56 protein-coding genes and 1 tRNA gene (2 of these 57 cut by a window edge) are annotated in these 55,179 nt (G+C 69.8%); 41 read left to right on the top strand and 16 right to left on the bottom strand.

What is annotated here, in order from left to right; all coding sequences use genetic code 11:
- Both metK and trmB read left to right on the top strand, forming a co-directional pair.
- A protein-coding gene (metK, locus tag EJ913_RS08545; RefSeq protein ID WP_126996761.1) for a methionine adenosyltransferase crosses the window boundary here: on the top strand, positions 1-688 show its 3' portion. It extends 482 nt beyond the left edge of the window; the window shows 688 of its 1,170 coding nt (coding positions 483-1,170); its start codon lies off the left edge, out of view; it ends in the stop codon at positions 686-688.
- Between the two features lie 100 nt (positions 689-788).
- Positions 789-1,499: a tRNA (guanine(46)-N(7))-methyltransferase TrmB gene (gene trmB, locus EJ913_RS08540; protein WP_126996759.1), complete on the top strand. Its 711-nt coding sequence runs from the start codon at positions 789-791 to the stop codon at positions 1,497-1,499.
- On the opposite strand, the gene EJ913_RS08535 is transcribed toward trmB, so the two are convergent.
- The gene (locus tag EJ913_RS08535; RefSeq protein WP_126996757.1) at positions 1,496-1,834 is read right to left on the bottom strand and encodes an antibiotic biosynthesis monooxygenase family protein; all 339 of its coding nucleotides are present in this window, start codon (positions 1,832-1,834) and stop codon (positions 1,496-1,498) included. The two genes, trmB and EJ913_RS08535, sit on opposite strands and share 4 nt — an antisense overlap.
- Positions 1,835-2,085: 251 nt before the next feature.
- Between EJ913_RS08535 and rimP the strand changes: the two genes are divergently transcribed.
- The 19 genes from rimP to ccmI all read left to right on the top strand — a co-directional run bounded on the left by rimP (position 2,086) and on the right by ccmI (position 20,479).
- Positions 2,086-2,577, top strand: coding sequence for a ribosome maturation factor RimP (gene rimP, locus EJ913_RS08530; protein WP_126996755.1), 492 nt, complete (start codon positions 2,086-2,088; stop codon positions 2,575-2,577).
- 53 nt (positions 2,578-2,630) lie between these two features.
- The gene (gene nusA, locus EJ913_RS08525; RefSeq protein WP_126996753.1) at positions 2,631-4,199 is read left to right on the top strand and encodes a transcription termination factor NusA; all 1,569 of its coding nucleotides are present in this window, start codon (positions 2,631-2,633) and stop codon (positions 4,197-4,199) included.
- A gap of 65 nt (positions 4,200-4,264) precedes the next feature.
- Positions 4,265-5,026, top strand: a complete 762-nt coding sequence (locus EJ913_RS08520; protein WP_126996751.1) for an RNA-binding protein — start codon at positions 4,265-4,267, stop codon at positions 5,024-5,026.
- A gap of 21 nt (positions 5,027-5,047) precedes the next feature.
- Positions 5,048-7,888 carry a translation initiation factor IF-2 gene (gene infB / locus EJ913_RS08515; RefSeq protein WP_126996749.1) on the top strand — a complete coding sequence of 947 codons (2,841 nt, stop codon included), beginning with the start codon at positions 5,048-5,050 and terminating at the stop codon, positions 7,886-7,888.
- A gap of 81 nt (positions 7,889-7,969) precedes the next feature.
- The gene (locus tag EJ913_RS08510) at positions 7,970-8,185 is read left to right on the top strand and encodes a type II toxin-antitoxin system Phd/YefM family antitoxin (RefSeq protein WP_126996747.1); all 216 of its coding nucleotides are present in this window, start codon (positions 7,970-7,972) and stop codon (positions 8,183-8,185) included.
- A 301-nt stretch (positions 8,186-8,486) separates the two neighbouring features.
- A complete protein-coding gene (gene rbfA, locus EJ913_RS08505) occupies positions 8,487-9,044 on the top strand; it encodes a 30S ribosome-binding factor RbfA (RefSeq protein ID WP_126996745.1) in 558 nt (185 codons plus the stop codon).
- A complete protein-coding gene (gene truB / locus EJ913_RS08500; RefSeq protein WP_126996743.1) occupies positions 9,034-9,972 on the top strand; it encodes a tRNA pseudouridine(55) synthase TruB in 939 nt (312 codons plus the stop codon). Before rbfA ends, truB begins: the two co-directional genes overlap by 11 nt.
- Before the next feature lie 17 nt (positions 9,973-9,989).
- On the top strand, positions 9,990-10,259 hold the full coding sequence (gene rpsO, locus EJ913_RS08495) for a 30S ribosomal protein S15 (RefSeq protein WP_126996741.1): 270 nt from the start codon (positions 9,990-9,992) through the stop codon (positions 10,257-10,259).
- A 314-nt stretch (positions 10,260-10,573) separates the two neighbouring features.
- Complete coding sequence (pnp, locus tag EJ913_RS08490) at positions 10,574-12,685, top strand: polyribonucleotide nucleotidyltransferase (protein WP_126996739.1); 2,112 nt, start codon at positions 10,574-10,576, stop codon at positions 12,683-12,685.
- Positions 12,686-12,781: 96 nt separating this feature from the next.
- Positions 12,782-13,471: a helix-turn-helix transcriptional regulator gene (locus EJ913_RS08485; protein ID WP_126996737.1), complete on the top strand. Its 690-nt coding sequence runs from the start codon at positions 12,782-12,784 to the stop codon at positions 13,469-13,471.
- A 75-nt stretch (positions 13,472-13,546) separates the two neighbouring features.
- Positions 13,547-13,930, top strand: a complete 384-nt coding sequence (locus tag EJ913_RS08480; RefSeq protein ID WP_126996735.1) for a VOC family protein — start codon at positions 13,547-13,549, stop codon at positions 13,928-13,930.
- Positions 13,927-14,361: an EVE domain-containing protein gene (locus tag EJ913_RS08475; protein WP_126996733.1), complete on the top strand. Its 435-nt coding sequence runs from the start codon at positions 13,927-13,929 to the stop codon at positions 14,359-14,361. The genes EJ913_RS08480 and EJ913_RS08475 overlap by 4 nt, the downstream gene beginning before the upstream one ends.
- A gap of 222 nt (positions 14,362-14,583) precedes the next feature.
- Positions 14,584-15,336: a heme ABC transporter permease gene (locus EJ913_RS08470; RefSeq protein ID WP_126996731.1), complete on the top strand. Its 753-nt coding sequence runs from the start codon at positions 14,584-14,586 to the stop codon at positions 15,334-15,336.
- Complete coding sequence (gene ccmD, locus EJ913_RS08465; protein ID WP_126996729.1) at positions 15,333-15,581, top strand: heme exporter protein CcmD; 249 nt, start codon at positions 15,333-15,335, stop codon at positions 15,579-15,581. Before EJ913_RS08470 ends, ccmD begins: the two co-directional genes overlap by 4 nt.
- Positions 15,578-16,057: a cytochrome c maturation protein CcmE gene (ccmE, locus tag EJ913_RS08460; protein WP_126996727.1), complete on the top strand. Its 480-nt coding sequence runs from the start codon at positions 15,578-15,580 to the stop codon at positions 16,055-16,057. Before ccmD ends, ccmE begins: the two co-directional genes overlap by 4 nt.
- A 7-nt stretch (positions 16,058-16,064) precedes the next feature.
- The gene (locus EJ913_RS08455) at positions 16,065-18,056 is read left to right on the top strand and encodes a heme lyase CcmF/NrfE family subunit (protein ID WP_126996725.1); all 1,992 of its coding nucleotides are present in this window, start codon (positions 16,065-16,067) and stop codon (positions 18,054-18,056) included.
- 25 nt (positions 18,057-18,081) lie between these two features.
- The gene (locus EJ913_RS08450) at positions 18,082-18,618 is read left to right on the top strand and encodes a DsbE family thiol:disulfide interchange protein (RefSeq protein ID WP_126996723.1); all 537 of its coding nucleotides are present in this window, start codon (positions 18,082-18,084) and stop codon (positions 18,616-18,618) included.
- A complete protein-coding gene (locus tag EJ913_RS08445; RefSeq protein ID WP_126996721.1) occupies positions 18,615-19,085 on the top strand; it encodes a cytochrome c-type biogenesis protein in 471 nt (156 codons plus the stop codon). The genes EJ913_RS08450 and EJ913_RS08445 overlap by 4 nt, the downstream gene beginning before the upstream one ends.
- Positions 19,085-20,479, top strand: a complete 1,395-nt coding sequence (gene ccmI, locus EJ913_RS08440) for a c-type cytochrome biogenesis protein CcmI (protein WP_126996719.1) — start codon at positions 19,085-19,087, stop codon at positions 20,477-20,479. Before EJ913_RS08445 ends, ccmI begins: the two co-directional genes overlap by 1 nt.
- Positions 20,480-20,557: 78 nt before the next feature.
- Here the strand turns inward: ccmI and EJ913_RS08435 are convergent, their stop codons facing one another.
- Complete coding sequence (locus tag EJ913_RS08435) at positions 20,558-22,147, bottom strand: cisplatin damage response ATP-dependent DNA ligase (RefSeq protein ID WP_126996717.1); 1,590 nt, start codon at positions 22,145-22,147, stop codon at positions 20,558-20,560.
- Positions 22,144-23,175, bottom strand: coding sequence for a ligase-associated DNA damage response exonuclease (locus tag EJ913_RS08430; RefSeq protein ID WP_126996715.1), 1,032 nt, complete (start codon positions 23,173-23,175; stop codon positions 22,144-22,146). Before EJ913_RS08430 ends, EJ913_RS08435 begins: the two co-directional genes overlap by 4 nt.
- A 50-nt stretch (positions 23,176-23,225) precedes the next feature.
- On the opposite strand from EJ913_RS08430, the gene EJ913_RS08425 reads away from it, so the two are divergent.
- The 3 genes from EJ913_RS08425 to EJ913_RS08415 all read left to right on the top strand — a co-directional run bounded on the left by EJ913_RS08425 (position 23,226) and on the right by EJ913_RS08415 (position 24,864).
- Positions 23,226-24,170, top strand: coding sequence for a pseudouridine-5'-phosphate glycosidase (locus tag EJ913_RS08425; RefSeq protein ID WP_126996713.1), 945 nt, complete (start codon positions 23,226-23,228; stop codon positions 24,168-24,170).
- A 99-nt stretch (positions 24,171-24,269) separates the two neighbouring features.
- Positions 24,270-24,683, top strand: a complete 414-nt coding sequence (locus tag EJ913_RS08420; protein ID WP_126996711.1) for a hypothetical protein — start codon at positions 24,270-24,272, stop codon at positions 24,681-24,683.
- Positions 24,684-24,788: 105 nt separating this feature from the next.
- Positions 24,789-24,864: transfer RNA gene (locus tag EJ913_RS08415), tRNA-Phe, on the top strand.
- Positions 24,865-25,000: 136 nt separating this feature from the next.
- Here the strand turns inward: EJ913_RS08415 and EJ913_RS08410 are convergent.
- The 3 genes from EJ913_RS08410 to EJ913_RS08400 form a co-directional block, all read right to left on the bottom strand.
- Positions 25,001-25,516 (bottom strand): invasion associated locus B family protein, encoded by a 516-nt coding sequence (locus tag EJ913_RS08410; RefSeq protein WP_126996709.1) that lies wholly within the window; start codon positions 25,514-25,516, stop codon positions 25,001-25,003.
- Between the two features lie 107 nt (positions 25,517-25,623).
- Positions 25,624-26,481, bottom strand: coding sequence for a pirin family protein (locus EJ913_RS08405; protein ID WP_126996707.1), 858 nt, complete (start codon positions 26,479-26,481; stop codon positions 25,624-25,626).
- A 156-nt stretch (positions 26,482-26,637) separates the two neighbouring features.
- Positions 26,638-27,246 (bottom strand): class I SAM-dependent methyltransferase, encoded by a 609-nt coding sequence (locus tag EJ913_RS08400; protein WP_126996705.1) that lies wholly within the window; start codon positions 27,244-27,246, stop codon positions 26,638-26,640.
- 141 nt (positions 27,247-27,387) lie between these two features.
- On the opposite strand from EJ913_RS08400, the gene EJ913_RS08395 reads away from it, so the two are divergent.
- The 6 genes from EJ913_RS08395 to EJ913_RS08370 all read left to right on the top strand — a co-directional run bounded on the left by EJ913_RS08395 (position 27,388) and on the right by EJ913_RS08370 (position 34,209).
- Complete coding sequence (locus tag EJ913_RS08395) at positions 27,388-27,981, top strand: DUF1178 family protein (RefSeq protein ID WP_126996703.1); 594 nt, start codon at positions 27,388-27,390, stop codon at positions 27,979-27,981.
- 257 nt (positions 27,982-28,238) lie between these two features.
- Positions 28,239-28,541, top strand: a complete 303-nt coding sequence (locus EJ913_RS08390) for a DUF485 domain-containing protein (protein ID WP_126996701.1) — start codon at positions 28,239-28,241, stop codon at positions 28,539-28,541.
- Positions 28,541-30,253, top strand: coding sequence for a cation acetate symporter (locus EJ913_RS08385; protein ID WP_211098913.1), 1,713 nt, complete (start codon positions 28,541-28,543; stop codon positions 30,251-30,253). The genes EJ913_RS08390 and EJ913_RS08385 overlap by 1 nt, the downstream gene beginning before the upstream one ends.
- Positions 30,254-30,464: 211 nt before the next feature.
- Entirely contained in the window at positions 30,465-32,339 is a 1,875-nt protein-coding gene (locus tag EJ913_RS08380) for a DUF294 nucleotidyltransferase-like domain-containing protein (protein ID WP_126996697.1), read from the top strand.
- Positions 32,340-32,349: 10 nt separating this feature from the next.
- Positions 32,350-32,832 carry a 3'-5' exonuclease family protein gene (locus tag EJ913_RS08375; RefSeq protein ID WP_126996695.1) on the top strand — a complete coding sequence of 161 codons (483 nt, stop codon included), beginning with the start codon at positions 32,350-32,352 and terminating at the stop codon, positions 32,830-32,832.
- Between the two features lie 159 nt (positions 32,833-32,991).
- The gene (locus EJ913_RS08370; RefSeq protein WP_126996693.1) at positions 32,992-34,209 is read left to right on the top strand and encodes an ABC transporter substrate-binding protein; all 1,218 of its coding nucleotides are present in this window, start codon (positions 32,992-32,994) and stop codon (positions 34,207-34,209) included.
- A 51-nt stretch (positions 34,210-34,260) separates the two neighbouring features.
- Here EJ913_RS08370 and EJ913_RS08365 read toward each other — a convergent pair whose 3' ends face one another.
- Complete coding sequence (locus tag EJ913_RS08365) at positions 34,261-34,839, bottom strand: RNA methyltransferase (RefSeq protein ID WP_126996691.1); 579 nt, start codon at positions 34,837-34,839, stop codon at positions 34,261-34,263.
- A gap of 78 nt (positions 34,840-34,917) precedes the next feature.
- On the opposite strand from EJ913_RS08365, the gene EJ913_RS08360 reads away from it, so the two are divergent.
- Positions 34,918-36,075: an asparaginase gene (locus EJ913_RS08360; RefSeq protein WP_126996689.1), complete on the top strand. Its 1,158-nt coding sequence runs from the start codon at positions 34,918-34,920 to the stop codon at positions 36,073-36,075.
- 45 nt (positions 36,076-36,120) lie between these two features.
- Here EJ913_RS08360 and EJ913_RS08355 read toward each other — a convergent pair whose 3' ends face one another.
- Positions 36,121-37,869, bottom strand: a complete 1,749-nt coding sequence (locus EJ913_RS08355) for a hypothetical protein (RefSeq protein ID WP_126996687.1) — start codon at positions 37,867-37,869, stop codon at positions 36,121-36,123.
- A gap of 150 nt (positions 37,870-38,019) precedes the next feature.
- Here EJ913_RS08355 and EJ913_RS08350 point away from each other — a divergent pair, with 150 nt between their 5' ends.
- Positions 38,020-38,241 carry a DUF1289 domain-containing protein gene (locus EJ913_RS08350; RefSeq protein WP_126996685.1) on the top strand — a complete coding sequence of 74 codons (222 nt, stop codon included), beginning with the start codon at positions 38,020-38,022 and terminating at the stop codon, positions 38,239-38,241.
- Here the strand turns inward: EJ913_RS08350 and EJ913_RS08345 are convergent.
- From EJ913_RS08345 to EJ913_RS08335, 3 genes are all read right to left on the bottom strand, one after another.
- Positions 38,225-38,434, bottom strand: a complete 210-nt coding sequence (locus EJ913_RS08345; RefSeq protein WP_126996683.1) for a hypothetical protein — start codon at positions 38,432-38,434, stop codon at positions 38,225-38,227. The two genes, EJ913_RS08350 and EJ913_RS08345, sit on opposite strands and share 17 nt — an antisense overlap.
- Before the next feature lie 84 nt (positions 38,435-38,518).
- Positions 38,519-38,962 (bottom strand): PA2169 family four-helix-bundle protein, encoded by a 444-nt coding sequence (locus EJ913_RS08340; RefSeq protein WP_126996681.1) that lies wholly within the window; start codon positions 38,960-38,962, stop codon positions 38,519-38,521.
- Between the two features lie 101 nt (positions 38,963-39,063).
- Positions 39,064-40,278: a YbfB/YjiJ family MFS transporter gene (locus EJ913_RS08335; RefSeq protein WP_126997100.1), complete on the bottom strand. Its 1,215-nt coding sequence runs from the start codon at positions 40,276-40,278 to the stop codon at positions 39,064-39,066.
- A gap of 147 nt (positions 40,279-40,425) precedes the next feature.
- Here EJ913_RS08335 and EJ913_RS08330 point away from each other — a divergent pair, with 147 nt between their 5' ends.
- From EJ913_RS08330 to EJ913_RS08310, 5 genes are all read left to right on the top strand, one after another.
- Entirely contained in the window at positions 40,426-41,358 is a 933-nt protein-coding gene (locus EJ913_RS08330; RefSeq protein ID WP_244939290.1) for a LysR family transcriptional regulator, read from the top strand.
- A 98-nt stretch (positions 41,359-41,456) separates the two neighbouring features.
- Complete coding sequence (fdxA, locus tag EJ913_RS08325) at positions 41,457-41,789, top strand: ferredoxin FdxA (protein WP_126996679.1); 333 nt, start codon at positions 41,457-41,459, stop codon at positions 41,787-41,789.
- 341 nt (positions 41,790-42,130) lie between these two features.
- Positions 42,131-42,631, top strand: a complete 501-nt coding sequence (locus EJ913_RS08320) for a CarD family transcriptional regulator (protein WP_126996677.1) — start codon at positions 42,131-42,133, stop codon at positions 42,629-42,631.
- Positions 42,632-42,788: 157 nt separating this feature from the next.
- Entirely contained in the window at positions 42,789-43,625 is an 837-nt protein-coding gene (locus tag EJ913_RS08315) for a hypothetical protein (protein WP_185909716.1), read from the top strand.
- Between the two features lie 233 nt (positions 43,626-43,858).
- Positions 43,859-44,755, top strand: coding sequence for an RNA polymerase factor sigma-32 (locus EJ913_RS08310; protein ID WP_126996675.1), 897 nt, complete (start codon positions 43,859-43,861; stop codon positions 44,753-44,755).
- A gap of 26 nt (positions 44,756-44,781) precedes the next feature.
- On the opposite strand, the gene EJ913_RS08305 is transcribed toward EJ913_RS08310, so the two are convergent.
- Positions 44,782-46,716 (bottom strand): adenylate/guanylate cyclase domain-containing protein, encoded by a 1,935-nt coding sequence (locus EJ913_RS08305; protein WP_244939289.1) that lies wholly within the window; start codon positions 46,714-46,716, stop codon positions 44,782-44,784.
- 151 nt (positions 46,717-46,867) lie between these two features.
- On the bottom strand, positions 46,868-48,343 hold the full coding sequence (locus EJ913_RS08300; RefSeq protein ID WP_126996671.1) for a M48 family metalloprotease: 1,476 nt from the start codon (positions 48,341-48,343) through the stop codon (positions 46,868-46,870).
- A 53-nt stretch (positions 48,344-48,396) separates the two neighbouring features.
- Between EJ913_RS08300 and EJ913_RS08295 the strand changes: the two genes are divergently transcribed.
- From EJ913_RS08295 to pip, 3 genes are all read left to right on the top strand, one after another.
- Entirely contained in the window at positions 48,397-49,269 is an 873-nt protein-coding gene (locus EJ913_RS08295) for a thermonuclease family protein (RefSeq protein ID WP_126996669.1), read from the top strand.
- Positions 49,266-50,090, top strand: a complete 825-nt coding sequence (locus EJ913_RS08290) for a c-type cytochrome (RefSeq protein WP_126996667.1) — start codon at positions 49,266-49,268, stop codon at positions 50,088-50,090. The genes EJ913_RS08295 and EJ913_RS08290 overlap by 4 nt, the downstream gene beginning before the upstream one ends.
- Positions 50,091-50,175: 85 nt before the next feature.
- Positions 50,176-51,126 carry a prolyl aminopeptidase gene (gene pip / locus EJ913_RS08285; RefSeq protein ID WP_126996665.1) on the top strand — a complete coding sequence of 317 codons (951 nt, stop codon included), beginning with the start codon at positions 50,176-50,178 and terminating at the stop codon, positions 51,124-51,126.
- Here the strand turns inward: pip and EJ913_RS08280 are convergent.
- The gene (locus tag EJ913_RS08280) at positions 51,110-51,997 is read right to left on the bottom strand and encodes a LysR family transcriptional regulator (protein ID WP_126996663.1); all 888 of its coding nucleotides are present in this window, start codon (positions 51,995-51,997) and stop codon (positions 51,110-51,112) included. The genes pip and EJ913_RS08280 overlap by 17 nt on opposite strands.
- A gap of 118 nt (positions 51,998-52,115) precedes the next feature.
- Between EJ913_RS08280 and blaOXA the strand changes: the two genes are divergently transcribed.
- Positions 52,116-52,985, top strand: a complete 870-nt coding sequence (blaOXA, locus tag EJ913_RS08275) for a class D beta-lactamase (RefSeq protein ID WP_126996661.1) — start codon at positions 52,116-52,118, stop codon at positions 52,983-52,985.
- A 58-nt stretch (positions 52,986-53,043) separates the two neighbouring features.
- Here the strand turns inward: blaOXA and EJ913_RS08270 are convergent, their stop codons facing one another.
- Positions 53,044-54,372, bottom strand: coding sequence for a bifunctional folylpolyglutamate synthase/dihydrofolate synthase (locus EJ913_RS08270; RefSeq protein WP_425321107.1), 1,329 nt, complete (start codon positions 54,370-54,372; stop codon positions 53,044-53,046).
- A gap of 34 nt (positions 54,373-54,406) precedes the next feature.
- On the bottom strand, positions 54,407-55,179 hold the 3' portion of the coding sequence (gene accD / locus EJ913_RS08265; protein WP_126996657.1) for an acetyl-CoA carboxylase, carboxyltransferase subunit beta. It continues 163 nt past the right edge of the window; 773 of the gene's 936 nt are visible here — the last part of the coding sequence; its start codon lies beyond the right edge, outside the window; the stop codon is at positions 54,407-54,409.

Genomic DNA, 55,179 nt, shown 5'->3' with positions numbered 1-55,179 from the left:
CCCCCAGCTCGGCCCCGACGCCAAGAGCCAGGTCACCCTGCGCTACGTCGACGGCAAGCCGGTCGGCGCCACCGCCATCGTGCTGTCGACCCAGCACGCCGAGGGCATCGACCAGGACGCCATGCGCGAGATCGTGCGCCCGCACATCGTCAACTGCCTGCCGCAGGGCTGGATGTGCGACGAGGCGAATCTGTACGTCAACCCGACCGGCCGCTTCGTCATCGGCGGCCCGGACGGCGACGCCGGCCTGACCGGCCGCAAGATCATCGTCGACACCTACGGCGGCGCCGCGCCGCACGGCGGCGGCGCGTTCTCGGGCAAGGATCCGACGAAGGTCGACCGCTCGGCCGCCTACGCCGCCCGCTACCTCGCCAAGAACGTCGTCGCGGCGGAACTGGCGGAGAAGTGCACGATCCAGGTGTCCTACGCCATCGGCGTGTCGAAGCCGCTGTCGGTCTACGTCGACACCCACGGCACCGGCAATGTCGACGAGGATCGTCTGTCGGACATCCTCCAGCAGCTGGTCGACCTCAGCCCGCGCGGCATCCGCACGCATCTGGGCCTGAACAAGCCGATCTACGCCCGCACCTCGTCCTACGGCCATTTCGGCCGTGAGCCGGAGGCGGATGGCGGCTTCTCGTGGGAGAAGACCGATCTGGTCGGCGAGCTGCGGAGCGCGTTCCGCTAAGGCGGCGCCTTCTCAAGCCAAGCTGTGACAGCGGGGGCCGTTCGCGGCCCCTGCTTTGTTTTGAGGCCCTGATTTTTCCGAAAAGCGCGTGTCCACCGCCATGACCGACCAATCCTCCCCCGATTCCTCGACCCGTCTGTTCGGGCGCCGCAAGGGCCGCCCGCTGCGCAAGCGCCGGACGGAGCTGCTCGACACGTTGCTGCCGACGCTGGAAATTCCGGTGCCGCCGCCGGGCGCGCGCGTCGATCCGCACGCCCTGTTCGCCAAGCCGGTGCGCGACGTGTGGATGGAGGTTGGCTTCGGCAGCGGCCACCATCTCGCTTGGCAGGCCGGACAGAACCCGGACATCGGGGTGATCGGCGCCGAGCCCTTCGTCAACGGCGTCGCGGCGCTGCTGGGGCTGGTGGAGGACGATGGGCTGGACAACGTCCGCGTCCTGCCGGACGACGCGCGCCCCCTGCTCGACGCCCTGCCCGACGCCTCGATCGGCCGCGCCTTCGTGCTGTTCGCCGATCCCTGGCCGAAGAAGCGCCACAACGACCGTCGCTTCATCGGACCGGAGAATCTGCCCCGCCTCGCCCGCGTGCTCAAGGACGGCGCCGAGCTGCGGCTGGCCAGCGACGACATGGGCTTGGTGCGCTGGATGCTGGAGCACACGGTCAAGCATCCCGATTTCGAATGGACCGCGCGGGTGCCGTCCGACTGGCGCGTCCGCCCGGCCGATTGGCCGCCGACCCGCTATGAGGAAAAGGCCATCGCCGCCGGCCGCAAACCGGTCTTCCTGCGCTTCGTCCGCAAGGCGCGCGCCTAAGCCTGCGCCGTCCTCGCCGGATCCGGCGTCGGATCCGGCACCGCGACGGCCGGCGCCGCGAAATGCTCGACGACCGGGAATGGGTCGTAGAAGTGGTGGAGAAGGCTCTTCCAGCGGGTGTAGCGCTCCGATCCCCGGAAGCCTTCGGTGTGGTCTTCCAGCCGGTCCCAGCGGACCAGCAGCAGGTAACGGCGGGCGTCCTCCAGACAAGGCCGCAGTTCCAGGCCGCGAAAGCCGGGGGTGGCGGCGATTAGGTGGGTCGCCTGCGCCATCGCCCGCTCGAATTCCTCCTGCCGATCCTTCCCGATCGTCAGCAACGCCGCTTCCAGAATCATCGCGCTCCTCCCCGAAAAACTTCCCCGTTCCACCAGCCTCGCTTGCGACGCGGAGCGATTGCCAGGGAAAAGGCTTGCGGGATCGGGCGGAATGACTATATTCAGCCTTCACGGAACCACATACGGATCGACGGCTCGGGAAACTGGGCCGGCGGGACGCATTGCGGGTGGGCTTAGGCCCACTTATTTTTTTATCAGCCTATGGAAACCTCGTCCGGTTCAATCCCGGCCGCAGGCTCAGGTCGGGTGGAATGGACGCAACAGGTCGCATCGAACAGATCATCTCGCCGTCGGTCGAGGCCATGGGCTACGAAGTCGTGCGCGTCCAGATCTCCGGCGGCCAGCGGTCGGTTCTCCAGATCATGGCGGAACGCGCCGATGGCGCGGCCATGACGGTCGAGGATTGCGCGGACATCAGCCGCTCCGTCTCGGCCCTGCTGGATGTGGAAGACCCCATCCGCGAGGCCTACACACTGGAGGTCAGCTCGCCCGGCATCGACCGGCCGCTGACCCGTTTGAAGGATTTCGAGCGCTTCGCGGGGTTCGAGGCCAAGCTGGACACCCGGCTGGCGTCGTCGGATGGACGCAAGCGCTTCCGGGGCACGCTGAAGGGCGTCGAGGACGGCCTCGTGTGCATCGAAACCGAACAGGGAGCCGCCCGGCTGGAGTTCGACAACATCCTGCGCGCCAAGCTGGTTCTGACGGACGACTTGATCCGTGCCAGCCAGGAAGCGCAGGGTTGATCCTCCGCCAGGGCATTTCGCAAGACCACACGCCGACCCAGGAAGTGTAACGGATGGAACTGCTGCAAGTCGCTGACGCGGTCGCCCGCGAAAAGAACATCGACCGGGACGAAGTCCTGGAGGCGATGGAGCAGGCGATTCAGAAGGCCGGTCGGTCCAAATACGGCCATGAGCACGACATCCGCGCCCGCATCGACCGCAAGACCGGCGACATCCACCTGACCCGCCACCTGGAGGTGGTCGAGACGGTGGAGAACGAGGCGACGCAGGTCACGCTGGCCTACGCCCAGCGTCGCAAGGCCGGCGCCAAGTTCGGCGACTTCCTGGTCGATCCGCTGCCGCCCATCGATTTCGGCCGCATCGCCGCGCAGACCGCCAAGCAGGTCATCGTGCAGAAGGTGCGCGACGCCGAGCGCAAGCGCCAGTTCAACGAGTACAAGGACCGCAACGGCGAGATCGTCAATGGTCTGGTCAAGCGCGTCGAGTACGGCAACGTCACGGTCGATCTCGGCCGCGCCGAGGCGATCCTGCGCCGCGACGAGCTGCTGCCGCGCGAGCACTTCAAGAATGGCGACCGCGTCCGCGCCTACATCTACGACGTCCGCGAGGAAGCCCGCGGCCCGCAGATCTTCCTGTCGCGCACGCACCCCATGTTCATGGCGAAGCTGTTTGCGCAGGAAGTGCCGGAGATCTACGACAACATCATCGAGATCAAGGCCGTCGCCCGCGATCCGGGTTCGCGCGCCAAGATCGCGGTGCTCAGCCACGACAGCTCCATCGACCCGGTCGGCGCCTGCGTCGGCATGCGCGGCAGCCGCGTCCAGGCGGTCGTCGGCGAGCTGCAGGGCGAGAAGATCGACATCATTCCGTGGAACAACGAGGCGCCGACCTTCGTCGTCAACGCGCTGGCCCCGGCGGAAGTCGCCAAGGTCGTGCTCGACGACGAGAACCGCCGCATCGAGGTGGTGGTGCCCGACGACCAGCTGTCGCTGGCCATCGGCCGCCGCGGCCAGAACGTGCGGCTGGCCTCCATGCTGACCGGCTGGGACATCGACATCCTGACCGAGAACGAGGAATCGGAGCGCCGCTCCGAGGAGATCCACAACCGGTCCGGTCTGTTCATGCAGGCGCTGGACGTGGACGACGTGATCGCGCATCTGTTGGTCGCCGAAGGCTTCACCTCGGTCGAGGAGATCGCCTACGCCGAGACCGAGGAGTTGGGCGAGATCGAAGGCTTCGACGACTCGGTCGCCGACGAGCTGAAGCAGCGCGCCCTGGCCTTCCTGGACGTGCGCGAGACCGAGGCGAACGACCGCCGGCTGGAGTTGGGCGTCGAGGACGTGGTGGCCGAACTGACCGGCTGCACCGCCTCGCAACTGGTCAAGCTGGGCGAGAACGGCGTGAAGACGCTGGACGATCTGGCCGATCTGGCGGGCGACGAACTGGTCGAGATTCTCGGCAAGGACGGCCCGACCGAAGAGGAAGCCAACGAGATCATCATGGCCGCGCGCGCCCATTGGTTCGACGGTGAGGATGGCGGCGAGAACGGCGGCGACGCCGAGGGCGCCGAGGCTCCGGCCGGCGGCGCGCCGAAGGCCGGCGAACAGGGCGCCCAGGCCTGACGGCCTGGGTTGCGCGCAAGGATTTATTGGTTTTTCTGGGACCGCGAAGGGCGGATGACGATCGGATGACCGAGCGGAACGACGCAGAGGCACCGGACGCCACCGCCCCCCTGGAGACAGGGGACGGCGCGGTGCCGGAAACGGAGAACGAGACCGGGGAACACCTGCCGGCGGACGACGAGAAGGGGCCTTTGCGCCGCTGCATCGTCAGCCACGCCGTGCAGCCGAAGGACGGCATGATCCGCTTCGTGATCGCGCCGGACGGCGAGGTGGTCCCCGATCTTGAGGAAACGCTGCCCGGCCGGGGCCTTTGGGTCACGGCGGATCGGGCGGCTCTGGCGAAGGCCATGGGGAAGTCCGTCTTCGCCAAGGCTGCCCGCCGGGCGGTGAGGGTGCCGCCGGATCTGGCCGAAAGGCTGGAGCGGCTGCTGGAACGGCGTTGTCTGAACGGTCTGGGCCTTGCCCGCCGTGCGGGCCACGTTCTCGCCGGGTATGAGAAGGTGCGCGAGGCGTTGAAGGTCAACCAGGTCGGTCGCGGCGGTCCCCCGCCAGCCCTTCTGGTCGAGGCCGCCGACGGTTCGCTCGACCAGCGCGGCAAGGTGACGGCGCTCGCGCCGACGCTGCCGGTGATCGACCTCTTCGAGTCGGCCGAGATGGCCGCCGCGTTGGGGCGCGATCACGTGGTGCACGCGGTGGTGGCGCGGGGCAGGCTGGCCAAGGGGCTGGTCCGCGACGTGGCGCGCCTCAGAGGACTTAAGGGCGGGCTTAAGGGTTCGTTTGATAAGGGCTTGGGAGTCGGCGATGGCGCCGGCCGGCCTGCGATGTAACGTCTGACCATTCGGGAACCGATGACCGACAGCAACGACCAGGACCAGAAGAAAGTCTTGCACCTCAACTCCGGCGCCGGCAAAGGAAAGCTGGAGTCGAAGAAGCCGGTCGAGACCCAGGTCCGGCAGAGCTTCTCCCATGGCCGGTCCAAACCGGTGACCGTCGAGGTCAAGCGCAAGCGTCATGTCGAAAAGGGCGCCGTGCCCGGCATCGCCGACGGCGGTGCCGCCGCGCGCCAAGCCGCCCAGGGCCTCCCCATCCGTGGCGGTGCCGGCGGGCAGCGTCCGCGTGGCGGCGGTGGCGCGCCGGTCGCCGGTGGCCGCAAGCTGACCAGCGAGGAGTTGGCGTCCCGCATGCGCGCCCTTCAGGGCGCCGCGCAGGCCGAGGAGCAGCGCCGCACCGACGCCGAGGAAGAGGCCGTCCGCGCCGAAGCCGCCGCCGAAGCGGCGGCGGTCGAGGCCGCGTCGGCCCCGCCCCCCGCGCCCGAGCCGGTCGCCGAGGCCGAGCCCATCATCCTGGACGCCGACACTCTCCGTCAGCGTGAGATGGCCGAGATGCGCGCCATCCAGGAGGAGGAGCGCAAGGTCGCCGAGGCGGCCGAGGCCCGCCGCAAGGAAGAGGAAGCCAAGCGCAAGGAGGCCGAGGAGGCCAAGCGCCGCGACGCCGAGCCGGCCCCGCGCCGCGACGCCGGTGGCCGCGATGGCGGCGGCCGCGACGGTGCGGGTCCCCGCACCGCCGGTGCCGGTCCGTCCCGTTCGGGCACCGACCAGCGTCCCGGCTCGTCCGCCGCTCCGGCCCGTCCGGGCGCCGACGCCGGCCGCACCCTTCCGGGCGCCGCCGTTCCGGCCCGCGCCGAGGACGAGGACGACAACCGCCGCAAGGGCGGTCGTGGCGGCCCCGCCGGCCCGGCGAAGGCCGCGCCCGCTCCGGTCCGTGCCAAGGCCCCCGTCGGCGGCGACCGCCGCAAGGGCGCCAAGATGACCGTGTCGCAGGCGCTCAGCGACGACGGCAGCGACCGCACCCGGTCGCTGGCCGCCGTCCGCCGCGCCCGTGAACGCGAACGTCTGCGCATGATGGGACGTCAGGAGGCCACCAAGGTCACCCGCGACGTCGTGCTGCCGGAAGTCATCACGGTCCAGGAACTTGCCAACCGCATGGCCGAGCGTGGCGTCGATGTCATCAAGGCGTTGATGCGCATGGGCGTCATGGCGACGATCAACCAGGCGATCGACGCGGACACGGCCGAGCTGCTGATCACCGAGTTCGGTCACCGCGTTCGCCGCGTGTCCGAGTCGGACGTCGAGATCGGCCTGCGCGCGATCGAGGAAGAGGGTGCCGTCCTGGTGTCCCGTCCCCCGGTCGTCACCATCATGGGCCACGTCGATCACGGCAAGACCTCGCTGCTCGACGCGCTGCGCCAGACCGACGTGGTGTCGGGCGAGGCCGGCGGCATCACCCAGCACATCGGCGCCTATCAGGTGCAGCTGGAGTCGGGTGCGAAGATCACCTTCATCGACACGCCCGGTCACGCCGCCTTCACCGAGATGCGCGCCCGTGGCGCCAACGTCACGGACGTGGTCGTGCTGGTGGTCGCCGCCAACGACGGCGTCATGCCGCAGACCATCGAGGCGATCCGTCACGCCAAGGCCGCCAAGGTTCCGATCATCGTCGCCATCAACAAGTGCGACCTGCCGGACGCCAAGCCCGAGCGTGTCCGCCAGGAGCTGCTCCAGCACGAGCTGGTGGTGGAAGAGATGGGCGGCGACGTGCTCGACGTCGAGGTGTCGGCCAAGGCCAAGAAGAACCTGCACAAGCTGGAAGAGGCCATCCTGCTCCAGGCCGAAATCCTGGAGCTGCGCGCCAACGCCAACCGCACCGCCGAAGGCGTCGTCATCGAGGCGAAGCTGGAGCGCGGCCGTGGTTCGGTCGCCACCGTGCTGGTCCAGCGCGGCACGCTGAAGGTCGGCGACGTGTTCGTGACCGGCGCCGAATGGGGCCGCGTCCGGGCGCTGATCAACGACCGCGGCCAGACCGTCAACGAGGCCGGCCCCGCCGTCCCCGTCGAGGTTCTGGGCCTGAACGGCACGCCGATGGCGGGCGACGACTTCACCGTGGTGGAATCGGAAGCCCGGGCCCGCGAGATCGCCGAGTTCCGTCAGCGCAAGAAGCGCGAGGCGAGCAACGCGGCCACCGCGCGCGGTTCGCTGCAGGACATGTTCAGCCGCATCCAGGCCGGCGAGGCCAAGGAACTGCCGGTCGTCATCAAGGGCGACGTGCAGGGTTCGATCGAGGCCATCGCCAGCTCGCTGGAGAAGCTCACGGCCACGAACACCGAGGTCAAGGTCCGCGTCCTGCACAACTCGGTCGGTGCGATCAACGAATCCGACATCACGCTCGCCAACGCGTCGAACGCGATGATCATCGGCTTCAACGTCCGCGCCAACCCGCAGGCCCGCGACATGGCCAAGCGCGACGGCGTCGAGATCCGCTACTACTCGATCATCTACAACGTGATCGATGACGTGAAGGCGGCGCTGACCGGTCTGCTGTCTCCGACGCTGCGGGAACGCTTCATCGGCTACGCGACCATCCGCGAGGTGTTCAACATCACGAAGGTCGGCAAGGTCGCCGGCTGCATGGTCACCCAGGGGACCGTCAAGCGTGGTGCGGGTGTCCGCCTGCTGCGCGACAACGTCGTCATCCACGAGGGCACGCTCAAGACGCTCAAGCGCTTCAAGGACGAGGTCAAGGACGTCCGCGAGGGTTACGAGTGCGGCATGGCCTTCGAGAATTACGACAACATCCTGGCCGGCGATCAGATCGAAGCCTTCGAGATCGAGGAAATCGCCCGCGAGCTGTAAGCCGTCCGGACCGCCCGCCCCCTTCCGGTGTTTCACCGGGACGGGGCGGGTTTTCCGCATTCTGAGGAAGGGCGTGCCACCATGGACCGTATTTCCTTGTCGGAGACCATCCTCCGCGATGAGGAGGCGGTGGCGAAGCCGGCACCGTCCTTACCGGAAGAACGCCCGATCCGCTTCGGCCTTGCCAAGGGACAGATTGCGGTCGCCGATGATTTCGACGATCCGCTGCCCGAGGATCTCTTGAAGACCTTCTATGGCCTGGAACCGGACGAGGATTGGCCGGAGTTTCTTCTCTAGGAAGACTGTCATCCCCACGAAGCCGCCGGTTTAGCCCCTCTCCCCTTGCGGGAGAGGGGTTGGGGTGAGGGGGCGCAAATCTTCCGCCTGTGGCGGAATACCCCTCATCCCAACCCTTCTCCCGCAAGGGGAGAAGGGCTTAAATCCATCCTTGCGCAAGGATGGGATACCGATCCCGCCCCAGGCCCAAGCCGACGGCTTGACCCCACCGGGCGACGACCGAACTGTTAGCCTTTACGACGTGCCGGTCCTTTGATCCTGACCCCACCGGCACCGACGACCTTCACGAAAGACAGCGACCATGGCGAACAAGAAGCGCGGCGCGATCAACGCCGGCAAGCCCCCCTCCCAGCGGCAACTGCGCGTCGGCGAGGAGCTTCGCCACGCGCTCGCCGACCTGTTCCGCCGGGGCGATTTCCACGACCCGGAGCTTTCCGCGCTGAACCTGACGGTGACCGAGGTGCGGGTTAGCCCCGACCTCAGCAACGCCACCGTCTTCTTCAGCACGCTGGGTGGCGGCCAGATGGAGGAGGCGAAGGTCGCGCTGCGCCGCGCGTCCGCCTTCCTGCGCGGGCAGGTCGCCCGCCTGGTCAATCTGCGCCACGCGCCGACGCTCAGCTTCGAGATCGACACCTCCTTCGAATACGCCCACCACATCGACAACATCCTGCACAGCCCGGCGGTCGCCCGCGACCTCAGCCGCGTCAACGGCGACGACGACCACGACGAGGATGAGGACGAGGACGACTCCTGGGACGAGGATGAGGACGACGACGCCTCGGCCTCCGACGAGGACGATGCGGAAGACGACGAAACCGGAAACGACGAGCAGGACAAGGGCGGCCGTCGTGGCTCGTAAGCGCAAGGGCGAGCCGATCCATGGCTGGATCATTCTCGACAAGCCCGAAGGCATGAGCTCGACCCAGGCGCTGTCCAAGGTGCGGCGCCTGCTGAACGCGGAGAAGGGCGGCCATGGCGGCACGCTCGACCCGCTCGCCACCGGCATCCTGCCGATCGCGCTGGGCGAGGCGACCAAGACCGTCTCCTACGCCATGGACGGCGCCAAGACCTACCGGTTCAGCGTCCGCTGGGGCGAGCGCACCAGCACCGACGACCGCGAGGGCGAGGTCATCGACCGTTCCGACCATCGCCCCACCACCGAGGCGATCCAGGGCGCCCTGCCCGCCTTCCTGGGCGATCTCGACCAGGTGCCGCCGCAGTTCAGCGCCATCAAGATCGGCGGCGAGCGCGCCTACGACATCGCCCGCGAGGGCGACGTGGTCGATCTGGCCTCGCGCACCGTCCGCATCGACCGTTTCGAACTGGTTGAGCAGCCCGACGCCGACCACGCGGTGTTCGAGGTCGATTGCGGCAAGGGCACCTACGTCCGCTCGCTCGCCCGCGATCTGGCCGAGGCGCTGGGAACGGTCGGGCATGTGGCGCTTCTGCGCCGTCTGCGCGTCGGTCCCTTCACGCTGGACGGCGCGATTTCCCTGGACGAATTGGCAACCTTGGAGCAAGGTGCCGCCGTCGAACGACTTTTGCTGCCGATCGAGACCGCGCTGGACGACATCCCGGCGCTGGCCCTGACGGAAGCGGAAGCGCACCGACTGAGACATGGCCAGACGGTGGCTCTCCTCACCCGGCAGGACCGCGAACGCCTCGAGGCGCTTCGGGGGACTGGCGATGGGGATGGCACCGTCATTGCGCTTTTCGGCGGAAAGCCGGTGGCGCTGGCGCGTGTCGAGGGGGCGGAGGTCCGTCCGGTGCGTGTGCTCAACCTTTGAAGATTTAGGAGACCCCGATGTCGATTACGCCCGAGCGCAAGCAAGAGCTGATCAAGGAATACTCGCGCGGCCAGGCCGACACCGGCTCGCCCGAGGTCCAGGTTTCGATCCTGACCGAGCGGATCAGCAACCTGACCGAACACCTGAAGGGCCACAAGAAGGACTTCCACTCCCGCCGTGGTCTGCTGGTGATGGTCGGTCAGCGTCGTCGTCTGCTCGACTATTTGAAGAAGAAGGACAATTCCCGTTACGCCACGCTCATCGAGCGTCTGGGCCTGCGTCGCTGACCGGCGCGCCGACCCGACCGTGACCGGATACGACGCCCCGACCAGCCACCGCCCCGCCGCCCCTTCGGGTTCCGGCGGGCGCGGCGCGCCGGTCGGGGCGTCGCGTTTTTCAGCACCGCTTCATACTGTGACGCGATTGGTTTTTAGAGCTTTGTGATGGACAGGCCGGCCCGCTTTTTCGCGGGGACCGGCCTTTTTCGCATCAATCTCTGTTGTCGCTTTCAAATCTCTGTCTCTGCGGGGCCTTACGACTGGCGGCCCCGGCCTTGGGCGGCAATCCGGCCGTCCTGGGTGTCGGATGGAAGGAAAAACCCATGTTTACTGTGCATCGTAAAGAAATCGAATGGGGCGGCCGCAAGCTGGTCATGGAGACGGGCAAGATCGCCCGTCAGGCCAACGGCGCCGTGCTGGTGACCTATGGCGACACCACCGTCCTCTGCACCGCCGTCGCCGCCAAGGCGCCGAAGCCGGGCATCGATTTCTTCCCGCTGACGGTTAATTACCAGGAAAAGGCCTTCGCGGCCGGCAAGATTCCCGGCGGCTTCTTCAAGCGTGAAGGCCGCCCGACGGAGAAGGAGACGCTGGTCAGCCGCCTGATCGACCGTCCGATTCGTCCGCTGTTCGCCGAGGGTTTCCGCAACGAGACCCAGGTCGTCTGCACCGTGTTGAGCCACGACCTTGAGAACGATCCCGACATCGTCGCGATGGTCGGCGCGTCCGCCGCGCTGACGATCTCGGGCATCCCCTTCCTCGGTCCGATCGGCGCCGCCCGCGTCGGCTACAAGAACGGCCAGTACATCCTGAACCCGACCGCCGACGAGGTGGCCGATTCCGATCTGAACCTCGTCGTCGCCGGCACCATCGAAGGCGTGCTGATGGTCGAGTCGGAAGCCAAGGAGCTGACCGAGGAGGTCATGCTTGGCGCCGTCATGTTCGGCCACAGCAACTTCCAGCCGGTGATCAACATGATCATCGATCTGGCCGAGGACGCGGCCAAGGAGCCGTGGGATCTGCCGGAGCCGGCCTACGACCGCAAGGCCCTGAAGGCCCGCCTGCGCGACACCGTCGGCGCCGCCGTCGAGGCCGCCTACACCGAGACCGTCAAGCAGTCGCGCTACGAGAAGGTCGGAGCCGCCAAGGCGAAGGCCCTGGAGACGCTGGCCGGCGAGTACGAGGCCCAGCAGATCGGCACCGAGTTCAAGGAACTCGAGGCCGACATCCTGCGTGGCGCCGTGCTGAAGACCGGCCGCCGCATCGACGGCCGCGACACCAAGACGGTCCGCCCGATCGTCTCGGAGGTCGGCGTGCTGCCGCGCGCCCACGGCTCGGCCCTGTTCACCCGCGGCGAGACCCAGGCGCTGGTCGTGACCACGCTCGGCACCAGCCAGGACGAGCAGATCATCGACGCGCTCGAGGGCGAGTACCGCGAGCACTTCATGCTGCACTACAACTTCCCTCCGTACTCGGTGGGTGAGGCGGGCCGCATGGGGTCGCCCGGCCGTCGCGAGATCGGCCACGGCAAGCTGGCGTGGCGCGCCATCCATCCCCTGCTGCCGAAGAAGGAGGACTTCCCCTACACGCTCCGCGTGGTGTCGGAAGTCACCGAGTCGAACGGCTCCTCCTCGATGGCCACCGTCTGCGGCACCTCGCTGTCGCTGATGGACGCCGGCGCGCCGCTGCTGCGTCCGGTCGCCGGCATCGCCATGGGCCTGATCAAGGAAGACACCGGCTTCGCCGTGCTGTCGGACATCCTGGGCGACGAGGATCACCTCGGCGACATGGACTTCAAGGTCGCCGGGACGGAAGTCGGCGTCACCGCGCTCCAGATGGACATCAAGATCACCTCGATCACCGAGGAGATCATGAAGATCGCGCTGGGGCAGGCCAAGGACGGCCGTCTGCACATCCTGACCGAGATGTCGAAGGCGCTGACCGGCGCCCGCGATGGCGTCAACGAGAACGCCCCGCGCATCACCGTGATCAACATCCCCAAGGAGAAGATCCGCGACGTGATCGGCTCCGGCGGCAAGGTGATCCGCGAGATCGTCGAGCAGACCGGCGCCAAGATCGACATCGACGACGACGGCACCGTCAAGGTCTCGGCGGTCGACCAGAAGAAGTCGGACGCCGCCATCGAGTGGATCAAGGGCATCGTCGCCGAGCCCGAGATGAACGTCGTCTACACCGGCAAGGTCGTGAAGGTCGTCGATTTCGGCGCCTTCGTGAACTTCCTGGGCTCGCGCGACGGCCTCGTCCACATCTCCGAGCTGTCGCAGCAGCGCGTCGGCAAGGTGGCCGACGTGGTGTCGCAGGGTGACTCGGTGAAGGTGAAGGTCATCGGCTTCGACGACCGCGGCAAGGTCAAGCTGTCGATGAAGCAGGTCGACCAGGCCACCGGCGAAGACCTGACCAAGAAGGCGGAGTGATCGGGGAAGGGGATACCTTTTTCCTGACGGTCCGGTAGAAAGGGGGCGCTTCCCGCAAGGGGGAGCGCCCTTTTTCGTATCCGCCGGCGGGGAAGCATGGCGCGTGCCGGACGACTTCTCGACCTGATGCAGCTTCTGCGGCGGCACCGCCGGCCGGTCAGCGGACACGCGCTCGCCGCCGAACTGGGCGTCAGCCTGCGCACGCTCTACCGCGACATCGCGACGCTGCAAGGGCAGGGCGCCGGGATCGAGGGGGAGCCGGGCGTCGGCTACATCCTGCGTCCCGGCTTCCTGCTGCCGCCGCTGATGTTCACCGAGGAGGAGGTCGAGGCGCTGGTCCTGGGCTCCCGCTGGGTGGTGGACCGTGGCGACGGACGGCTGGCGGAGGCGGCGCGCAACGCGCTGTCCAAGATCGCGGCGGTGCTGCCGCCCGACCGGCGCGAGGGGCTGGACGGCGCCGCCCTGCTGGTGGGCCCTGGCGAACCGATGGCGGCCGGCGACACGGAACTGGCGGCGATCCGCCACGCCATCCGGGCGGAGCGCAAGCTGGAGATCGCCTACCGCGACCGCGATGGCTCGGAAAGCCGGCGGACGGTCTGGCCCTTCGCGCTCGGCTTCTTCGACCGGGTGCGGGTGATGGTGGCTTGGTGCGAGTTGCGTCAAGCCTTCCGCCACTTCCGCACCGACCGCATCCTCGCCCTGACCGCCACGGACACCCGCTACCCGCGCCGCCGTCCGGCGATGCTGGCGGCGTGGCGCGAGGAGGAAGGCATTCCGCGTCCGTGAGGTCGGCTGCTGACGGAAACTGACAGCATCGGCGCCTAAGCTCCGCGCATCGACACCCCCAGCGGAGCGCACGCCATGCCCGATCTGAACTTCGTCCTTCTCTACGTCGACAGCCCCGCCGCCAGCGCCGCCTTCTACGCCGACCTGCTCGGCAAGCCGCCGGTCGAGCAATCCCCGACCTTTGCCCTGTTCGCCATGGAGTCCGGCGTCATGCTCGGCCTGTGGTCGCGCCACACGGTGGAGCCGGCGGCGACCGCGAGCGGCGGCGGGGCGGAGATCGCCTTCGCCGTGGACAGTGAAACCGTCGTCCGCGCCACCCACGAGGACTGGAGCGGGCGCGGGTTGCCGATCCTCCAAGCCCCGACGGCGATGGATTTCGGTTTTACCTTCGTGGCGCTCGATCCGGACGGTCACCGGCTGCGCGTCTTCGCGCCGTCCGCCCCGCCGGTGGCGTCGTGAGCCGGAACTGGATCGCGGTGGCCTGCGCCGAGCATGTCCGGCGGGGCCGCGCCGGCGGCTTCATGCAGGTCTGCCACGGCAAGGCCGCTCCGTTGCGCCGCATCCGGCCGGGCGACCGCGTCGCCTATTATTCCCCAACCGAAACGTTCCGGGGTCGTGATCGTCTTCAATCCTTCACGGCCATCGGCGTGGTGCGCGCGGGGGAGCCCTACCCCTTCGACATGGGCGGCGGCTTCGTCCCCTTCCGCCGCGACGTGGGCTGGGTGGAGGGGGTGGAGACGCCGATCGCGCCGCTGCTCGACCGGCTGGAGTTCTCCGCCGGGGTCCGGAACTGGGGGGCGCCGTTCCGTTTCGGCCTGTTCGCGGTCAGCGGGCACGACGCGGAGCGGATCGCCGAGGCGATGGGCGTCGCCCTTCCGCTGCCGGGCTGACGGCTTTTTTCGACCGGGAGCGGGATGAAAAGCCGCTCCCGAACGTCCACGGGACGGGCCTGCGGCGTCCGCACCTAAGACCGATGTGACAATCTCATACGATGGTCGGACGGGGCCGCTTCCTGACCGAGATCAAGGCGAAACCCCTCGCGCTCTGGCATCCATGAGCCTATATCCACGCCAAGCGCGACCAAAGGTCATCCGTCCCGAGGCCATCGTTCTATGCACCGTTTCGCCAACCCAGCCCGCTTCCTACGCCTGTCGGCCATGCTGCTGCCATGGAGCGCCGGGGCGACCGTGATCCTGCTGATCGTCGGGCTGTATCTCAGCCTGTTCGGTTCGCCGCCCGACTACCAGCAGGGCGACACGGTGCGCATCATGTACATCCATGTGCCCGCCGCGTGGATGAGCCTGTTCGTCTACACCAACATGGCGGCGGCGGCGGCGGCCGGGCTGGTGTGGAAGCACCCGCTGGCCGACCTGTTCGCCAAGGCCGCCGCGCCCATCGGCGCCGGCTTCACCTTCGTGTGCCTCGTCACCGGCTCGCTGTGGGGCGCGCCGATGTGGGGGACGTGGTGGGTGTGGGACGCGCGGCTGACCAGCGTGCTGATCCTGTTCTTCCTGTATCTGGGCTACATGGCCCTGGTGAACGCCTTCGACGACCCGCAGCGCGGGACGCGGGCCGGCAACGTCTTGCTGCTGGTCGGCATCGTCAACGTGCCGATCATCAAGTTCTCGGTCGACTGGTGGAACACGCTGCACCAGCCGGCCAGCGTCGTGAAGATGGGCGGTCCCAGCATCGACCCCAGCATGCTGGTGCCGCTGCTGGTGATGGCCGCCGGTTTCACCACCTATTTCGTGTCGGTCGTCCTGCTGCGGGTGCGGACCGAGATCGCGCAGCGCAAGATCCAGACGCTGCGCCTGGGCGCCGCCGCAGACGGCGCCGCGCATGGCGCGCCGGGGGTGACGTCATGACCGATTTTCTCGCCATGGGCGGCTACGCCGCCTACGTCTGGCCGGCCTACGCCATCGCGGCGCTCGTGCTGCTGGGGCTGCTGGCCGCCACCTGGAAGGGACTGCGCGACTCCGAGGCGACGTTGAAGGCGCTGGAAAGCGCCCGCCCGGTCCGCCGCCGGGTCCGTCAACAGGCCGAATCCACGCGGGCAGAGACCAAGCCCGACAACGCCGCCGGATCGCCGGCGGGAGCGAGCGAGGGATGACCAAGAAAAAGCGCCGCCTCTACATGCTGGGCCTGGCCCTGCTCGGGCTCGGCACCGCCACCGCCCTGACGCTGACCGCGTTTCAGGACAACATCGTCTTCTTCTATAGCCCCAGCCAGTTGCAGACCCAACAGGTCGGCGACCGCAGCTTCCGCCTGGGCGGGCTGGTGGAGGAGGGCAGCGTCCGCAAATCGACCGACGGGATGGTCACCGAATTCCGCGTCACCGACACCGCCCACACCGTCGGCGTCAGCTACCGTGGCCAGCTTCCCGATTTGTTCCGGGAAGGGCAGGGGGTCGTCGCCGAGGGCAAGCTGACCAAGGGCGTCTTCGTGGCGCGCGAGGTGCTGGCCAAGCACGACGAGACCTACATGCCCCCCGAGGTGTCGGAAGCCCTGAAGCAGGCCGGCGTCTACAAGGAATCCAAAGCCGATTCCGCCAAGACCGAGTCCGCCAAAGTCGCGAAGAAGGAGTAGCGGGACCGTGATCCCCGAACTCGGCCACTACGCGCTGGTGCTGGCGCTGTTCGTGGCGCTGGTGCAGGCCGGCCCGCCGCTGGTCGGCGCCGCCACCCGCAACACCGCCTGGATGAACGTCGCCGGCCCCGCCGCCATCGCCCAGATGCTGCTGGTGCTGATCGCCTACGCGGCGCTGACCTGGGCGCACGTCGTGTCCGATTTCAGCGTGCAGAACGTGGTGCAGAACAGCCACTCGCTGAAGCCCATGCTCTACAAGGTGTCGGGCGTCTGGGGGAACCACGAGGGCTCGATGATCCTGTGGATCGTCATGCTGACGGCGTTCGGCGCCGCCGTGGCGGTCTTCGGCCGCAACCTGCCGCCGACCCTGAAGGCCCGCGTGCTGGCGGTGCAGGGACTGATCGGGATCGGCTTCCTGCTGTTCATCCTCGCCACCTCCAACCCCTTCATCCGGGTCATCCCGCCGCCGCTCGACGGCAACGACCTGAACCCGCTGCTCCAGGATCCGGGGCTGGCCTTCCACCCGCCCTTCCTCTACGCCGGCTATGTCGGCTTCTCCATGGCCTTCTCCTTCGCGGTCGCCGCCCTGATCGAGGGGCGGGTCGATCCCGCCTGGGCGCGCTGGGTGCGGCCGTGGACGCTGGCGGCGTGGTCGACCCTGACCATGGGCATCGCCATGGGCTCCTGGTGGGCCTATTACGAGCTGGGCTGGGGCGGCTGGTGGTATTGGGATCCGGTCGAGAACGCTTCCTTCATGCCGTGGCTGGCCGGCACCGCGCTGCTGCACTCCGCCATCGTGGTGGAGAAGCGCGATGCGCTGAAGAGCTGGACCATCCTGCTCGCCATCGTCACCTTCTCGCTGTCGCTGATGGGCACCTTCCTGGTGCGCTCGGGCATCCTGACCTCGGTCCACGCCTTCGCGGTGGATCCGGCGCGCGGCGCCTTCATCCTGGTGCTGCTGGCCATCGCCACCGGCGGCTCGCTGCTGCTCTACAGCCTGCGCGCCCCCGCGATGAAGGCCGGCGGGCTGTTCGCCCCGGTCAGCCGCGAGGGCGCGCTGGTGCTGAACAACCTGCTGCTGTCCACCGCGACGGCGACGGTGTTCATCGGCACGCTCTACCCGCTGTTCCTCGACGTGCTGAAGCTGGGCAAGGTCTCCGTCGGTCCGCCCTTCTTCAACTCGACCTTCATCCCGGTGGCGATCCCGATGGTCGTCGCCATGGTGGTCGGTCCCTTCCTGTCGTGGAAGCGGGCCGACCTCGGCGCCGCGCTGACCCGGTTGTGGGCGGCGGGCATCGCCGTGGTGGTCGCGGTCGCCGTCGCCGCCTACCTCACGGCGGGCGGCGGGCCGCTGCTGGCGCTGGTCGGCATCGCGCTGGGCGCTTGGGCCTTCGTGGGAGCTCTGGTCGAGTTCGCCGAGCGCATCCGTCTGTTCCGCGTCCCGATGAAGGACAGCTGGAACCGCGCGGTGCATCTGCCGCGCAGCGCCTGGGGCATGACCATCGCCCACGCCTGCGTCGGGCTCGCCATCTTCGGGATGACCGGCACCTCGGCGTGGCAGACCGAATCCATCAGCGCGATGAAGCCGGGCGACACCGCGCGGCTCGCCGGCTACGAGTTCCGCTTCGACAGCGTCGGGACGGTGCCGGGCGCCAACTACCGCGCCGACCGCGCCGTCTTCACCGTGACCCGCGACGGCAGCCCCATCGCCACCCTGACGCCGGAACGCCGCAGCTACCCGGTCACCCGGATGACGACCACCGAGTCCGCCATCCACACCACGGTCTTCTCCGACCTGTACGTGGCGCTGGGCGACCCGACGCAGAACGGCACCGCCTGGATCGTCCGCATCTACCACCACCCGCTGGTGCCGTGGATCTGGATCGGCGGCGTCGGCATGATGCTGGGCGGGTTCGTCAGCCTGACCGACCGCCGGTTCCGCATCGGCGCGCCGGAGCGCCGCCGCGCGGCCAAGCCCGCCGTTCAGCCCGCCGAATGAGGCCGAGCGAGTAAGGATAGACCCCATGCGCCGCCTTCTGTACCTGCTGCCCTTCCTGCTGTTCATCGGCGTGGGCGTGGCTTTTTATATGGGATTTCAACGCGATCCGCGTGATATCCCATCGGCTCTCATCGACAAGCCGGTGCCGTCCTTCACCCTTCCACCCTTACCCGGCCGTCCCGAGGGCCTGTCGGCGGCGGGGTTGAAGGGCGACGTGACGCTGGTCAACGTCTTCGCCTCCTGGTGCATCCCCTGCAAGGCGGAGCACCCGGTCATCACCCGGCTGGCCCGCGAGCAGGGCGTCACCGTCCGCGCCATCAACCACAAGGACAAGGCCGAGGACGCGCTGGCCTGGCTGGCGCGCAACGGCGATCCCTACGCCAGCATCGGCGCCGATCTGGACGGGCGCGTGTCGATCGACTGGGGCGTCTACGGCGTGCCGGAGACCTTCCTGGTCGACCGCCAAGGCCGCATCCGCTTCAAGCACGTCGGCCCGCTGACCCCGCAGGTGGTCGAGGAGCAGATCCTCCCCATGGTCCAGCATCTGAGGACGCAGGGATGAGGGCGCTTCTTCTCGCCGCTTTCCTGGCCGTGTCGGCGCTGCCGGCCCTGGCGGTGCAGCCGGACGAGGTGCTGCGCGACCCGGCGCTGGAATCCCGCGCGCGGGAGATCAGCAAGGAACTGCGCTGCCTCGTCTGCCAGAACCAGTCGATCGACGACAGCAACGCGCCGCTGGCCCGCGACCTGCGGGTGCTGGTGCGCGAACGGCTGACGGCCGGCGACAGCGACACCGGCGTGCTGGCCTACGTCACCGACCGTTACGGCGACTACGTGCTGCTGCGCCCGCCCTTCAAGGCGACGACGCTGCTGCTGTGGGTCGGCCCCTTCGCGATCCTGCTGCTGGGTGGGATCGCCACCGCGCTGTTCCTGCGCGGCCGGCGCGGGGTGGCGGCCGGGGCGGACACGGCCCCCTTGAGCGAGGATGAACGGCGGCGGCTGGACGCGCTGCTGCGGAAAGACGACGCCTGATGCTGTTCTGGATTTTCGCCGCGGCGCTGACCGTGGCCGTGCTTCTGCTGATCGTGCCGCCGCTGCTCAAGCCGGCGGAGACCGCACCGGCGCGCGACGCCTACGACCGCGAGGTCTACCGCGACCAGCTCGACGAACTGGAGCGCGACCGCGCGCGCGGGCTGGTCAACGCCGCGCAGGCCGAGGCCGCGAAGGCGGAGATCGCGCGGCGCATGTTGGCCACCGCGCCGGCCGCTCCCGGTGGCGAAGGCGCTCCCCGCGCCGCCAAGGCGCTGGCCGTGGTGCTGGCGCTGGCCGTGCCGGTGGGCGCGCTCGGCGTCTACGGCGCGGTCGGCCGGCCCGACGAGCCGGCCCGGCCGCTGGCCTCGCGCAACCTGGAGCAGGAGCGCGGCGGCCCGCCGAAATCGGTGCTCGCCGCCATCGACAAGCTCAAGCAGCAGCTGGCCGAGACCCCGGACGACCCGCAGGGCTGGGCGATCCTGGGGCAGGCCTACATCAAGATGAACCGCAATCCGGAAGCCGTCGACGCCCTGCGCCGCGCCACGGCGCTGGCCAAGGACGACACCGAGCTGCTCGGTCTGTTCGGCGAGACGCTGGTCGAGGGCAACGACGGCACCGTTCCGGAGGAGGCCCGCGTCGCTTTCGACGGCGTGCTGGCGAAGGACCCCAAGGACGCCCGCGCCCGCTTCTTCGTGGCGCTTGCCCGTTATCAGGCGGGAGACCGGCGGGACGCGCTGGACCGCTGGCGCGCCCTGCTGGCGGAGTCGCCGGCCAACGCCTCCTGGGTGCCGGTGGTGCGCGACCAGATCCGCGAGGCGGCGGTCGCGCTCGACCTCGACCCCGCCGTCGTGACTCCGGAGCCGCTGCCGCCCAAGGAGGCGCCCGCCGCCGCCGCCGCGCAGGCGCCGCAGCAACCCGCCGTTCCGCCTTCGGCGCAGGAGCGCGACCAGATGGTGCGGGGCATGGTCGACAGCCTCGCGGCCAAGCTGGCGGCCGACCCGTCGGACGTGAACGGCTGGCTGACGCTGGCGCGCTCCTACGGCGTGCTCGGCGAACCGGCCAAGGCGATGGAGGCGGTCCGCAACGCCAAACAACGCGCCCCCGACCGGCCCGATGTGCTGGTCGCCTACGCCAGCGCCGTGCTGCAGGGCCTGCCGCGCAGCGACCCGCCCGCCCCGATGCCGGAGGAGGCGACCGCCGCGTTGCGTCAAGCGCTGGCCGCCGACACCACCAACCGCGACGCGCTGTGGCTGCTCGGGCTCGACGCGGTGACCGTAGGGCGCAAGGCCGAGGCGATGGAGTACTGGACCCGGTTGATCGCCCAGTTCACGCCGAGCGACCCGGAATACGCGCTGTTGAAGACCCGGCTGGAGTCGTTGAAGGCGGGGAGTTGAGGGGGTAATTTGCGTGCCCCCTCCCTGACCCTTCCCCGCCTTTGACGGAGAGGGGGAAGGGTGGGGGGCAAACGGCCCCTACGCCACCGCATCCCTCCCGACCACCATCCGCGCCAGCGTCTCGTGGCGGTCGGCCTCGGCGGCCGGCTTGTCCCAGCGGATGCGGTGAACGCGGGGAAAACGCATCGCCAGCCCGCTCTTGTGCCGGGTGGAGGGGTGGACGCTGTCGAAGGCGACCTCCAGCACCAACCCGGCCGACACCTCGCGCACCGGGCCGTATTTGCGGGTGGTGTGGTTGCGCACCCAGCGGTCCAGCTCCACCAGCTCGGCGTCGGTGAAGCCGAAATAGGCCTTGCCGACCGGAACCAGTTCCGCCCCGCGCCAGACGCCGAAGGTGAAGTCGGAGTAGAAGCTCGACCGCTTGCCATGGCCGCGCTGGGCATACATCAGCACGGTGTCGAGGGTCAGCGCCCCGCGCTTCCACTTGAACCACGGCCCCTTGGGACGCCCGCCGAGATAGGGGCTGTCGCAGCGCTTCAGCATCAGCCCCTCGATGCCGTTCTCGCGGCTGCCCTCGCGCAGCGCCCTCAGCTCCTCCCAGCCGTGGAAGGGCACCATCGGCGACAGATCCATCCGGCGTGGTTGGACGGCCTCGAACCAGCGCTCCAGCCGGGCGCGCCGCTCGGTGAAGGGCAGGCCGCGCAGATCCTCGTCGCCGTCGAACAGGATGTCGTAGAGTCGCACCCAGCCCGGTCCCTCGCGCAGCATCGCCGCCGTCACCGTCTTGCGGTTCAGCCGCTGCTGGAGGTCATTGAAGGGGGCCACCACACCCTCGCGCGCCACCAGCAGCTCGCCGTCCAGCACGGCGTCGAAGACCATGTGATCGACGATGTCGGGGAAGCCGCCGGACACGTCGTCGCCGGTGCGGCTGTAGAGCCGCCGCTGCCCGTCGCGCGCCACCAACTGCACACGGATGCCGTCCCATTTCCATTCCGCGCAGTAGGAGCCGGCGTCGAGCGCCGCCATGTCCTCCTCCTCCAGCGGGTGGGACAGCATCATCGGGCGGAAGCCGGCGCCATGCCCGGCCGAGGGGCGCTCCGCCCGGCCCTCCCCCCAGGCGAACAGTTCGGCGTAGGGCGGAGTCAGGCCGTGCCAGACCTCCTCGACGTCGGCGATGTCCAGCGTGCCCCACTCAGCCAAAGCCGTCTTGGCGAGCCGGGCCGAGACGCCGATGCGCAGCGATCCGGTGATCAGCTTCAGCAGGGCGAAGCGGCCCGACGCATCCAGCGTGTCGAGCCAGCCCTCCACCAGATCCATCACCTGCCCGCGCTTGGCGGATTGCAGCGCCTCCACCACCTCGTTCAGGCTGGGGGGCAGGCTGTTGGAACGCTCCGGACGCTCGGGCCAGATCAGCGCCACGGTTTCCGCCAGATCGCCGACGTAGTCGTAGGACAGGGCGAACAGCTCCGGATCGACGCGGGCCGCGACGAGCTGGCGGATGGCGGCGGGCTTGGCCTCGCGGAAGCTCAAGGATCCCGTCAGCGCCGCCAGCGCCCAGCCGCGCTCCGGGTCGGGGGTGGTGGCGAAATGCTCGGCCAGCAGGCGGATCTTGCCGTTGCGCGACGGCATGAAGACCAACGCATCGATCAGGGCTGCGAAGCGGTTCACGCCTCCTCCTCCTCGAAGCCGATCAGGGCCAGCGCGCGGGCGCGGATGCCGCGCTGCGTGGCGTGGTGGACCAGCGCCTCCTCCCGGCCATGGGTGACCCAGACCTCGGGCGCGGCGACGTCCTCGAGCGTTTGCGTCAACTCGTCCCAGTCGGCGTGGTCGGAGATGATGAGCGGCAGTTCCACCCCGCGCTGCCGCGCCCGCTGGCGCACCCGCATCCAGCCCGAGGCCATGGCGACCACCGGGTCGGTCAGCCGCCGCGCCCAGCGGTCGGTCGCGGCGGCCGGCGGGGCGAGGACCAGCGCGCCCTTCAGCTCCTCCTTCGCCGCGACGGTGGCCGGGCGCAGTTCCCCCAGCGCGACGCCATGGCGTTCGTAGAGGGCGCAGAGCGGCTCCAGCGCGCCGTGCAGGTGAATGGGGCCGTCGTAGCCCGCCGCCCGCAGCAGCGTGATGACGCGCTGGCATTTGCCGAGCGCGTAGACGCCGACGACGTGGCTGCGCTCCGGGAACAGCGTCAGGGAGTGCAGCAGCTTCCCCACCTCGCCCAGGTCGGGCGGGTGGCGGAAGACCGGCAGGCCGAAGGTCGCCTCGGTGACGAACACGTCGCAGGGCACCGGCTCGAAGGGCAGGCAGGTGCGGTCGGCGCGGCGCTTGTAGTCGCCGGAGACGACGACCCGCGACCCGGCGTACTCCATCACCACCTGCGCGCTGCCCAGCACATGGCCGGCGGGCACCAGCCGCACGGTGACCGCGCCGATGCGGATGGTCTCGCCGTAGTCGAGCGGCCGGGTCACGACGGCGGCGGCCTCGCCCATCCGCTGCGCCATGATGGCGAGCGTGCCGGGCGTGGCGAAGACCAGCTGGTTGCCGGGCCGGGCGTGATCGGAATGGCCGTGGGTGATGACGGCGCGCTCGACCCCGCGCACCGGGTCGATGTGGAAGCCGCCCGGCTCCACGTACAGACCTTCGGGAAGGACCTTGATCCAGCGGTCGGGGGGGAGGCGTTCGGGATGGAGTGCGGCGGGCATGCCCCCTAATATAGGACGCGCGACCCTCAGAGACACCGGAGGCCCTCCAGATGCCGAACCACCTCACCCAAGGCCGCCTGACGCTGACGCCCGAGATCGCCGATGCGCTGGCCGGGAACCGCCCGGTGGTGGCGTTGGAATCCACGGTGATCTCGCACGGGATGCCCTATCCCAAGAACCTCGAAACCGCCCGTGCCCTGGAGGCCGAGGTGCGCGGGGCCGGCGCCGTGCCCGCCACCATCGCCGTGATGGACGGGCGCATCCGCGTCGGGCTGGACGACGACGCGCTGGAGCGGCTGGCCTCGGCCGGGCCGGCGGCGTGGAAGCTCAGCCGCCGCGATCTGCCGGTCGCGCTGGCGGTCGGCGCGCTCGGCGCCACCACGGTCGCGGCGACGATGATCGCGGCGCGGATGGCCGGCATCGCCGTCTTCGCCACCGGCGGCATCGGCGGCGTCCATCGCGGGGCGGAGCACAGCTTCGACGTGTCGGCCGATCTGGACGAGCTGGCCCGCACCTCGGTCTGCGTGGTCTGCGCCGGAGCCAAGTCGATTCTCGACCTGCCCAAGACGCTGGAGGTGCTGGAGACGCGCGGCGTCCCGGTGCTGGGCTTCGGCACCGGGGAGTTTCCCGCCTTCTACAGCCGGCGCAGCGGTCTGCCCGTCTCCCACCGCTGTGACAACGTCACCGAGGTCGCAAACATTCTGCGCACGAAATGGGAGCTTGGGCTGGAGGGTGGCGTCCTGCTCGCCAACCCGATCCCGCTCGCCGACGAACTCGACGCCGACGCGATGGAGGACGCCATCGGCCGCGCGCTGGCCGACGCGGACGCCAAGGGAATCAAGGGGAAGGACGTGACTCCGCATCTGCTGGCGGCGCTGGAGCGCCTGACCGGCGGGCGCAGCCTGACCGCCAACATGGCGCTGATCCGTGACAACGCGCGGGTCGCGGCGGGAGTCGCGGCGGCCTACGCGGCTTTGGAAAAACCGAACGGATAGGCGCATCCCGGAGGAAGTAAGGCTTCCGCCCCCCGCCGGCTTAAGACCCCGTTAACCGCCATCGGGCAAATCTTGGGTCGTCACACAGCGGAGGTTCTCATGAGCGCGCCCAACACCTCGACCCTGGTTTCCCGGATGATCGCGATGGCCGGCCAACCCGACGAGGCGATCGCGTCCACCGAGAACCAGGCGGCCACCCGCGTCAAGCGCATCGTGTGGAGCTCTCAGGCCGCCAAGCTGCAAGGCTCGCTGTCGGCCCGCGCGGTCTACGACATCGAAACCGCCGTGACGCTGGATCTCGACAGCATGGAACTGCCCGAAGTGTTCTTCACCTCGGTCGAGGTCGGCGGCCGGGTCATCACCTGCGATCTCGACGCCTCGGGCACCGCGTCGATCTTCGGGCTGATCGAGGCCGGCGAATACGACGATCTGGTGGAGGAGGCCGGCGACGACGCGCTGTTCGGCGTCGATTGGGACGGCGTCTACATCACCCCCGCCCGCACGCGTCATTGAGCTTGCACCGGCCGCTGCATTTTTCCCTGGACAGGCCGCCCGATTTTTCCTACCAAGCGGCCCTCGGCGTGATGCGGCGGCTCGAAGCCACCCAGAGCGTGCGATGCCCAGGTAGCTCAGTTGGTAGAGCAGGGGACTGAAAATCCCCGTGTCGGCGGTTCAATTCCGTCCCTGGGCACCATTCCTTCCGCAGCGTCCTTGGCGCTGCACAAAAAAAGCGGCGAGCGACGGATCACCGGCTCGCCGCTTTTTCTTTGTCGAACGCTCAGCATTGCGCCGATCCCGCCCCAGGGGGGGGCGGGAGGTCATCGCGTCCGTCATTGCAGGCTGCGCTGCATCTCCTCGAAGTTCCGCGAGAAGCCGTTCAGCGGGAAGTCGATGTCGCGCTTGCCGGCGCGCAGGAAGCCGACGCGCACCAGGATCGACGCGCCGTTGCGGAACTGGTCCACCACCTTGCCCGACATGAAGTTCGGGAACATGCACATGTTGAGCGTGGCGATGTGCGTCTCGATGCGCGGCTGGCGGTCCACCCGGATGGCGCAGCTTTCCACCAGACCCTGGCTGGTCGTCAGGAACAGGTGGTAGTCGTTGCCGGTCGGAATCACGCTGAGCGCGATGAAGCCCACATCCTTCCCGTCGTCGAACAGCCGGTAGATCATCAGGCGGCAGACCTTGCCGTCGGTCATGCGGTCGACGTCGCACTGGGTGGACCACGCGCCTTCCGGGCCGAAATCGGCGGCCGACTTCGAGAAATCCACCGCCCCCGCCGGCTGGAGAAGACACGCGGACACCAGCGCCGCCATCACACCGCCCAGAAGACCTCTCCAGCGCATCGTCCCGGTCCTTCCCATTCATCAAACGGATTAGTACTCCCGTATGATAGCCCTGGGGGACCGGGGCGCAAGGCGCGACTTACCGCACCGCAAACCCGCGAGCGGCGTCAGATGCGGCCCGCCTCGTAATCGCGGAAGGCCTGCATCACTTCGTCGCGCGTGTTCATCACGAAGGGACCGCCCCAGGCGATGGGCTCGCCCAGCGGCCGGCCGGACAGCAGCAGGAACCGCGCGCCCTCCGCGCCCGCCACCGCCTCCACCCGGTCGCCCTCGCCCAGCACGATCACGCGCGGGCCGGTCATCGGGCCGTCCGACCCGGCCACCTCGAGACTCCCCTCGAACAGCACGAGGAAGGCCGTGTGGGTGGCCGGAAGCGGCTCGACGAAGCCGGCGCCGGCCGGCAGGGCCACGTCGAAATAGCGCGCGTCGGTCGCCTCGGCCCGCACCGGGCCGGCGGTGCCGCGCGCGGTGTCGCCCGCGATCACGGTGACCGTCGCGCCGCCCTCGCGGCTCTCCACCGGAATGCGGGCGGCCGGGAACTCCTGGTAGCGCGGTTCGGTCATCTTCAGCCGGGCCGGCAGGTTGATCCACAACTGGAAGCCGCGCATCAGCCCCTCGGTCTGTTCGGGCATCTCGGAATGGATCAGGCCGCGCCCGGCGGTCATCCACTGCACGCCGCCGGTCTCGATGACGCCCTCGTGCCCGTGGTTGTCGGCGTGGCGCATGCGGCCGGCCAACATGTAGGTGACGGTCTCGAAGCCCCGGTGCGGGTGGTCGGGGAAGCCGGCGAGATAGTCGGTCGGCTCGTCGGAGCCGAACAGGTCGAGCATCAGGAAGGGGTCGAGCGTGCGCAGGCGCGGCGTGCCCAGCATGCGGGTCATCGAGACGCCAGCTCCGTCGGACGTCGCCATGCCCTCGACGGCGGCGATCACGGGACGAATGGTGGAAGCGATGGTGGCGGTCATGACGGACTCCTCATGGCGTGGCATGGCGCAGAGGTAGTCGGTCGGAGCAGGCCGCGTAAGAGGGGATGGAAGGGAAGAGTGTTGCGGGAGGCGGGACAATCGGACGACCGGCACGCAATCATGCGGCGCTTGCCGGAGGGGCGGGTTGGGTGCGGGTCAGGGCAGAGGCAGCGCCCTCGGCTCGGGATCGCCCTCCAGTCCGGCACCGGGGGCGAGGTCGTTGACCGCGCAGAGGCGCTGGACCACGGCGGCCTTCGGCGCGGCGATTTCCCCCTGCTCGAAGGCGACGACCTGGAGGCGGCCGCGCGCCAGCTCCAGCAATTCGCCGCTGCGCAGCAGGAAATTCGGTGACGAGGGGCGGCCGAACCGCGCGTTGCCGACGGCGAAGGTCTCGTAGAGCAGCACGCCGCCCGGCGCCAGCGCCCCCAGAAGCCGTGGCAGCAGGGGCCGGTGCAGGTAGTTGGTGACGACGATCCCGGCGAAGCGCCGCTCCGCTGGAAAGGGCCACGGGCTTGCGTCCTCCAGATCGGCCTCGACCAGCTCGACGCCTTCGGTTCCCGTCAGGTCGGCGACTCCGCGCGGGTCGCGGTCCAGCCCGACCACCGGATGACCGCGCTCCCGGAACAGGCGCAGATGCCGTCCCGAGCCGCAGGCCAGATCCAGCACGGCCCCGCCCGCCGCGACCAGGGGCGCGAAGCGGACAACCCAGGGCGAGGCCGGCGACGGGGCCAATGGTGGGGCGGCGTGCGGCGGAAGGCTGGGCATGCTTTTGGAATCCTTTCGAGCGGCGTTTGACGGAACGCGTCCGCCGTGCTGAATTACGCCGTTCCCGAGTCGCACCGCAACCCGGCCCGGCCCTTCGCATCACGCCTTTCACATCACGATCGTCAGGAAGTTGGTGGGGACATGATCCTCTTCGCGTTGAGATGCCCGGCCGACCACCGGTTCGAGGCGTGGTTCCGCAACGGCGGCGCCTATGACGAGCAGGCCGCCGCCCACCAGATCGCCTGCCCGGTCTGCGGCGACACCGGCATCGCCAAGGCGCCGATGGCGCCGCGCATCGCCAAGGGCGTCGCCAAGGCCCTGGACAAAGCCGCCGGCAAGGCTGCCGAGCACGACTCCGCCGGGGAGTCCGGCGCGCCCGCCGCCCAGCCCGGCGGCGCTTCGTCTTCCGCGACGGCCACGCCCCCGGCGCCGAAGCTTCCCGTTCCGCTGCCCAGCCCGGCCGACGTCGTCGCCTCCCTGCCGCCGTCGCTCAACGAGGCCCAGCGCGAGGCCGTGGCCGAGGTGATGCGCCAACTGACCGAAGTGCGCCGCACGGTGGAGAAGAACTGCGACTACGTCGGCGACCGCTTCGCCGAGGAGGCCCGCCGCATCCATTACGGCGAGACCGACCCACGCGGGATCTACGGCGAGGCCTCGGCCGACGAGGTCGAGGAGCTGCACGAGGAGGGTGTGACATTTCACCGCATCCCCTGGCTCCCGCGCACGGACTCCTGAGACGGGATTCTTTGATCCCACCCGAAACGATTTGAAAAGCTGACTGTTTGCAAGGCGTCTCCGTTGCCGGAGGCGCCTTTTCGCGTTTCCGCGCAGCCGCCCGTTGCGGGACCGCCCACCGACCATGGTCGGGGGTGTATCCAACAGTGATCTGTATCAAACAATTGGGTGGATCAAGGGCGTACGTAAGGACGGTACAGCCCGAGTGTCTCAAAGGACCGTCGAAAAATCGCTCGGCACTCGCGAGGGGACGCACTATGAGTCAAAGCGCACAGCGGATTGTAAACAATCCGAAATTCCAGGAACTGGTCGCCAAGCGGTCGGCCTTCGCCTGGACGTTGTCGATCGCCATGCTTGTCATCTACTTCGGCTTCATTCTGCTGGTGGCCTTCGGAAAGGGTTTCCTCGGCACGCCCATCGGTTCGGGCGTGACCACCTGGGGCATTCCCATCGGGGTCTTCACCATCGTTTCCGCCTTCATCCTGACCGGCATCTACGTCAACCGGGCGAACGGCGAATTCGACGAACTGAACCGCCAGATCCTGGAGGAGTCGAAGTGATGCGCGCCGTCACCACCCGCATCGCCGCCGCGACCGCCGCGGCCGGCGCCCTGGTTCCCGTCACCGCCTTCGCGGACGCCCTCAGCGGCAACGTGCAGAAGCAGGCGACGAACTGGGAAGCCATCATCATGTTCCTGGCCTTCGTGCTGCTCACGCTGGGCATCACGTTCTGGGCCGCGCGCCGCACCAAGTCGGCCAAGGACTTCTACGCCGCCGGCGGCGGCATCACCGGCTTCCAGAACGGTCTGGCCATCGCCGGCGACTACATGTCGGCGGCGTCCTTCCTGGGCATCGCCGGGCTGGTCTACACCTCGGGCTTCGACGGGCTGATCTATTCGGTCGGCTGGCTGGTCGGCTGGCCCATCGTGCTGTTCCTGATCGCGGAGCGGCTGCGCAACCTCGGCAAGTACACGTTTGCCGACGTCGCCTCCTACCGCTTCCAGCAGACGCCGATCCGCTCGCTGTCGGCCTGCGGCTCGCTGGCGACCGTCACCTTCTACCTGATCGCCCAGATGGTCGGCGCCGGCAAGCTGATCCAGCTGCTGTTCGGCCTCGACTACCTCGTCGCGGTGATCCTGGTCGGCGTGCTGATGATCGGCTACGTCACCTTCGGCGGCATGCTGGCGACGACCTGGGTGCAGATCATCAAGGCGGTGATGCTGCTGTCAGGCGCCTCCTTCATGGCCTTCATGATCCTCGCCAAGTTCGGCTTCAGCCCCGAGGCGATGTTCAAGGCGGCGGTCGAGCTGCACCCCAAGGGTCTGGCGATCATGTCGCCGGGCGCGCTGGTCAGCGACCCCGTCTCGGCGATCTCGCTGGGCATGGCGCTGATGTTCGGCACCGCCGGCCTGCCGCACATCCTGATGCGCTTCTTCACGGTGTCCGACGCCAAGGAAGCCCGCAAGTCGGTCTTCTACGCCACCGGCTTCATCGGCTACTTCTACATCCTGACCTTCATCATCGGCTTCGGCGCCATCCTGATGATCCTGGCCCCCGACGCCACGGGCGCCTATCCCTTCCTGACGGCGGCCCCGGCGGCCGGCGCCAAGGCGGCGGTGACGGCGATCATCGGCGGCACCAACATGGCGGCCATCCACACCGCCAACGCGGTCGGCGGCTCGCTGTTCTACGGCTTCATCTCGGCCGTCGCCTTCGCCACCATCCTGGCGGTGGTCGCCGGTCTGACGCTGGCCGGCGCCTCGGCGGTCTCCCATGACCTCTACGCCTCGGTCTTCGCCAAGGGCCGCGCCACCGAGCGCGACGAGATCCGCGTGTCCAAGATCACCACGGTGGTCATCGGCATCGTCTCGATCATCCTCGGCGTCGCCTTCGAGAACCAGAACGTGGCCTTCATGGTCGGCCTCGCCTTCGTCATCGCGGCCTCGGCGAACTTCCCGATCCTGCTGATGTCGATGTTCTGGGGCAAGATGACCACCCGCGGCGCGGTGCTGGGCGGTGCGCTCGGCCTGATCTCGGCCATCGTGCTGCTGATCCTGGGGCCGACCGTGTGGAAGGCCGTGCTCGGCCATCCGGAAGCGATCTTCCCCTACGACAACCCGGGCGTCTTCACCATCCCGCTGTCCTTCCTGGCGATCTGGTTCTTCTCGATCACCGACAACAGCGAGACCGCCAAGAACGAGCGCCGCGCCTTCGAGGCCCAGTACATCCGGTCGCAGACCGGCCTGGGCGCGGAGGGTGCCTCGGCCCACTAAGGGAGGAAGGGGCGGGACCATCGGTTCCGCCCCCCATCCGCAACGCCAATTGTCGCACCCGCTTCCGCGCCCCGCGGGACGGGTGTAACCTGAGAACGCCCCTGGACCATCCCCAGGGGCGTCTTTTTTTTGCCCGCCGTCCGACACCGCCACGCCACGCGCCAGACCATTCGCCAGACCATTCGCCAGCCCATTCGATGGAGCGGGACGCTTGTTCACCACCACGCCCGACACCGCCCTCCACTCCGCCCCCGCCGATCCGGGAGCCTTCGACTTCACGCGCCCGCCCTTCGACCGGCTGACCGCCGGGGAGCGGGAGGGCCTGTCCGCCGCGCTCGACCTCGCCCTCCACCCCAAGGGCGGCGTCGTGCTGGGCCGCGAGGAGCCGGTGGACGCGCTGTTCGTCGTGCTGCGCGGGGCGGTGCAGGAGCGCCGGGGCGGCGAGGTCGCGGCGGTCCACGGGCCGGGCGACCGGTTCGGGCTGCAGGCGCTCTACGGCGGCGGGCGCAGCCGCGTCTTCATCGCGGCCGAGCCCACGGTCTGCCACCTGATCCCGCGCCCGGCGCTGGAGGCGCTGGCCCGCGACAACCCGGAATTCGGGGCGGCGGTGCTCGGCAACTTCGCCCAGCGCATGACCGAACTCGCCGCCGAGCGCCCGGCCCGCGAGATGGCGGCGCTGACCATGGCGCGCATCCGGCAGGCCTACCTGCACCCGCCGCTGTTCGTCGACGGCGGCGCCAGCTTGCGCGACGCCGCCGACACCATGAAGCGCAACCGGGCGAGCAGCGTGCTGGTCCGCGATCCGGGTCCGGAAGGAGACGGCCGGATCGGCATCCTGACCGGCACCGACCTGCGCGACCTCGTGGTGCTCGACGGCCGGTCGGTCGAGGAGCCGGTCGGGCCGCTCGCCCGCTACGGGCTGCTGACGCTCGACCGCGACGATCTGCTGTTCAACGCGCTGGTGCTGATGACCAAGCACGCGGTCCGCCGGGTGGTCGTCACCGAGAACGGCGCCGTCGTCGGGCTGCTGGGGCAGAGCGACCTGCTGGCGGTGCTGTCCAACCACTCCCAGGTCATCGGCCTCCAGGTGGAGCACGCGACCGATCCGGAGGATCTGCGCCGCGCCAGCCTGTCCATCGTCGAGCTGATCCGCACGCTGCACGCCACCGGGGTGAAGGTCGCCTTCATCGCCGATCTGGTGACCGAGCTGAACCGCCGCATCTTCCGCAAGCTGTTCGAGCTGCTGGCCCCGCCCGAACTGCTGGCGAACTCCTGCCTGATCGTGATGGGCAGCGAGGGGCGCGGCGAGCAGCTGCTCAAGACCGACCAGGACAACGGGCTGATCCTGCGCGACGGCTTCGACTGCCCCGGCCTGGACGCCATCGTCGCCGATTTCAGCCGCCATCTGGTCGCCTTCGGCTACCCGCCCTGTCCCGGCAACATCATGGTGTCGAACCCGGAGTGGACCCGGCCGCTGGCCGGCTACAAGGACGCGATCTTCCACTGGATCCACCGCCCGGACGAGGCGGCGCAGATGAACCTCGCCATCTTCTACGACGCCGCCGCCGTGGCCGGGGACCCGGCGCTGCTCGACGAGGCGCGGGGCTATCTGCTGGGCCGGTTGCAGGACAACCAGATGTTCTTCACCCATTTCGCCCGCCCGACCTTGGCCTTCGACACGCCGTCGGGGCTGTTCGCCACGCTGTTCGAGCGGCGGCGGGCCGAACCGGTGGACATCAAGAAGGCCGGCATCTTCCCCATCGTCCACGGCGTGCGCGCGCTGGCGCTGGAGAAGCGGATGACGGAGACCAACACGGTGGCCCGCATCTGGGCGCTGGCCGAGCTGGGCGCGCTCGACCGCAAGCTGGCGGGGGAGCTGGCGGAGGCCTTCGCCATCCTGTCCACCATCCGGTTGAAGGCCCGCGTCGATTCCCCCCACGGCGAGGCGGACGGCGGGCTGGCCATCGACAACCTCGTCCATCCGGACAGGCTGGGCAAGCTCGACCACGACCAGTTCAAGGACTGTCTGGCGCTGGTGAAGAGCTTCAAGGACACCATCGCCTATCATTTCCGCCTGAACCACTGAGGGGCCGGCGATGCCGACCACCAACCGGGACAACGCCCGGAACGCGGCCGAGCGGGTCGCGCTCCACTGCGAGGCGACCTCCTACGACGCGGCCACCGCCGAGCCGCTGCGCATCGTGGCCTTGCGCATCCGGGGCAACCGCGTCCTGGCCGGCGGCGCGCTGGACCTCTGCCCCGGCGTGGACGGGACCCCGGCCGAGATCGCCGAGCGGCTGCGCCGATTCCTCGGCGACCGGCCGCTGGTCGGCTACATCGTGGAGTTCTCCGCCGCGCTGGTGGAGCGGCTGATCGGAGCGCCGCTGCGCAACGAGCGCGTGGAGGTGTCCAGCCTCTACTACGCCCGCAAGGTGCGGACCGTCTCGAAAAGCGCCATCGACCTGCGGCTGGACAGCCTGATCCGCGACCTCGACCTGCCGGTCCGCGCCGAGGACGCGCACGGCGCGGCGCTGGCCGTCGCGATGGCGTGGCTGCGTCTGACCCAGGACGAGCGCTGAAAGAGACGCCCGCCGAGGCGTGACGGTCTCCACACCTGCGTCAAAAGATTGTCTGGCATGCAATGCGTGCAACGGATAAATTTCCCGGGCCCGCGCGGACCCGCGCGCCGGCGCAATCATCAACAAAGAAAACAACGCTTTACCTGGGGAGTTTCCGTCATGCGCTTCAAGACCGCCCTGACGCTGGGCGCCACCGCCGGCGCCCTGCTGGCCGGTGCCGGCCCCGCTTTGGCCCAGATCTCCGACGACGCGGTGAAGATCGGCCTTCTCACCGACATGAGCGGCGCCTATTCCGACGTCGCCGGGCCGGGCGCCATCGTCGCCGCGAAGCTCGCCATCGAGGACATGGGCGGCAAGGTCGCCGGCAAGCCCATCGTGCTGCTGAGCTCCGACCACCAGAACAAGGCCGACATCGCCGCCAACAAGGCCCGCGAATGGGCCGACACCGAGAAGGTCGACGTCTACGCCGAACTGGTGACGACCTCGGTCGCGCTGGCGGTCAACGAGATCGCCAAGACCAACAACAAGATCAGTCTGATCTCCGGCACCGCCTCGTCGCGCGTCACCAACCAGGACTGCTTCAAGGGCGGCATCCACTGGACCTACGACACCTACGCCATGGCCATCGGCACCGGCCGCGCCGTGGTCGAGGAGGGCGGCAAGAGCTGGTACTTCCTGACCGCCGACTACGCCTTCGGCCAGAACCTCCAGGACGACGTGTCGAAGGTGGTCAAGGCCAACGGCGGCACGGTGGTCGGCTCGGTCAAGCACCCGTTCCCGGCCTCGGATTTCTCATCCTTCCTGCTCCAGGCGCAGGCGTCCAAGGCCAGCGTGATCGGGCTGGCCAACGCCGGGGCCGACACCATCAACGCCATCAAGGCCGCTAAGGAGTTCGGCATCGTCGACGCCGGGCAGCGGCTGGCCGGCCTGCTGGTCTTCATCTCCGACATCCACTCGCTGGGGCTGGACACGGCCAAGGGGCTGAACCTGACGACCGGCTTCTATTGGGACTTCGACGAGAAGACCCGCGCCTGGTCCAAGCGCTTCTTCGAGAAGACCGGCAAGATGCCGACCATGGTGCAGGCGGGCGTCTATTCGTCGCTGATGCACTACTTCAAGGCGGTCGAGGCCACCGGCACCGACGACACCGACAAGGTGGTCGCCAAGATGAAGGAGACCAAGGTCGAGGACTTCTTCGCCCGCAACGGCCGCATCCGCGAGGACGGCCGCATGGTCCACGACATGTATCTCGCCCAGGTGAAGACCCCGGCCGAATCGAAGGCGCCGTGGGACTATTACAAGATCCTGCGCACCATCCCGGCCGAGGAGGCGTTCCTGCCGATCTCCGAAAGCCAGTGCCCGCTGGTCAAGAAGTAAGGATCCGGGCGGGGCGCCGTCACGGCGCCCCCTCTCGGACTCATTCGGTGTTCAGTCCGTTTCGCCGACCGGCTTCGCTTCGCCCCGGATGCGGCGGCGGCGGTCGGCGTTGCGCATGATCTGCTTGCCATGCTTGTGCAGCGACGGGGCCTCCAGCGGGCCGCCGGGCCGCACCGGGCGCTCGGCGAAGCGGCCCAGCGAGATCATGCGATCGTACATCACCAGCGCGCCCGCCACCCCGACGTTGATGCAGAAGGCCATCGGGATCTTCACCACGAAATCGCAGCGGTCGATCAGCGGCTGCGACAGGCTGGCCCGCTCCGGCCCCAGCACATAGGCGGCGCGGGTCGGGTGGCGGAAGCTGGGCAGCTCGACCGCGTCGTCGGTCAGCTCGACCCCGACCAGGGCGCAGTCCTTGGGCAGCGTGAAATCGGCGACCCGGTCGTGGATGTAGAGCGGCAGGTGCATCGTCGCGCCCGACGTGTCCACCAGCTTGGTCTCCCGCAGATCGGGCTCCGGATCGATGGCGAAGAAGAAGGAGGCGCCGAAGGCGTGGGCGGTGCGCATCAGGTTGCCGACGTTGCCGGGCTTGCTGATCCGTTCGACGCCGATGGCGAAATAGCCGCGCATGGAGAGACCGTGCCGAAGAAGAGGGAGGAAACGGGCGGGAGCTTGCCTCGCGTCACCGGCGGAGGCAAGCTCGGCGCCATGACCCACGATCACTCCTCCTGCTGCGGCGGTCACGGCCACCACCATGACCACGATCACTCCCACGGCGCGGACGCCACCGGCGCCGCCGACCTGTCCGGCCCGGCCGAAAGCCCCATCGTCGTCGAGGTGACGCGCGGCGGCATGGTGGAATCCGTCCACCGCGCCCGTGCCTGCATCGTCGACGCCGGCGGCCATGTGCTGGCACGCTGGGGCGACATCGACGCGCCGGTCTACCCGCGCTCCGCCATCAAGGCGCTCCAGGCGATTCCGCTGGTGGAGAGCGGTGCGCTCGACGCCTTCGGGCTGGGCGACGCCGAACTGGCGCTGGCCTGCTCCTCCCACAGCGGCGAGCCGGTCCACACGGAGCGGGTCGCGGCGTGGATCGCGCGGGTCGGGTTGACGGTGGAGGATTTCGAATGCGGGGCGCAGATCCCCTACGATTCCGGGACCGCCGCCGGTCTGGTCCGCGACGGCGTGGCGCCGAGCGCGCTTCACAACAACTGCTCGGGCAAGCACGCCGGCTTCCTGACCACCGCCCGGCACCGGGGCGAGCCGACCAGGGGCTATGTCCGCTTCGACCACCCGGTGCAGCAGCGCATCCTGGGCGTGATGGAGCAGATGACCGGCCAGGACCTGTCCCGCGCGCCCTGGGGCATTGACGGCTGCTCGATCCCGACCGTCGGTGTCCCGCTCGGCGCCATCGCCTACGCCATGGCCCGCATCGCCGACCCGGTCGACCTGCCCGACGCGCGGGCCGAGGCGGTCACCCGGATCGCGGGAGCGTGGCGGGCGCACCCGCATCTGATCGCCGGCCGGAACCGCTTCGACACCGCGATGATGCAGGCGGCCGACGGTCTCGTGCTGGTGAAGGGCGGCGCCGAGGGCGTCGGCTGCGCCGTGCTGCCGGAGGCGGGGATCGGCATCGCGCTGAAGATCGAGGACGGCGGCGACCGCGCCCGCGAGGTCGCGCTGGCCGCCCTGATCCGGTCCACCAAGGTGCTGGGCGAGGAGCATTGGGCGCGTGCCGCCACGCTGCTGGAGGCGCCGATCACCAGCCGTGTCGGCCGCCCGGTGGGCGTGGTCCGCGCCGCCGGAGGGTTCCCGTCGCTCTTGGATCATCCAGACCAAGCGGGAGTGGAACTGTCAAGGCCGTGACAAGGGGGCAAACGTCGCCGCCCCCACGCCGTCCTCCCCAACGATTCAGCGCTTGCGCCGTCCGTCGAGTTCCAGCATCCCGCGCAACGCCGCGATGGTCTTGCTGAGGGGACTGGTGTCGCTGTCCGCTTCCGTCCGCTTCTTGCCAACCGGCGGCGTCACAGGCTCGGCCGGGGGAAACTCTTCGGCAACCTCGTCGCGGATCACGGGACCGGGCTTCGCCTTGCCGCCGGACCGCGTCGGCAGGACCGGTTGCGGGGGCGGCGTGTCGTCCTCGACCAGATCGCGCAGGGCCTTCATCGCCTCTTCGATCTCGCGTTCCTGGGAAGAGCGACGGGGCTTCGCCGCCTTGGCGGGCGTCCTGGCGTCGGGATCGTCCACACGGGGCAGGGGAGGAACCGCCGCCTCCGGCGTGTCCATCGCCTCCGGGGGCGGGACGGCGGCCGGCCTGGTCTTGCGGCGGACGGGGACGACTTTCGGTTCGGTCGCGGCGTCCTCGATCATCGACCGCAGCGCGGCCAGCGTTTTGTCGAAGCCCACATCCTCGTCGGCGGGCGAGGGCGTTGCGGACGCCGCGCGTCCCAGCCGTGGCGGTGGTGGAGCGGGCTTTTCGGGATCGCGGATGGTGAAGGCGAGGATGTCCGCGTCGGCCGGTTCCGCATCGTCATGGTCCTCGGGCTGGTCGTCCTCGGTCGAATCCTCGTCGAAATCGTCGCGGACCAGCGCCCGGTACGAGAAGACCGGGGTTTCGGCGGGGTCGTCTTCCGGCTCGTCGTCCTCTTCCCGGTCCTTCGGGTCGTCCAGCGCTTGCGCGAAGCCGGCGGCACGGGTGTCGTTGGCCGCGCTCCGGACCGGAGGGGCCGGCGGCTCGTCGTCGCCCGCCAGATCGGCGTCGGCGAAGAAGCGGCGCATGGCGGCCAGGGTCTCGTCGAGCGGCGCGTCGTTCTTCAGGAGATCCTCGTCCTGGTCCTCGTCCTGGTCCTCGTCTTCCTCGTCCGCAATGGCGGCTCCCCCTTCCTGCCGGGCGGCCATGTCGGCCAGCGACACCGGTTCCCAGAGAGGGGAGGCGTCCGTGTCGGCGGGACCGTCGGCGGCGAGATCCTCCAGCGGGCGGAAACTTTTGGCGGTAACGGGCGGCGGTGTCCAGGCCGGGGCGGCGGGACGCTCCGGTTCCATGTCCGGCTCGTCCCAGCCGGTGTCGGCCAGTTCGTCGTCGTCGGCATCGCTGTCCGCCGCTCCGGCGTCGGCCCAACTGGTGACGGACGGGCGCGGTTCCGGAGCGACGAAAGGCTTGAAGGCGGGCAAGGGAGGGAAATCGTCCAAGCCCGTTCTATCCAAGCCCGGCTCATCATCATCCGGCCCGTCATCGTCCGGCTTGTCGTCGTCCAGCTTGCCGCCGTCCCACCGGTCATTGACCGGTCTTTTGCCGATCGGCTTGTCTCCCACCTCGTCGTTCGACCGGCTCCAGAGCGGCGGGGGGCGGTACGCCTCCTCGGCCTTGTCCGGGCCGCGCACCGACGCCAACAAGCCTTGCAGGGCGGCCAGGGAAGCGTCGAAGGAGGGTTCGGCGGGAGCTTCCGTCACGCGGTCGCGGTGGACATCCTCCCGTGGCGCCGGGCGGCTCTCGGTGTCGCGGGAATCGCAGCGCGAGCAGCGGTAATGCGGAGCGATCGACAGGACCGGGTAGTTCGGCCCGAAGCGCCGCACCAGCAGGGCGCGCGGCAAGGCGCCGCCATGCCCGCAGGAGCAGCAGCGCAGTTGCACATCGACGTCGATATCGCGGAGGAACAGCATGCGGGCCATGGCCGCAGTATAGGGCTTTCCCAGCCGATTCCCAAGGGGTTGAGCCCATATCCCCGACTTGTCGCAGCGCCGCCGCGCTGGCATGGTCGGCGGCAGCGGCGCGCCCGGCCGCCCACGCCCGGCATCGAGAGAGTTTCCGGCATGACCATCGACGAATCGACGGTCCCGTCGCCCTGCGTGCGCCAATGCACGCTGAACGACGACGACGTCTGCCTGGGCTGCTTCCGCAGCCTGGACGAGATCAAGGACTGGAGCGGGCTGGACGCGCCCGCCAAGCGCGCGGTGCTGGCCGAGGCCGGCCGGCGCCGCGCCGGGATTCCGGCGCCGCGCTGGAACTGGACGGCGCTCAGGCCGCGCGGGTGATCGTCAGGCCGAGGCTGGCGAGGCTGGCGCTGAAGTCCTGGAACTTGCGCAGGTAGCGCTGCCGGTAATCGTTGAAGTCGGCGGCGATGGCCGCGTCGGCGTCCGCCGACTTGGCGAACTCGGCGACGCGGTGCGCGTTTTCCACCCGGTACAGCGCGAAGGCGCCCTGGGTGGTCAGATCGTCGGCAATCATCGGAACGTCCTTCGGAGGAGCGGAAAGCGGTTGAGCCCTCAGCCTACGCCCGCCACCGGAGGACGGCAATGCTGCGCCGCAGCATCAGGCCGCGACCCCGCGCAACGCCGCCATGCGGTCACGGTCGACCCGGATGCGGTCGAGGTGCTGCGCCACCACCGCGACGATGGGCAGCGGGAGATCCTTGGCCAGCGCCACGTCGTAGAGGCGGATGCATTCGTCCTCGCCGCGCTCCACCTCGGTCAGGATGGCCGCGCGGTCGTGGCCCATGACCGCCGCCTTCAGACCCAGGAAGAAGCGGTGCGCGCCGCCCATCATGGTGCCGCCCATGTCCGGGGCGCCGCCCTGCTCGGCGACGAGGCGCTGGACCTCGCGGACGATGGCGCCGCGCTGGGACGCCAGATCGTTGAACAGCGTCTTGAGGTCCTCCTCCTCGGCGCTTTCGGCGGCCTGCCGGTAGCCCTCGTGGCTGTCCTCGACGATCCGGATCAGGTCGTTGAGCGTGTCGACGATCTCGTTCTTTTCCATGACGGCTGCCCTCCCTGCGCGCTGCCCCACCGCAGGCACAACCTCCGTCCCCGGCGAATGTTCCCGGACGGCGCGGAAGCGTCCGGACTGGAAAGCGCGTCTTACGGGACCGGCGCCGCCGGCAGGGAGGCTCGGCTCTCCGTTTGCCGACCGGCGATCCAGGCGCCGACCGCCAGCAGAACGCCGCCCGCGACCACGGCGGCGGCGGCGCCGATCAGGGCGGAATCGAAGCTGCCGGTCCGCGACACCACCATCCCGGCGGGCAGCGGTCCGATGATCTGGCCCAGCCCGTAGACGGCGGTCAGCGTGCCGACGACCCGCGCCGAGGCTCCCCCCGACAGGGCGCGGCCCAGCGCGAAGGACTGCGCGACGATGCCGACGAAGGTCGCCCCGAACAGCAGCGCCGAGACCACCGCCGCCGTCGGCGACCCGGTCATCGGCAGCAGGATGGAGACTGTCTGCGCGGCGTGGGCGAGGATCAGCGCGCCCCACGACCCGATCCGCCTAGCGACCGCCGCCCAGAACACGCCGGCCCCCATGGCGCCCAGCCCGACGACCATCCAGGCGGCCTCGCCCAGCGCCGCCGTGTCCGGGTTGGTCTTCAGGATCGACACCAGGAAGGTGCCCGACACGATGTAGCCGCCGCCCTCCAGGAAATAGGCGGCGGTCAGCAGCAGCAGCGGCGCCGACAGGGCGGCGGCCTTGGCGGGCGGCGCGGCGCCGGCCGTGTGGGCGGTCGGACGGGCGACGGGCGGCGGGTCGGTGACCCAGAGGGCGGGCAGCACCCCCAGCACCGCGCAGATCGCCCCCAGCGCCAGCCAGTCGCCGTCCCAGCCCAGCCGTCCGCCGGCCAGCGCCACGAACAACCCGGAGGAAGCGATGCCGGTCCCGACCCCGGTGTAGAGCCAGCCCGCCCAGCGCTCGCCCTGGGCGCGGGCCAGCGTGTCGAGCGCCATGGCGATGCCGAGGATGAAGATCCCGGCGCTCGCCACGCCCGAGACGAAGCGCAGCACGCTCCAGGCCGGCATGGCCTCTGCGGCGTTGCCGAAATCGAGGCCCATCGCCGCCGTGGTGGCGACGCTGAAGAGCAGGCAGACCCGGAAGACGGTGGTCCGTACAACCCCGTGCGGCACCAGCCCGGCCCCCAGCGCGCCGATGAAATAGCCCAGGTAGTTCAGCGAGGCGAGGAAGCCCGCCCCGTCGGTGCCCAGCCCGGTCGCGGCCTGCATCGCCGGCAGGATCGGGGTGAAGGCGAAGCGCGCCACCCCCATGGCGATGGCGAGCGCGATGACGCCGCCGATCAGCACGCGAAACATGGTCGTCACGCCTCTCGCGAAGAATTCCCGTTTGTTTTGCCAACCATCATGGCCGGGATGGAGCGGTCATTTCCAATGAATTGTCCTGATGCTAAGCTCCACTTCCAGTGATGGGTGCCATGCGCGGCGCGCGGGCGGACAGAGGGGATGGACTCTATGGATCTGGCGGGATTGCGCGTGGTCAAGGCGGTGGCCGACACCGGCAGCGTCAGCCGCGCCGCGGAGACGCTGCACTGCGTCCAGTCCAACGTAACGGCGCGGGTCAAGCGGCTGGAGGAGGATCTGGGCGTCGACCTGTTCCGCCGGATGAGCCGGGGCATGGTGCCGACCCCGGCCGGGCGGGTGCTGGCCGACTACGCCGACCGCGTGCTGCGGCTGGTGGCCCAGGCGCGCGACGCGGTGACGGACGCCGCCGGGCGCGGCGGGCGGCTGACCATCGGCACCATGGAATCGACGGCGGCGGTGCGGCTGCCGCCGATCCTGGCGCGTTTCCACGCCGACCACCCCGACGTGGAACTGACCGTCGCCCCCGGCCCGACCGAGACCCTGCTGACCGATCTGCTGGCCGGACGCCTCGACGGCGCCTTCGTCGGCGGCGCGGTCGACCACCCCGACCTGTCCGGGATCCCCGTCTTCGACGAGGAACTGGTGCTGGTCGAAGCGGCGGGCGGTGCGACCGGCGACGGGGCGCGGCGCACGCTGCTGGGCTTCGCGCGGACCTGCGCCTACCGCGGCCGGGCGGAGGCGGCGATGCGCGAGGCCGGGCGCGTGCCGTTCCGGGTGATGGAATTCGGCGCGCTCGACGCCATATTGGGGTGCGTGGGGGCCGGCATGGGCGTCACCGTCATGCCGCGTTCGGTGGTGGAGCGGGAGCCGTGGCGCGGCCGGCTGTCGTGGAGCGCCCTGCCGGGATCGCTCGGGCGCATGCCGACCCTGTTCGTGCGGCGGACCGACTCCGTCGAGACCGCCAGCCTGCGGGCCTTCCTGGCCGCCGTCTCACGGGATGGCGAGGCGGAGTTCCCCGCGACGCAAGCGCCCACAGAACGCACGGGGTTGAACGGCTTGAAGACGGCGTGCTAGGCAGGCGCGGGTTGGCAATCCGGCTCGGGTGCGGCCATCCGGCGCGAGGCACGCGTCCGGAGAGCGAAGGACCGGCCGGAACAGCGGAGAAGAGAATCATGCCCTACGTCGTCACCGACGAATGCATCAAGTGCAAGTACACCGACTGCGTCGAGGTCTGCCCCGTGGATTGCTTCTACGAGGGTGAGAACATGCTGGTCATCCACCCGGACGAATGCATCGACTGCGGCGTGTGCGAGCCCGAATGCCCGGCCGAGGCGATCTTCCCCGACACCGACGACCGCGCGGCCAAGTGGCTGGAGATGAACCGGGATTACGCCGGCCAATGGCCCAACCTGACGCGCAAGAAGGACGCCATGCCCGACGCCGACAGCTTCAAGGGCATGCCGGGCAAGATGGAGAAATACTTCTCCCCCAAGCCGGGCAAGTGACCCGGCCCCGGTGAAGCGGACTCGGAGTCGCGGCGTTTCCGAGAGCTTGGCCTGAATTTGTTGCCATGCAAAATGGACGGGTCGGCCATGGCCGGGCGGCGGATAAAACCGTCCGCCCCGCCGCGCGTTCCCTTTGTAACTCGACCGTAATATCGGTATACTCGGCGCCCGGAGCCGGCCTTCGCGCCATTGCCGGTACTCCCATCGCTGCAAGGACTCGTGACTGTCGTGATCGTCGTGGACCTCCATCCCACGGCGCCATGGTCGTCTGAGGGTCTTTTTTCGTCCCTTCCACCGGGACGGCAAAATGGCGTGATCGCGAGAAGTGAGAGCCAACCCACATGTCGAACAAGCTTGACTTCGAAGCCGGCGACTTCGTCGTTTACCCGGCTCATGGCGTCGGTCGGGTCGAAGGGATCGAAACCCACAGCATTGCTGGCCTTGAGGTTCAGCTCTACGCGATCACGTTCGAAAAAGAGCGCATGACTCTCAAGGTTCCGGTCGGCAAGGCCAAGAACTCCGGCCTGCGCCGCCTGTCCACCAAGGACCGGATCAAGGTCGCGCTGGAGACGTTGCAGGGCCGTTCGCGCGTGCGCCGCACCATGTGGAGCCGCCGCGCCCAGGAATACGAGGCCAAGATCAATTCGGGCGACCCGGTGTCGATCGCCGAGGTGGTGCGCGACCTGTACCGCGGCGCCGACCAGTCCGACCAGTCCTACAGCGAGCGTCAGATCTACCAGGCCGCGCTGGAGCGTCTGGCCCGCGAACTCGCCGCCGTCGAGAAGATCGACGAGACCAAGGCGACCGAGCGTCTGGAATCGGTCCTGTCCAAGGCCGCCTGATCCGGTCCTCCTGGGTTTATCCTGGAGAAAGCGCGGCCGCATCCTTTGGCCGCGCCCCCGATCCGCCAGCGATCCGGTTTTCAGCTTTGTTTCCCTTGCGTGACACGCCTACACTCCGGCCCCGACCTCGGACCGGAGTGTAGGCGTGCGTTCTCGCGTGGCTGACCAGCAAAAGACCGCCGACAGCCGCTTCGCCGTCCTGGGACGGCCTCGCCATGTCTGGGCCGTCGGGGCGATCCACGCCCAGCCCGACCATCTCGACGCCATGCACCGCGCCATCGCCCAAGGCTTCCGGCCCGGCGACCGGCTGGTCTATCTCGGCAACATGATCGGCCATGGCGACCGGGTGGCGGACACCATCGACCGCCTGCTCGACTTCCGCCGCGCCCTGCTCAGCCTGCGCGGCATGCTGGCCACCGACATCGTCTATCTGCGCGGCGCGCAGGAGGAGATGTGGCAGAAACTGCTGCAACTCCATTTCGCCCCCGATCCCCGGCAGGTTCTCGACTGGATGCTGCGCCAAGGCGTCGGCGCGACGCTGGCCGCCTATGGCGGATTGCCCGAGTCCGGCATGGCGGCGGCGCGCGGCGGCACCATGATGCTGGGGCGCTGGACGCGGGAGCTGCGGCAGGCGGTGCTGGCGCGGCCGGGGCACGAGGCGCTGTTCAACGCGCTGCGCCGCGCCGCCTACACCGGCGACGCCGACGTGGAAACCCGGGAAGGCGGGCTTCTGCTGGTCAGCGCCGGCATCGACCCGGCCCGGCCGCTGGGCCAGCAGGGCGACGCCTTCTGGTGGGGCGGTAGCGGCTTCGCGCGGCTGGCCGAGCCCTACGGGGTCTTCCGGCGGCTGGTGCGCGGGTTCGACCCGGCCCGCCAGGGCGTGGCGTCCGGGCCGGTCGGACTGACGCTGGACGGCGGCTGCGGCTTTGGGGGGCACCTCGTCTGCGCCCGTCTTGATTCTTCCGGGGAGCTTCTGGATCTTTTCCAAGTCTGATCCATATTCTGACCTCAAGCGGACCGAATGGTGTTTTCACCACCTCCGCCCTGATTCCCGTCCTTTCCTGTGATCCGATCGACTCTGATTTGCGTATCTCTACGCAACAGGGCGCGGCGATGCCTGTTGTCTTCCCCGAACACCGATCTTTGGGGGCGGGCGGCAGCCGGCGAAGACCCGATGGAAAACGATCCAAGGAACATGATGCCGCCCAGACGGGAAGGAAGGGACGGATGGCTTACATCGACGATCCGGAGACTCAGCGTGCGAATCTGAGCTTCATCAAGGCGTCCATGCGCGAACCTCTGCTGTCGCGCGATCACGAATTCGATCTCGCCCGCAAATGGCGGGAAGCGGGCGACGAACGCGCCCTGCACGAGCTGGTCCGGGCCTACACCCGGCTGGTCATCGCCACCGCGTCGCGCTTCCGCAATTACGGCCTGCCGATGGGCGATCTGGTCCAGGAGGGCAACGTCGGCCTGATGCAGGCCGCCGCCCGCTTCGAGGCGGACCGCGAGGTGCGCTTCTCCACCTACGCGGCGTGGTGGATCCGCTCGGCCATGCAGGACTACATCCTGCGCAACTGGTCCATCGTGCGGACCGGCACCACCGCCGCGCAGAAATCGCTGTTCTTCAACCTGCGCCGCCTGCGCGCCAAGATCGACGCGGCTTCGCAGAACGGCAGCGGCAACCGCCTGACCCGCGAGGGCCGCGAGTGGATCGCGGGCGAACTCAAGGTCGACGTGACCGAGGTCGAGGCGATGGAGATGCGGCTGTCCGGCTCCGACCAGTCGCTGAACACCCCCGTCGCCGACGGGTCGGACGACGATTGGCAGGATTTCCTGGCCGACCAGCGCCCGTCCCCCGAGGACGTCGTCATCGGCATGCGCGACGCCGACACCCGGTCGCAATGGCTGGCCGAGGCCTTGGGCGAGCTGTCGCCGCGCGAGCGCACCATCATCCGGGAACGCCGCCTCCGCGAGGAGGGCGCCACCCTGGAGGAGCTGGGCCGCGAACTGGGCGTCAGCAAGGAGCGGGTGCGCCAGTTGGAGCACCGCGCGCTTCAGAAGTTGCGTCAATCGATGTTGAAGCGGGTCGAGGATTTCGACGACCTGCTGGTCGAGGCGTAAGCCGCCCGGCCATTCCCACAGGGTCCTTACACAGCCGATGAATCCGCTTCCGACTCCGCCTGCACCCCGGTTCCGGGGCGCGGCGCGGGGCTGGACGCCGGCTCTCCACTCTCCTTCAGCGCTTCCACCACCACGGCCGGGACGACCATGCGCCACAGCTCGGTGGTGCCGGTGCGCCCGCGCAGGGACCGGCCGCCCTGGCGGACGAGCGGCGCCGCGTTGCCGCCCTTGGCGGCGGTGACACCGCTGGTCAGGACGATCACCTCGGCGTCGCCCTGCAGCGCGGCCGACAGCTCCTCGATGCGCGCGGCGACGTTCACCGTGTCGCCGACGATGGTGTAGTTGATCCGGCTGGCCGACCCGATGTTGCCGACCACCACCGTGCCGCTGTGCAGGCCGATCCGCACATGGATCGGCGGCTGTCCGGCGGCGACGCGGCGGCGGTTGTCGGCGCACACCGCGTGGTGGATGGCGTGGGCGGCGCGCAGCGCGCGGGCCGCGTGGTCCTGCTGCGCCTCGGGCGCGCCCCAGAAGGCCATCAGCGAATCGCCGATGAACTTGTCCACCGTGCCGCCCTCCGCCTCGATGCAGGCGGCGAGCAGGGTGAAATGCTCGTTCAGCAAAGCGGCGGTGTCGGCGGCGCTCCTGTGCTCGGCCATGCGGGAGAAGCCGCGGATGTCGGTGAACATCACCGTCACCTCGCGCTGCACCGAGGCCAGCCCGCCGCTGCCCCCACCATCGCCGCCATCGCCGGGCAGCCCCTCGCGCTGGCGCATCAGCCGCAGCACCAGCGCCTTGGGCACATAGGTCTCGAACCAGCGCAGGCCGGCGACCATGGCGTTGAAGGCGCTGGCCGCGCGCGCCATCTCGCGCAGGCGCGAATCGGGTAGGTCGGCGATGTCGCGGAACTCGAAGGCGCGGACGCGGTCGGCGGCCTCGGCCAGCCGCGCGACCTGCCGGCTGATCTTGCGCCCGACGTAGAGCGCCACCGCGACCGAGACCAGCAGGATCGCCAGCCCGACCAGCCCGGTCTTGTAGAGCCGGCGGATCTCGCCGTTGACCTCCCCGTCGCGGAAGCCGATGCCGATGATCCAGTCCTGCTGGCCGTAGCCGGCCATGCTGCGCATCAGGAACAGGTAGTCGTCGCCCATGACGCTGACGGCCTTGCCCTCGACGCGCTTCTTGAGGGACTGCACCGGCGTGCCGGCGGTCCACAGCGCGGCCAGCGCCGGGTCGTCCACCTGATCGACGCGCGGCAGCGGCGGGCCGTCCGGCTTGTTGGAGAAGTCGAAGCTGCGGCCGACCAGAGCCGGGTGGGCCAGCACATGGGTGCGGTCGTAGAGCACGAAGGCGTTCAGCCCCTGCTCGACGTAGAGCAGCGACAGGAAGCGCGACAGGTCGCCCAGCGACACGCCGACCACGACCTGCCCCAGATAGCGCCCGTCGCGCCGCACCGGCTGGTAGAGCGAGATGAAGCTGTTCGACGCCTCCTTGGACCAGCGCGGGTCGATCCAGACGGCGGCGCTGCGGTTGGGGCCGTCGAGCAGCTCGGGCGGGATGTCGCCCTCGCCCTGGAGGTCGAAGGCGCCGGCCTGGAGCCCGCCGTTCAGCCGCGCGGCCCGCACCCCGGTCAGGTCGGGGCGGATGAACGCGACTCCGGTCACGTCGGGCGCCGCCGCCAGCGCGCCGCGCAGCGTGACCGCCAGCATCGCCGGATCGGTGGGGTCGAGGTCGGCGCGCTCGATCAGCCCGGCGACGAAGCGGGCCATGTCGCGGGCGGGATCCAATTGGTGGCGGACGCGGATCTCGACGCTGGCCAGCGCCAGATCGGCCTTGTCGTTCAGCAGGGCGAAGGTGTTGGTCCCGGCGCTGACCAGCCCCAGCACCAGGACGCTGGCCACCGCCAGCAGCATCAGCGACCCGAAGCCGGCGACCAGCACCGCCGCGATCGGCAGCCGCAAGCGTTTCCGGGCCGCCGCCCGTGCGCGGACCGGCGGGGGCGCTGAGGGGGTGTCGAGCATGATGGCCGGCAGGGTACCACGCGCGACGGCGGGAGCAACCGTTCCGCGCCTGAAAAAGCGAAGTCCGCGCGGGGACGATCCGGGGAGGCGGTCAGTCGCCTTCGATCACCTTGACCTTCTGGCCGGGCGCCAGCGGCGTGCCCGGCGGCAGGTCGTTGATGATCCGGAACAACTCCTCGCCGTAGGGTTCCTGTGGCATGCGGCGGACGAAGCCTTCCACGCTGTCGCCGGGCTGGACGGCGACGACGCGGATGCGGCGCGGCTGGAGCTGCGCGGCCTCCTGGCGGGTCAACCGGTGGAAGCTGTTGGCCGTCGCCTGGAACGCGCGGTCGGCGCGGGCCAGCGAGCCGGTCGGCGCCAGGAAGGTGAAGCGGTAGATCGTGTCGTTGTCGAAACGAATGGCGACCAGCCGGATGTCGGCGGTGGATCCGTCGATCTCGCCCCGGGTCACGGCGGTCGCGGCGGGCAGGCCGCCGATGGTGGTGGTCTGGGCATCCCGCAGGGTCGCGCCCTTGGCCCAGACCCGTGTCAGGTAATCGGCGGGGTCGCGCACCCCGGACGCGGGCGCGCCGTCGAAGGACAGCGCGGTGCCGTCGCGGCCCTTGGCGATCACCTGATCGGCCCCGTTCAGCAGGCTGTACCCATCCGGAACCGAAAAGGCGATGCCGAGCCCCGGATGGGCGAAGTTCCGGCCACGGACGAAGCCGTTCTCCGGGCTGTCGCCGTAGATCATGCCGTCCACGGCGGCGAGGTAGGGGTCGCGCGGCCGGGCGCCGGGGGGACGGGCGCGGGCCAGATCGGCGGCGCGGCGCACGCGGTCCTCCGTCTGCGGGTGGCTGGCGAAGAAGTCGAAGCCGTCGTCGCCCCGCTTGCCGGCGCGCAGCCCGTCATACTGGGTGTCGCGGCGCAGGGTCTCCAGAAAGGTCGCCATGGCGAAGGGGTCGTAGCCGGCGCGCTCCAGCGTGGTGACCCCCAACTGGTCGGCCTCCAGCTCCTGCTCGCGCGAATAACCGGCGGTCAGCGCGGTGCCGCCAAGGCCGGCCAACTGCCCCAGCGTCTCGTCGCCCAGCACCAGCCCGACCCCGGCGGCCAGCAGGTCGGTGATGGTCTGCCGGGTCTGGCGGCGGGAGGAATGGCGGGCGGTGACGTGGCCGATCTCGTGGGCCAGCACCCCGGCCACCTCCGCCTCGTCCTTGGCGAGCGCCAGCAGCCCGCGCGTGACGTAGACGTAGCCGCCGGGCAGGGCGAAGGCGTTGACCACCTCGCTGTCCAGCACGGTGAAGGTCCAGGGATCGCGCGCCCGCTCGGTGGTGGCGGCCAGCTTGCGGCCGAGCCGATCGACGTAGCCCTGCACCCGCGCGTCCTTCACCGCCCCGCCGAACTGCGACAGGATCTTGGGGTGCTCCTGGGCGCCGATGGCCTGCTCGTCGCCGTCGAACAGCCCGGCCTGGGCGGGCGCGACGGGCGCCGCCGCCAGCCACAGCGCGGCGAGCGCGGCGGCGGCGGAGCGGCGGAGGGAACGGCCGGGGGTGCGGCCAGGGTTGCGGTTGCGTGTGAAGCTCGGCATACCGGTCAGAACCCCGCCGGACGGCGGTTGTTCCAAGGCTTTGCCCACCCGCCATGCCCGTCCCGTTCCGTTTCCTGTGCCTGCCGCTGTTCGGCCTGCTCCTGTCCGCCGCCGCCCCGGCGGAGCGCTGGCGCGTGGTCGCGGTGCCCGATGGCGACACGCTGGAACTGGAGGACGGTCGGCGCGTCCGGCTGGCCGGAATCGAGGCCGCCAAGCCGCCGCGCAGCGCCGACCCCGGCGACGGCCGGCGCTGGCCGCTGGCCGAGGCGGCGACGGCGGCCCTGTCGGAACTGGCGCTCGGCCGCGTGGTGATGCCGCGCCCCAACGCCGGTGGGGAGGCCATACCGGACCGGCACGGGCGCCCGATGGCGCAGCTGATGCGCGAGGACGGGGTTTGGCTCCAGGGGGAGATGCTGGCGCGCGGCCACGCCCGCGTCCACACCCGGCCCGACGCGCGGGGCTTCGCGCGCGAGATGCTGGCGGCCGAGGAGACGGCGCGGGCGCGGAACCGGGGGCTGTGGCGGACCCGAATCTACGCCGTGCGCGGCACCGACCCGGCCACGCTGGCCCGCGACCGTGACAGCTTCCAGATCGTCGAGGGGCGGGTGCTGCACGTCTCCAAGGCGGGCGGCGAGGCCTATCTGGATTTCGGCGAGGACTGGCGCACCGACACGACGATCCACATCCCGCGCGCGGTGATGCGCGACTTCGGCAAGGCCGGCATCGACCCGCTGTCCTACGAGGGGCGGCGCATCCGCGTGCGGGGCTGGATCGGCCTGCGCAGCGGCCCCATGATCGCCATCACCCACCCCGAACAGATCGAGCGGCTGGAGGACGGGCCGTCTCCCGGCACCGCCGACCCGACGCCGCGTTCCGACCCTCCGGCCCCGGAAGCCGGCCCAGACGACGAGGACGAGTCCGAATGATCGCGCGCCTGTTGACCCTCTTCTGCCTGATCGTCGCCGTTCCGGCCTGGGCCGGCGGGCCGGAGCTGACCGTCTCCATCGGCGGCGTCGAGCGGCGCTTCGACCGCGACGCGCTGCTGGCCCGGCCGGACGCGGTGACGGTGGACATCCCGGCCGACATGTCCTACGGCGGCCCGATGCGCTACCGCGCCGTTCCGCTGGCGAGCCTGATCGGCCGCGACGCCTTCCCGCCCGACGCGGTGCTGGAGGGCGTCGCCTCCGACGGATTCGCCGCGACCCTGCCGCCGGAGCTGTGCCTGCGCACCGGCGAGGACGGGTCGGTCGCCTTCCTGGCGGTGGAGCCGGCCGACCGGCCCTGGCCGCCGCTGCCCGGCAAGGCGGTCTCGGCCGGTCCCTTCTACCTCGTCTGGGTGCGGCCGGAGGCCTCGGGGGTGACCAGCGAGCAATGGCCCTACCAGCTCGCCCGCCTCGTCAGCGCCGACGACCCGCTGAAGCGCTGGCCGCAGCTGGCGGTGGACGCCGCTTTGCCCGCCGACTCGCCGGTCCGGGCCGGTCAGGCGGTGTTCGTCGCCCAATGCCTGGCCTGCCACCGGCTGAACGGCGCCGGCAGCGCCGAGGTCGGGCCGGACCTGAACCGGCCGATGAATCCGACCGAATACCTCACCCCCGCCGGGCTGGAGCGGCTGATCCGCGACCCGCGCGCGGTGCGCTCCTGGCCGGAGCAGCGGATGCCCGGCTTCGACGCGACGATGCTGAGCGACGCCGACCTCGGACGGGTCGTCGCCTATCTCGGGCACATGGCGGGGCGAAAGAGCAACTGAACGTCGTTGAATGGGGTCTTTCCACTCTGGCGCAACGTGGCACCGCTCCCTTACACTTCGCCACCGCACCACAGGACCGACGGCCATGCCCCGCAGCGAATTCTATCCGCCCATCGATCCCTACCAGAGCGGCACCATCGCCGTGGACGGGATCCACACGGTCTATTGGGAGCAGGCGGGCAACCCGCGCGGGGTGCCGGTGATGTTCCTGCACGGGGGGCCTGGGGCCGGCGCCTCGCCGACGCACCGCCGCTTCTTCGATCCCGCCCATTACCGCATCGTCGTGATGGACCAGCGCGGCGCCGGCCGCTCCACCCCGCTGGGCGAAACGCGCGAGAACACCACCGAACGGCTGGTCGAGGACATCGAGACCCTGCGCCGCCATCTGGGGATCGAGCGCTGGCACCTGTTCGGCGGTTCCTGGGGCTCGACCCTGGCGCTGGCCTACGCCCAGACCCACCCGGAGCGCTGCCTGGGGCTGATCCTGCGCGGCATCTTCCTGATGCGGAAGAGCGAGATCGACTGGTTCCTCTATTCGATGCGCGTGCTGTTCCCCGAGGCATGGAGCGCCTTCGCCGCCCACATCCCGGAGGACGAGCGCGGCGATCTGCTGGAAGCCTATTGGAAGCGGCTCGACTCGCCCGACCGCTTCGTCCGCATGGCGGCGGCGCGGGTGTGGAGCGTCTACGAGGGAAGCTGCTCGTCCCTGCTGCCCTCGCCCGAGCTGATCGCGGCCAGCGGCGAGGACACCCACGCGCTGGGGCTGGCGCGGATCGAGGCGCATTACTTCCGCTCCAACCGCTTCGAGCCGGAGGACAAGCTGCTGCGCGACGTCCACCGCATCCGCCACCTGCCGGGCGCCATCGTGCAGGGGCGCTACGACGTGGTGTGCCCGCCGGTCTCGGCCGACGAGCTGCACCGGGCGTGGCCGGAGGCCGATTACCGCATCGTTCCCGATGCCGGCCATTCGGCGATGGAGCCGGGCATCCGCGCCGCCCTGGTCCAGGCGACGGAGCGCTTCAAGGAGTACCGCTGAGCGGTCGCTCGCCTTCCACGCGGAGCCACGTGCGGAAGGCGCGCATAGCGCCGGTGAGCGGCCTGGATTTCAGCCAGGTCAGCCAGTAGCCGCCCAGCCGCACCTCGGCGGCGAAGGGCCGGCGGATGCGGCCGGCCTCCAGATGGCGGGCGAACATCAGGGGCGGCGCCAGCGCGACGCCGTCGCCCTGGACCGCCGTCTCCACCATCATCCAGGACGAATCGAAGACGATCCCCTTGATCGGCGGCGCCGGCAACCCGGCGGCCTCGAACCAGCGCGGCCATTCGTCGGAGCGGTAGGAGCGCAGCAACGTTTCGCGCAGCAGGTCGGCCGGTTCGGACAGCCGCGCGGCGATCTCCGGCGCGCAGAGCGGCGACAGCGGGGCGTCGAACAGCGGGTCGGCGTCCATCCCATGCCACGCCCCGTCGCCGAAGCGGATCGCGCAGTCCAGCCCCTCGGCGGCGAGGTCGACGCGGTTGTTGTTGGTCATCAGCCGCAGATCGATGAAGGGGTGCGTCCCGGTGAAGCCGCGCAGGCGGGGCAGCAGCCAGCCGACCGCGAAGGTCCCGACCACGCCCACCGTCAGCACCTCGCGCACATGGCCGGTCTCGAAGCGGTCGAGCAGCTCGCCGATGCGGTCGAAGGACTCGCGCAGCACCGGCAGCAGCGCCAGCCCCTCGTCGGTCAGGGCGAGGCCGCGAGGCAGGCGGCGGAACAGCACCGCGCCCAGCCGTTGCTCCAGCGTCTTCACCTGATGGCTGACCGCCGCCTGGGTCACGCACAGCTCGATGGCCGCCTTGGTGAAGCTCTGGTGGCGGGCCGACGCCTCGAAGGCGCGCAGCGCGTTCAGCGGCAGATGCGTGCGGACCATCTCGGGGAACGGCTCCTCATGCCCAAATTTTTCTAGGGACTCGCCCGATGTATCATCGTTTGTGAGGCGTCTTCCAGCGCCGTATTCCTGCCGCCAGCCACAAACGAGGAGGAACGGCATGGCGATCGATCGGCGGGTCTTCACAAAAGGAATTTGCATCGGGCTGGGCGCGGCCGCGCTGGGCGGCCCTTTCGGCGCGCTGGCGGCCACCCCGGCTAAACAGGCGGACAAGCAGGCGGGCAAGCAGCCGGATGGGCGGATCGTCTGCTCGGTCGTGCTCGACGCGGCGACGGGCGCGGTGCTGTTCCGCGACGGTCCCTGCGCCGACCGCGTCACCCCCGTCTCGACCTTCAAGATCCCACTGGCCCTGATGGGCTTCGACGCCGGCATCCTGACCGGCGCGCACGAACCGGTGTGGGACCACCCGCGCGACCAGACCCTCAGCGAGCGCGAGCGGCAGGCGACCGACCCGACCATCTGGGAACGCGATTCCATCGTCTGGTACTCGCAGGAACTGACGCGGCGGCTCGGCATGGCGCGGTTCCAGGATTACGTGAACCGGCTCGGCTACGGCAACCGCGACCTGTCCGGCAACCCCGGCAAGAAGGACGGGCTGACCCGGTCCTGGCTGATGTCGTCGCTGGCGATCTCGCCGGACGAGCAGGTGGCGTTCCTGCGGCGGATGCTCGACCGCAAGCTTCCGGTGTCGGCGCGGTCGCAGGAGATGACCGCCGCGATCCTCCCGCAATTCTCCGCCGAGGATGGCTGGACCGTATGGGGCAAGACCGGCAGCGGCTGGCGGCGCAACGCCGACGGCACCCCCGACCGCAGCCGCCCGCAGGGCTGGTTCGTGGGCTGGGCCGAGCGGAGCGGCGGTCGCGTCGTCTTCGCCCGGCTGGAGATCGGCGACCGCCCATCGGACACCCCGAGCGGCATGGCGGCGCGCGCGGCGCTGCTCGCGGAGCTACCGGGGATGGCGCGGCAGTAAGCGGCGATCGGTCGATGGAACTGGATGGGGCGGGGGCAAGCGTCCGTCGATGGAACGCTCAACCGTTCTCCGCCAGCACCGAACCGGCGAGGTAGAGCGACCCGCAGATCAGCACGCGGGCCGGTCCCGTCCGCACTTGCGTCAACCCGGCCAGCGCGGCGGCCACGCTTGGCGTGGCGGCGCTGTCCTGGATGCCGCAGGTGCGCCCGGCCTCGGCCGATTCCTCGGCGGTCAGGGAGGCTTCCTCGCCGGGAATCGCCACGCTGCGCAGGGCGTGGGCGAAGGGCGCCAGCGGGGCCAGGAACTCGTAAGGGTCCTTGCTGGCCAGCATGCCGTAGATCAGCAGCAGCGGACGCTCGCCATCCCTGTCGGCGTCGGCGGCGGACCAGTCCACCGCCTGCCGGGCCAGAACCTCGCCCGCCGAATCGTTGTGCCCGCCGTCCAGCCACAGCTCCCAATCGGGGGGCAGGCCGTCGGCCAGCGGCCCGCGCGTCAGCCGTTGCAGCCGCGCCGGCCATTCGACCGAGGTCAGCCCCCGGCGGATCGCCGCCTCGTCCACCGCCAGGGGCAGATGGTCGAGGCAGGCCAGCGCCAGCCCGGCGTTGCCGATCTGGTGCGCGCCGGCCAATCCCGGCATCGGCAGGTCGAGCCGGCGCTTGGCGCTCTCGAAGCGGAAGCCGCCGGGCTGCGGCGTGGCGGTCCAGGGCCGGATGGGCGCGCCGATGGCGGCGGCGCGCAAAGTCAGCGCGTTGAGCGCCTCGGCGGCGGGCTGCTCGGCCATCACCACGGGCACGCCGGGCTTGAAGATGCCGGCCTTCTCGCCGGCGATCTCGGTCAGCGTCTCGCCGAGGAACTGGCGGTGGTCGGAGGAGATGCGGGTGATCGCGGTGACCGCCGGGCGGTCGATCACGTTGGTCGCGTCCAGCCGCCCGCCCAAGCCCGTCTCCAGCAGCACGACGTCGGCCGGCACGCGCGAGAAGGCGAGGAAGGCGGCGACCGTCGTCACCTCGAAGAAGGTGATCGGGCCGCCGGCGTTGGCGGCCTCGCATTCCTCCAGCAGGGCCGCCAGATGGTCGTCGTCGATCAGCCGCCCGGCCAGCCGGATGCGCTCGTGGAACCGCACCAGATGCGGCGAGGTGTAGACGTGCACCCGGTGCCCCGCCGCCTCCAGGAACGCGCGCAGGAAGGCGACGGTCGAGCCCTTGCCGTTGGTGCCGGCGACGTGGACCACCGGCGGCAGGCGCCGCTCCGGATGGCCGAGCGCCGCCAGCAGCCGGTGGACCCGGTCGAGCGACAGGTCGATGACCTTGGGATGAAGGCCCTTCAACCGCTCCAGCACGGGGTCGGAACGGACGGGGGCGGTCGTCGGGTCGGTCATGCGCGCCATCGCTTCGGCTCGGGGTGTCGGACGGCTTGGGGGATCAGACGGGACCGGGCTGGGCGACGGTCTCCACCTCGGCCACCGGGACGGCGGACAGGTCGAGGTCGTCGGGCTCGGGCTGGCCCCGAGTCGGCTGGGTCAGCAGGTCGATGACGCGGGTCAGCGTGCCGCGCAGGTCGCGGCGGTGGACCACCATGTCGACCATGCCGTGCTCCAGCAGGTATTCGGAGCGCTGGAAGCCTTCCGGCAGGGTCTCGCGGATCGTGCTCTCGATCACGCGGGCGCCGGCGAAGCCGATCTGCGCGCCCTTCTCGGCGATGTGGACGTCGCCCAGCATCGCGAAGGAGGCGGTGACGCCGCCGGTGGTCGGGTCGGTCAGCACGACGATGTAGGGAAGCCCGGCCTCCTTGACCATCTCCACCGCGATGGTGGTGCGCGGCATCTGCATCAGGGACAGGATGCCCTCCTGCATGCGCGCCCCGCCCGAGGCCGGGACGACGATCAGCGGCGCGTTCTTCGCGACGGCCAGCTTGGCGGCGGTCAGCAGCCCCTCGCCGACGGCGATGCCCATCGACCCGCCCATGAAGCCGAAGTCGAAGGCGGCGACCACGGCCGGCAGCCCGCCGATCCGGCCATCGCCGACGACGATGGCGTCGGTGCGGCCGGTCTTGGTCTGCGCCTCCTTCAGGCGGTCGGTGTAGCGCTTCTGATCGCGGAACTTCAGCGGGTCGGCGACCGATTTCGGCAGCTCGACGCCCTCGTAGGCGCCGTCGTCAAAGATCGACTCGAGCCGCTTGATCGGGTCGAGCCGCA

This window comes from Azospirillum doebereinerae (assembly GCF_003989665.1).
Taxonomy (GTDB): domain Bacteria; phylum Pseudomonadota; class Alphaproteobacteria; order Azospirillales; family Azospirillaceae; genus Azospirillum; species Azospirillum doebereinerae.
Note: the sequence above shows the minus strand (reverse complement) of the source record. Positions and strands in the feature narration are given on the sequence as shown.

Bases quoted from the DNA above. Each gene is read 5' to 3' on its own strand.
- trmB (WP_126996759.1), top strand. From the start codon at position 789: ATGACCGACCAATCCTCCCCCGATTCCTCGACCCGTCTGTTCGGGCGC.
- EJ913_RS08535 (WP_126996757.1), bottom strand. From the start codon at position 1,834: ATGATTCTGGAAGCGGCGTTGCTGACGATCGGGAAGGATCGGCAGGAG.
- rimP (WP_126996755.1), top strand. From the start codon at position 2,086: ATGGACGCAACAGGTCGCATCGAACAGATCATCTCGCCGTCGGTCGAG.
- nusA (WP_126996753.1), top strand. From the start codon at position 2,631: ATGGAACTGCTGCAAGTCGCTGACGCGGTCGCCCGCGAAAAGAACATC.
- EJ913_RS08520 (WP_126996751.1), top strand. From the start codon at position 4,265: ATGACCGAGCGGAACGACGCAGAGGCACCGGACGCCACCGCCCCCCTG.
- infB (WP_126996749.1), top strand. From the start codon at position 5,048: ATGACCGACAGCAACGACCAGGACCAGAAGAAAGTCTTGCACCTCAAC.
- EJ913_RS08510 (WP_126996747.1), top strand. From the start codon at position 7,970: ATGGACCGTATTTCCTTGTCGGAGACCATCCTCCGCGATGAGGAGGCG.
- rbfA (WP_126996745.1), top strand. From the start codon at position 8,487: ATGGCGAACAAGAAGCGCGGCGCGATCAACGCCGGCAAGCCCCCCTCC.
- rpsO (WP_126996741.1), top strand. From the start codon at position 9,990: ATGTCGATTACGCCCGAGCGCAAGCAAGAGCTGATCAAGGAATACTCG.
- pnp (WP_126996739.1), top strand. From the start codon at position 10,574: ATGTTTACTGTGCATCGTAAAGAAATCGAATGGGGCGGCCGCAAGCTG.
- EJ913_RS08485 (WP_126996737.1), top strand. From the start codon at position 12,782: ATGGCGCGTGCCGGACGACTTCTCGACCTGATGCAGCTTCTGCGGCGG.
- EJ913_RS08480 (WP_126996735.1), top strand. From the start codon at position 13,547: ATGCCCGATCTGAACTTCGTCCTTCTCTACGTCGACAGCCCCGCCGCC.
- EJ913_RS08470 (WP_126996731.1), top strand. From the start codon at position 14,584: ATGCACCGTTTCGCCAACCCAGCCCGCTTCCTACGCCTGTCGGCCATG.
- ccmD (WP_126996729.1), top strand. From the start codon at position 15,333: ATGACCGATTTTCTCGCCATGGGCGGCTACGCCGCCTACGTCTGGCCG.
- ccmE (WP_126996727.1), top strand. From the start codon at position 15,578: ATGACCAAGAAAAAGCGCCGCCTCTACATGCTGGGCCTGGCCCTGCTC.
- EJ913_RS08450 (WP_126996723.1), top strand. From the start codon at position 18,082: ATGCGCCGCCTTCTGTACCTGCTGCCCTTCCTGCTGTTCATCGGCGTG.
- EJ913_RS08445 (WP_126996721.1), top strand. From the start codon at position 18,615: ATGAGGGCGCTTCTTCTCGCCGCTTTCCTGGCCGTGTCGGCGCTGCCG.
- ccmI (WP_126996719.1), top strand. From the start codon at position 19,085: ATGCTGTTCTGGATTTTCGCCGCGGCGCTGACCGTGGCCGTGCTTCTG.
- EJ913_RS08430 (WP_126996715.1), bottom strand. From the start codon at position 23,175: ATGCCCGCCGCACTCCATCCCGAACGCCTCCCCCCCGACCGCTGGATC.
- EJ913_RS08425 (WP_126996713.1), top strand. From the start codon at position 23,226: ATGCCGAACCACCTCACCCAAGGCCGCCTGACGCTGACGCCCGAGATC.
- EJ913_RS08420 (WP_126996711.1), top strand. From the start codon at position 24,270: ATGAGCGCGCCCAACACCTCGACCCTGGTTTCCCGGATGATCGCGATG.
- EJ913_RS08410 (WP_126996709.1), bottom strand. From the start codon at position 25,516: ATGCGCTGGAGAGGTCTTCTGGGCGGTGTGATGGCGGCGCTGGTGTCC.
- EJ913_RS08405 (WP_126996707.1), bottom strand. From the start codon at position 26,481: ATGACCGCCACCATCGCTTCCACCATTCGTCCCGTGATCGCCGCCGTC.
- EJ913_RS08400 (WP_126996705.1), bottom strand. From the start codon at position 27,246: ATGCCCAGCCTTCCGCCGCACGCCGCCCCACCATTGGCCCCGTCGCCG.
- EJ913_RS08395 (WP_126996703.1), top strand. From the start codon at position 27,388: ATGATCCTCTTCGCGTTGAGATGCCCGGCCGACCACCGGTTCGAGGCG.
- EJ913_RS08390 (WP_126996701.1), top strand. From the start codon at position 28,239: ATGAGTCAAAGCGCACAGCGGATTGTAAACAATCCGAAATTCCAGGAA.
- EJ913_RS08385 (WP_211098913.1), top strand. From the start codon at position 28,541: ATGCGCGCCGTCACCACCCGCATCGCCGCCGCGACCGCCGCGGCCGGC.
- EJ913_RS08375 (WP_126996695.1), top strand. From the start codon at position 32,350: ATGCCGACCACCAACCGGGACAACGCCCGGAACGCGGCCGAGCGGGTC.
- EJ913_RS08370 (WP_126996693.1), top strand. From the start codon at position 32,992: ATGCGCTTCAAGACCGCCCTGACGCTGGGCGCCACCGCCGGCGCCCTG.
- EJ913_RS08365 (WP_126996691.1), bottom strand. From the start codon at position 34,839: ATGCGCGGCTATTTCGCCATCGGCGTCGAACGGATCAGCAAGCCCGGC.
- EJ913_RS08360 (WP_126996689.1), top strand. From the start codon at position 34,918: ATGACCCACGATCACTCCTCCTGCTGCGGCGGTCACGGCCACCACCAT.
- EJ913_RS08355 (WP_126996687.1), bottom strand. From the start codon at position 37,869: ATGCTGTTCCTCCGCGATATCGACGTCGATGTGCAACTGCGCTGCTGC.
- EJ913_RS08350 (WP_126996685.1), top strand. From the start codon at position 38,020: ATGACCATCGACGAATCGACGGTCCCGTCGCCCTGCGTGCGCCAATGC.
- EJ913_RS08345 (WP_126996683.1), bottom strand. From the start codon at position 38,434: ATGATTGCCGACGATCTGACCACCCAGGGCGCCTTCGCGCTGTACCGG.
- EJ913_RS08340 (WP_126996681.1), bottom strand. From the start codon at position 38,962: ATGGAAAAGAACGAGATCGTCGACACGCTCAACGACCTGATCCGGATC.
- EJ913_RS08335 (WP_126997100.1), bottom strand. From the start codon at position 40,278: ATGTTTCGCGTGCTGATCGGCGGCGTCATCGCGCTCGCCATCGCCATG.
- EJ913_RS08330 (WP_244939290.1), top strand. From the start codon at position 40,426: ATGGACTCTATGGATCTGGCGGGATTGCGCGTGGTCAAGGCGGTGGCC.
- fdxA (WP_126996679.1), top strand. From the start codon at position 41,457: ATGCCCTACGTCGTCACCGACGAATGCATCAAGTGCAAGTACACCGAC.
- EJ913_RS08320 (WP_126996677.1), top strand. From the start codon at position 42,131: ATGTCGAACAAGCTTGACTTCGAAGCCGGCGACTTCGTCGTTTACCCG.
- EJ913_RS08310 (WP_126996675.1), top strand. From the start codon at position 43,859: ATGGCTTACATCGACGATCCGGAGACTCAGCGTGCGAATCTGAGCTTC.
- EJ913_RS08300 (WP_126996671.1), bottom strand. From the start codon at position 48,343: ATGCCGAGCTTCACACGCAACCGCAACCCTGGCCGCACCCCCGGCCGT.
- EJ913_RS08295 (WP_126996669.1), top strand. From the start codon at position 48,397: ATGCCCGTCCCGTTCCGTTTCCTGTGCCTGCCGCTGTTCGGCCTGCTC.
- EJ913_RS08290 (WP_126996667.1), top strand. From the start codon at position 49,266: ATGATCGCGCGCCTGTTGACCCTCTTCTGCCTGATCGTCGCCGTTCCG.
- pip (WP_126996665.1), top strand. From the start codon at position 50,176: ATGCCCCGCAGCGAATTCTATCCGCCCATCGATCCCTACCAGAGCGGC.
- EJ913_RS08280 (WP_126996663.1), bottom strand. From the start codon at position 51,997: ATGGTCCGCACGCATCTGCCGCTGAACGCGCTGCGCGCCTTCGAGGCG.
- blaOXA (WP_126996661.1), top strand. From the start codon at position 52,116: ATGGCGATCGATCGGCGGGTCTTCACAAAAGGAATTTGCATCGGGCTG.
- EJ913_RS08270 (WP_425321107.1), bottom strand. From the start codon at position 54,372: ATGGCGCGCATGACCGACCCGACGACCGCCCCCGTCCGTTCCGACCCC.